Here is a 56,387-nt window from a genome sequence, read left to right as displayed (position 1 = left end):
TCGATGACGCTGCATTGCGTGTCACGGCCGAGGACGTCATCGCACCCGACGACGTTCCGTCCGTTGCGCTTGCCGCCTGCGACGGCTACGCGTTGCGTGCAGCAGATACGGCAACGGCCTCCCGCGCCGAACCCGTCGAGCTCGATTGCGAACTCGGGCTGGCCCCGCTGGCGTCGCGCACGGCCAGCCCGGCCGCCCGTGCGCTCGCCCCACGTCGAGCGGCCAGCATTCCGGCCTACGTCGCCATGCCGGATCACGCCGACACGGTTGCGCCGAAGACGGAGCATCGATGGATCGACGCAAACGCGGGCGCACGCCTGCGGTTCCATGCGCCGCTGGCGGCCGGACAGCACGTGATCGCCGTCGGCAGCGAATTCCGGAAAGGACAGGTGCTGCTCGCGAAAGGGATGCGGATCACGCCCGCCCGGCAGGCGGTGCTGATCGCGGCGGGCGTGCGCGACATTGCCGTCACGAAGCGGCCGCGTATCGGCGTCGTGATCGCCGGCTACGACAGCGTGCCGCCGGGCCACGCGCGCGAGCCCTGGCAGCGATTCGACTCGATCGGGCCGTATCTGCGCGCGGTGCTGCGGCAATGGGGTTACGAGGTGCCGGCCGTCGAGACGCTGCCGTTGCCCTCGTCGATTCCGTGGTCGTCCGAGGCGGAACGCAACGAACGGGAATTCAAGCAACGGCTGGGCGCGCTTTCCGGCCGCTACGACCTGATTGTCGGTGCCGGGTTGCCGGCGGGCGCACCGTTCGAGATTCGCGGCCTGAATGCACAGACGATGTACTCGAACAGTCGCGAGACGATCCGGATCCAGCAGACACCCGGCGAACGGTTCAATGCCGGACGGAGCGACGACCGTTCGCCGCCGACGAAGTGGACCGTGCAATCCACCAGGCCGGACGGCTCCGTCTGCCGAACGGAAGCGTTCGTCAGTTACGACCAGGCCGTGCTGGTCAATCTGCCGGGCCATACGAGCGGCGTCGCCGCGCTGATGCACACGATCGTCCCGCGCGTGCTCGATCTGCTGGAACATGTAGCGGCGCCGGGACCCTGCTGGGCAACCGCGCTGACCGCGCACGACATCGCACCCGATGCCGAACTCAACGGAATGCGATGGGGCAACCTGTCCGCAACCGAACGCGGCGAAGCGCGAGTCCGCCTGCTGCCGTTCCAGGGTGACGGGCCGATTCGCGGTATTGCCGAGGCCGATGGTCTCGTCGCGATCCCGGCGGGCGTCGATGTGCTGCCGGCCGGGACGCCCGTGCTGTTTCTGCGGCTGGATGGCACGGGCACGCGCGCATCGCCCACCGGCGTGACGCCGGACGAAACCGCGAAGGTTGCGGCGCAACCGCTGCAGGCCGCCCCCTCTCCCGATGCACCGGTTGCCCGCACCGCGACGCCGGATGTTCGCGACGCGTGGAAACGCATCGGACACGCGATCGCGGCCCATCCCGCCAGCTTGCCGGGCGGCCTGAACGGGCCGGCCGACGAGCATGCGCTTGCCGAACTGCATGTCGCACTGGGTTCGACGCTGCCCGATGACGTGATCGACAGCCTCCGGCTGCACGACGGGCAAGCCGATCCGGACGCCGTCTTCACCGAAAGCGACGCATTGCTCAGCGCGCAGGAGATCGTCGCGCAATGGTCGATCTGGCAGAAACTCGTATCCGGCGGCGACTTCGACGGCATGACGTCGGAACCCGATGCCGGCATCCGTGACGACTGGTACAACCTCAAGTGGATTCCGTTCACGCACGACGGCAGCGGCAATCATCTCTGCATCGACCTCGATCCCGCGGAAGGCGGCGTGATCGGCCAGGTGATCCGCGTGTGGCATGACGACGAGCTGCGCGAGCGCGTCGCATCGAGTTATGCGGAGTGGCTCGCACGCGTGGCGGCGGAACGCGACAGCCCGGCCGCCGCTTGACCGGCTCGGGCAAACGAGCGGAAGCGCCGACGCGGCATCCGCTTACTTGTCGGCCGCGAACGCACTCGACATCTGCCGCGCGCGCTTCACATCGTCGCCGTGCAGATAAATCGACGTCGTCGAGATCGACGCATGCCGCAGGTTGTCGCGCACCGTCGTCAGCTCCGCGCCGCGCGCAAGCGCGTGCGTCGCATGCGTGTGCCGCATCCAGTGCGGGCTCGCCTGGCGCAGCTTCTGCGCGAGCGCCGGGTTATCGGCCTCGACGGCCTCGGCCGTCTGCGCAAAGAAGCGCTGCATCACCTTCCACAACCGCACGCTCGTGATCGCGGCCGCCTCGTCTTCCGCCAGGCTCGCGATCAGCGGCGTATCGGGCCGCCAGCGCACCGGCGTAACCGGTAGCCTACGCGCGACCAGATAACGGTCGAGCGCCGTGCGCGCGAGCGGCGGCAGCGCGACGCGTGCAGCCTTGCTGCCCTTGCCGATCACTTTCAGCCACGCGTCGCCGTGCGCGTCCGTCTCGATGCCGCCGAGCGTCGCGCCGACCAGCTCGCTCGCGCGCAGCCCGGTCGCATAGCCGAAATCGAGAATGAAGCGCAGCCGTTGTGCGGCAGCCAGCGTCCAGCCCGACTGCGGCGCGCCGTCAGCCGCGCGCTTGCGGAACTCGAGCCCGTCGGCGATCGTGCGGACCAGCAGCCACTCGCCTTCGGTGAACGCATGCGAGGTATCGAGTGCGTTCGCGCCGCGCGTATCGCGCACCTTCACGCCCGCGAACGGATTCGCGAGCAGGTAGCGCTGCTCGATCAGCCAGCGGAACAGCGCGCCGAGCACCGACAGCGTGTACGCCGCCGAGCGCGCGGACAGCGCGCCCGAGAACGGCCGCCAGTCGGGCGCGCCGCGCGGCCGCACGGGCCCGACCCAGCGCTCGTGCGGCGTCGGGCGCCGGATGAACGCGCGATAAGCGACCGCATCCTCGGTCGTCAGCGACGACAGCGCGCGGCCGCGCTCGACGATCGCCCACAGGATCAAGCGCTCGGCCTCCTTGCGATATGCGCGCCGCGTCGCGGCCGATTCGTGCAGCGACAGCCATGCGTGCACGGCCGCGTAGTCGTTGTCCGCGTCGAGCGTGCTGGTCGCGCGCGGCGCGCGGAACGTGCCGGCCGAGCCGTCGACCTCGTGCGGCAGCTTCAGCTGTTCCCACGGCACGATGCTGCCGCGCGGCGTCGCGGCGATCAGCGCGCGCGCCCGTTCGGTCAGGTCCGGATGCGCGGCGAAGAACGCCTCGATGCGCCGTGCGCTGGCCACACCGAGGCCCGCGATCGCACTCCACCACTGGCGCCGGCGCGGAATCCGCACCGTCAGGTCGGCCAGCGTCGCGATGCCATGCGCACGCAGCGCGACGACCGCGCGCGCAGGCAGCCACAGACCGACGTCGTCGCTGATCTGCGGGAATGGCGCACGCGCATGACGCAGCAGGCCGATCGCTTCGGTCGCCGCTTTCGCCTCCCGCACACGCTCACCGTCGGGATGACCGAGCCGCTCCGCGAGATCGGGCCGACCGGCCTGCCGCGCGACGCGCACGAGGCGACGGCGAATCGCGCCGATCACACCGCGCGCCGATCGCCCCTCGCCCAGGCGATCGGGCAGGTAGCGCTCGACGGCCTGACGCACGGTCATGCCCGCATACCACGCGCGCAGCGCGGCCAGTTCGTCGGCGTCGGGAAAGCCTGCGGGCGCAGGCGCGGAATCGGGGGATGGCGGTGAAATGAGGCGCGGTTTCATGGGCGCCAGTTTGACAGAAGCGCGTGCGGCCGGATACGCCGCATGCGACTTCCCGAACGAGATGGGGCACTTGCACGATCTCGGGCTTTGCCGGCATCGCGCAAGCGCATCGATCGAAACCCTTCAGCCCGTGACAGGCGTGCGCCGCACTTCCGACAGATAGATGAGGATCAGCGACACCCACACGATCCCGTACAGGAACATGAAGCAGGTCGTGCGCACGCGCAGAAGGTCGAGCAGCACACCGAACAAGATCGGCAGCAGGAAGCCGCCGAGCCCGCCCGCGAGCCCGACGATGCCCGTCACGACACCCATGTTGTCCGCGAAGTCGTCCGCAACGTACTTGAAGGTCGACGCCATCCCGAGCGCGAACACTGCACCGAGCACGAACGTCAGCGCGACGAAGCCGGCCACCGGCATCGACACGTTCAGCGTCGCGGTGCCGTCGATCGTGTGGATCACGAAGTCGGTCGCCGGATACGACAGCAGGAACAGCGCGATCCACGCGACCCACAGCCCCCACCACGTGACTGCGTGCGCGCCGAAGCGGTCGGACAGCGCACCGCCCAGCGCGCGCAGCACGGAGCCCGGCAACGAGAAGCCGGCCGCGAACGCGGACGCCATCACCAGCGACATCCCGTATTCGCTCTTCAGGTACTGCGGAATCCACAGCGACAGCGCGGTGAAGCCGCCGAACGTGATCGAGTAGTACTGGCAGAGCCGCCATACGCGCGGGTCGCGCAGCACCTTGAACGCATCGAGCATCGATCCGCCGCGCTTGCCCGCGCCCGGATCCGGCGCCGACGCGAACCAGAAGATCAGCGCCGTGACGAGCAGCGCAACCGCATAAATGCGCGGTACGACGCGCCAACCGTACGCGTCGAGCAACAGCGGCGTGACGAACAGGTTGACGGCCGCGCCGACCGTGCCCGCGCCGAACACGCCCATCGCGAGCCCCCGCCGCTGCGGCGGGAAAAAGCGCGCGACATACGGCGTGCCGACCGCGAACGAAGCGCCGACGCAGCCGAGGAACAGCCCGATCAACAGGAACTGCCACAGCTGCGTCGCGTAGCTGACGATATAGACGGGCACCGCGCACACCACGAGCAGCACCGTCATCACGATGCGCCCGCCGAAGCGGTCGGTCCACGTGCCGAGCGGCAGGCGCATCAGCGCACCGGTCAGCACCGGCGTCGACGTGAGCAACCCGAACTCCGTGCTGTTCAGCCCGAGATCGGTGCGCAACTGCACGCCGAGCACGCCGAACATCATCCACACGACGAAACACACCATGAACGCGAGCGTGCTCGCGGCCAGCACCGACCATGCACGCAGCGGAATCGCCGGCAAGCCACCGGCCGGCACCACGTTACCTTGTTGTTGAGTTGCCATACGCCAAACCTCGTTTCATTGGACCAGCGGCCCGTTCGCGCCGTCGAACGCGACGCCTTCGACGCGCGCGCCGCCTGCGAGAATCGCCACGTACTGCCGTATCGCCCGCTCCCGCACCCGTTCCGACAGGTACGCGGCGATCTGCGCGGCGGCTTCGTCGAACGGCACCGCATCGCCCGGCACGCGGCGCTCGATGCGCACGATGTGGAAGCCGAAGCGCGTATTGACGAGTTTCGGCAGCACGCCGAGCCCGTCGGTGTCGAACAGCGCGGCCTCGAACTCCGGCACCGTGTCGCCGCGCAGCAGTTGCCCGAGGCTGCCGCCGACTTCCGCCGACGGGCAGTTCGACGAAGCGCGCGCGACTGCTTCGAACGTATCGGGCGAGGCCACCACATCGGCGAGCGCGGCTTCCGCGCGCTGCCGCAGCGGCGCGAGCGGCACGCGGTCCGTCATCGCGAACAGCACGTGGCTCGCATAGACGATGTCGTTGCGGCGAAAGCGTGCCGGGTGCTGCGTGTAATAGCGTTCGCAGTCCGCGCGACCGGGTTCGGGCAGGTGCGTGAGCTCGCGTTCGAGCAACGCATCAACGGCCGCGTCGTCGAGCGGCGCACCTTCGTCGAGCAGCGCGAGCGATACCGCACGCTGCCTCAGCAGCTCGCGCACCGCCAGCGCGCGCCGTGCCGCGTCGAGCGGATCGGGCGCATCGCCGTGATGCGCGGCCTCGGCTGCAATCGCAGCGTCGTCGATCGCGACGCCGTTGATGCGCAATGCGACCGGCGCATCGGAGAGAACGTCGTTCATGCGGCCTCCTCAGCGCTTGCGCACGAGCTGGTACGGGCGGATCAGGTATGCGACCGACGCGATCCCGCTCCAGATGTGCACCATCCGCGTGAACGGCGACACGAGGAAGATCGTGAAGCCGAGCACGATGTGCAGCCGGTACGTCAGCGGCACGCCGACGAGCAGGCTCGCGATATCCGGCCGGAACGTGACGACGCCCTTCACGTAATCGGTCAGCTGTTCGAACATCACGCCGTCCATATGGCGCGTCGACAACACGACGGTGCCGAGCCCGAGCGCGAGCTGCGCCCACAGCATCAGCACGATCAGGATGTCCGACTTGCGGCTGTTGCGGCGGATGCGCGGATCGCCGAGGCGACGCCAGATCAGGATCGTGAGCCCGATGATCGCCGCGACGCCGGCCGCGCCGCCTGCCACCATCGCGACGAGCTGGTGCCCGGACGCGGACAGGAACGGCGACACGAGCCAGTGCGGCGCGAGAAAGCCGCCGAAGTGGCCGAGCACGACGACCAGCACGCCCCAGTGGAACAGGTTGCTGCCGAGCCGCAGCATGCCGTGGCGCAACAACTGTGACGAATCGCTTTTCCACGTGTACTGCTCGCGGTCGAAGCGGATCAGACTGCCCACCAGCAGCACGGCGAGGCAGATGTACGGGTAGATCCCGAACAGGAACTGATGCAAGTAAGCGTTCATGTCTTTTCCCAGTTGGACCCGCGCTTACGCACCGCGGGCCGGCCGCTTGTCGTGGAATCGCACCGTCTGCTCCGCCGGCGTCGCCGCGCCGACGAAGCGCACGGCCTCGTCCGCATACGACGCGTCGAGCGCACGGTAGTCGTCGGCGCTCGGCCGCTCGGCGGCCACGTCGTCGTCGGCCGCATCCGGCGGGTCGGCCAGCGCGAGGCCGGCCATCGGCAACAGCGCGCCGACGACGAAGCTGTAGTGGCTGCCGCGCTGCGCGAGCTGCCCGGCCAGCGCGCGCAGGATCTCGCCGGTTTCGGCGAGCAGCTTGCGCGCATCGGGCGCCGGCAGACGCGACAGGTATTCGAGGAACACGGGTAGGTAGTCAGGCAGTTCGCCCCGGTTCAGGAACAGGCCGTGCCGCTCGTACATCTGCAGCAGGTCGACCATCGCCTGCCCGCGGTCGCGCGATTCGCCGTGCACGTGCTCGAACAGGTACAGCGACGTCGCGCGGCCACGGTCGAACAGCCCCACGTAGTTCTCCTGCAGCGTCAGCAGGTCGCGCTCGCGCCCATACGCAAAGAACCGGTCGAGGCCGGCGCGCACCGGTTTCGGCATGCGCGTGCGGTCGCGCAGGTGCGCCTCGATCGAGTCGAGCGCGTCGACGAGCGCTTCGTCGGGATAGTCGAGCAGCGCCGCGAGCGCCGCGTAGGTCGGATCGGGTGCGGTGTTCGTCATCGGGAAGCCTCGTGGATCGGAATCGTCTTGCTGCCCTTCTTCGGGCTGAACAGGCTCGCTTCGGAACGGCCGTCCGAGCAGCCGTTGCCGAACGAGAAGCCGCACGACGCGCGCAGGTCGTACGCGTTCTCCGCATACTCGCGGTGCGTGGTCGGGATCACGAAACGATCCTCGTAGTTCGCGATCGCGAGATAGCGGTACATCTCCTCGACCTGCGCGAGCGACAGACCGACCTGGTCGAGCACGCCGCGCGCATCGATGCCGTCCACGTGGCGCGCACGCATGAATGCGCGCATCGCGAGCAGCCGTTCGAGCGCAAGCTTCACGGGCGCCTCGTCGCCCGCCGTCAGCAGGTTCGCGAGGTAGCGCAGCGGAATGCGCAGCGATTCGACGTCCGGCAGGTAGCCGTTCATCCCGAGCGCGCCGCTGTTCGCGGCCGAGTTGATCGGTGAAAGCGGCGGCACATACCACACCATCGGCAGCGTCCGGTACTCGGGATGCAGCGGGAACGCGATCTTCCAGTCGATCGCCATCTTGTAGGTCGGCGAACGCCGTGCGGCGTCGATCCACGCGGCCGGCACGCCGTCGCGCTCGGCCTGCGCAATCACCGCCGGATCGTCCGGATCGAGGAACAGCGACAGCTGCGCTTCGTACAGGTCCTTCTCGTTCTCCGCGCTGGCCGCCTCGCTGATCCGGTCGGCGTCGTACAGCAGCACGCCGAGATAGCGGATGCGGCCCACGCAGGTCTCCGAGCACACGGTCGGTTGGCCGGCCTCGATGCGCGGATAGCAGAAGATGCACTTCTCGGCCTTGCCGCTCTGCCAGTTGTAGTAGATCTTCTTGTACGGGCAGCCCGACACGCACATGCGCCAGCCGCGGCACTTGTCCTGGTCGATCAGCACGATGCCGTCTTCCTCGCGCTTGTAGATCGAGCCGGAGGGGCACGACGCGACGCACGCCGGGTTCAGGCAGTGCTCGCACAGGCGCGGCAGGTACATCATGAAGGTGTTCTCGAACTGCCCGTAGATGTCCTTCTGCACCGCTTCGAAGTTGTAGTCCTTCGCGCGCTTCTCGAACTCGCCGCCGAGGATCTCTTCCCAGTTCGGCCCCCACTCGATCTTCTCGAGCCGCTGGCCGCTGATCACCGAGCGCGGTCGCGCAACCGGCATCGCGCGTGTATTGCCGGCTTCCTGCAGGTGCGCGTAGTCGAACGTGAACGGCTCGTAGTAATCGTCGATCTCGGGCAGGTGCGGGTTCGCGAAGATCTGCGCGAGCAGGCGCCACTTGCTGCCGAGACGCGGCTCGATCTTGCCGTCCGTGCGCCGCTGCCAACCGCCGCGCCAGCGATCCTGGTTCTCCCAGTCCTTCGGATAACCGATGCCCGGTTTCGTCTCGACGTTGTTGAACCACGCGTATTCCATTCCCTCGCGGCTCGTCCACACGTTCTTGCAGGTCACCGAGCAGGTATGGCACCCGATGCACTTGTCGAGGTTCAGCACCATTGCGATCTGTGCGCGTACCTTCATGACGTTTCTCCCGCGCGAACATGTTGAGTGGCGGCTGCGGTCTCTTCGCCGTCGAGCCAGTCGATCTTGTTCATCCTGCGCACGATCAGGAACTCGTCGCGATTCGAGCCGACCGTGCCGTAGTAGTTGAAGCCGTACGCGAGCTGCGCGTAGCCGCCGATCATGTGGGTCGGCTTCAGCGCGATACGCGTGACCGAGTTGTGGATGCCGCCGCGCGTGCCGGTGATCTCGGAGCCCGGCGTGTTCACGATCTTCTCCTGCGCGTGATACATCATCACCATCCCGGACGGGATGCGCTGGCTGACGACGGCCCGCGCGCACAATGCGCCGTTCGAGTTGTAGCACTCGATCCAGTCGTTATCGACTGCGCCGATCGCCTTCGCGTCGTCCTCCGACATCCACACGATCGGGCCGCCGCGCGACAGCGTCAGCATCAGCAGGTTGTCCGTGTACGTGCTGTGGATCCCCCACTTCTGGTGCGGCGTCAGGAAGTTCAGCACGCGCTCGGGGTTTCCGTTCGAGCGCGTGCCGAGCATGTGCGCATAGCTGCCCGTATCGACCGGCGGCTTGTATGCACACAGCGATTCGCCGAACGCGCGCATCCATGCGTGATCCTGGTACAGCTGCTGGCGGCCGGTCATCGTGCGCCACGGCACCAGTTCGTGCACGTTCACGTAGCCGGCGTTGTACGACACGTGCTCGGATTCGATCCCGCTCCAAGTCGGCGACGAGATGATCTTGCGCGGCTGCGCCTGGATGTCGCGGAAGCGGATCTTCTCGTCGGCGCGCGCGGCAGCGAGGTGCGTGTGGTCGATGCCCGTGATGCCGGACAACGCGCGCCACGCCTTCACCGCCACTTCGCCGTTGGTCTCGGGCGCGAGCGCGAGGATCACCTCGGCCGCGTCGAGCGCCGTGTCGATGCGCGGGCGCCCCTGCGCGGCGCCGTCGGCGACCTTGTAGTTCAGCTCGCCGAGCAGCTTCACTTCGTCCTTCGTGTCCCAGCCAATGCCCTTGCCGCCGTTGCCGAGCTTGTCCATCAGCGGCCCGAGCGACGTGAAGCGCGCATAGGTATTCGGATAGTCGCGCTCGACGACGGTCACGGTCGGCATCGTGCGGCCCGGCACCGGCTCGCATTCGCCGCGCTTCCAGTCCTGCACGTCGAACGGCTGTGCGAGTTCGCCCGGCGTATCGTGCGCGATCGGCGCGAGCACGACGTCGCGCTCGACGCCGAGATGCCCGTCGCACAGCTCGGAGAAGCGCTTCGCGATCCCCTTGAAGATCTCCCAGTCGCTTCTCGATTCCCACGCGGGGTCGACCGCTGCCGACAGCGGATGGATGAACGGGTGCATGTCGGACGTGTTCATGTCGTCCTTCTCGTACCACGTCGCGGTCGGCAGCACGACGTCCGAGTACATGCAGGTCGTCGACATCCGGAAATCGAGCGTCACGAGCAGGTCGAGCTTGCCGCGCGGTGCTTTGTCGTGCCAGGTCACTTCCTCGGGACGCGGACCGCCGGTCGCAGCGAGATCCTCGCCCTGCACGCCGTTGGTCGTACCGAGCAGGTGCTTCAGGAAATATTCGTGTCCCTTGCCCGACGAACCGAGCAGGTTCGAGCGCCACACGAACAGGTTGCGCGGGAAGTTGCCGGGCGCGTCGGGATCCTCGCTCGCCATCTTCAGCGTGCCGGCCTTCAGTTGCTGCGCGATGTCGGCGCCAGCGTGCGCGGGATCGGCCAGCGCCGCGCCGACCTTCAACGGATTCGCCGACAGCTGCGGTGCGGACGGCAGCCAGCCCATCCGTTCCGCGCGCACGTTGTAGTCGATCGGCGCGCCATGGAACTTCGACTTGTCCGCGAGCGGCGACAGCAGCGTGGCCGGATCCATCGGGTCGTAGCGCCACTGGTCGGTGTGTGCGTAGAAGAACGACGTCGAATTCATCTGGCGCGGCGGGCGGCTCCAGTCGAGTGCGCCCGACAATACCGTCCAGCCCGTCTGCGGCCGCAGCTTCTCCTGGCCCACGTAGTGCGACCAGCCGCCGCCCGGCTTGCCGACGCAGCCGCACATGATCAGCATGTTCATGATCGCGCGGTACGACATGTCCATGTGGAACCAGTGGTTGATCCCCGCGCCAATGATCACCATCGACTTGCCCTGCGTCTTGTGCGCGTTCTCCGCGAACTGCCGCGCGACCGAGATCACGTCCGCGCGCTTCACGCCGGTGATCGCCTCCTGCCACGCGGGCGTGTACGGCAGGTCGTCGTCGTAGCTCATCGCCACGTCGCGGCCGCCGAGGCCCTGGTCGAGCCCGTAGTTCGCGACGAACAGGTCATAGACGGTCGCGACCAGCATGTCGCCGTTGCGCGTCGCGATGCGCCGCACGCCGATCCGGCGCGACAGCTCGGACGCGTGGCGCGTCGAGTTGAAGTGCGCGTGCGGCTGGTTGCCGAAGTACGGAAACAGCACGTCGACCACGTCGTCGTGCTGCGTCGTGCACGACAGCCGCGGCGACAGCGCCGCCCCCTTCGACGTCTCGCCGCGCAGGTTCCACTTGCCCTTGTCCGCGTCGTTCTGCTGCCCCCAGCGGAAACCGACCGACCCGACCGGCACGACGAACTCGCCGTTCGTGTCGTCGATCATCACGGTCTTCCAGTCCGGGTGCGCGGCTTCGTCGAGTGCATCGTCGAAATCGGACGCGCGCACGAGGCGCTCGGGCACGTAGCCGTCGCCGTGCGGCACGAGGCGCACGAGGCACGGCATGTCGGTGTAGCGCTTGCAGTAGTCGGCGAAGTAGTCGCTCTTCCCCGCCACATGAAATTCCTTGAGGATCACGTGCCCCATCGCGAGCGCGAGCGCCGCGTCGGTGCCCTGCTTCGGGTGCAGCCACAGGTCGCCGAACTTCGCGCCTTCCGAATAATCGGGGAACACCGACACGACCTTGGTGCCGCGATAGCGTGCCTCGACGAGGAAGTGCGCGTCCGGCGTGCGCGTCTGCGGGACATTGGAGCCCCACATCATGATGAAGGTCGAGTTGTACCAGTCGGCCGATTCCGGCACGTCGGTCTGCTCGCCCCAGGTCTGCGGCGACGCGGGCGGCAGGTCGCAATACCAGTCGTAGAAGCTCAGGCACACGCCGCCGATCAGTGACAGGTAGCGCGAACCTGCCGCGTACGACACCATCGACATCGCCGGAATCGGCGAGAAGCCGACCACGCGATCGGGGCCGTGCCGCTCGACCGTGTGCACGTTGGCTGCCGCGACGATCTCGTTGACCTCGTCCCAGCTTGCGCGCACGAAGCCGCCGAGCCCGCGCCGGCTCTGGTACGAACGGCGCGCTTCATCGTCGTCGACGATCGAGCGCCACGCTTCGACGGGGCCGAGCGTACGACGGCGCTCGCGCCACAGCTTCACGAGCGCGCTGCGCACGAGCGGATGCTTGAGGCGGTTCGCGCTGTACAGGTACCACGAGTAGGACGCGCCGCGCGAGCAGCCGCGCGGCTCGTGGTTCGGCATGTCGGGGCGCGTGCGCGGATAGTCGGTCTGCTGGGTTTCCCAGGTGACGATCCCGCCTTTCACATAGACCTTCCACGAACACGAACCCGTGCAGTTCACGCCATGCGTCGAGCGGACGATCTTGTCGTGCTGCCAGCGCATCCGGTAACCGTCTTCCCATTTCCGATCTTCGTCGGTGACGGCGCCGTGTCCGTCGGAGAAGCGTGGCCTCGTGGTGGAGAAATAACGCAATCTGTCCAGGAAATGGCTCATGGGGATCTCGTTTTTCCGGTCTTTTGGCAGACCCTGATTATTTAAGGAGGTGAAATAGCGGATGTAAAGGTCGATCGGACTGCGATCGTTTCGCCCTTTTCACCGTGATCGAATCCATTGTCGGGCCGATCGACATATCATGACTTGATATAAATCACGGAATCGTTCACCCACACGCAACAGCGAAATCAAATGGGGATCGAGCGCACGGCACGGCCTGTTATGCTGCGCACTGCATGTCCGCGTCATCCGTCCGATTCGCCATGCAGCACGTGACGGCGAGCGCAGACCGCATCGAATTGCGCTGGACGAGCCGATGCGCCGCATCGGGAGGTGCAGACCGCCACCCGTCGTTCATCAAAGACCGCGCGTTTTGTTCAGTGCATTCCCGGCTGTCGGTCAATCACGCCTTCAACGACAAGAACCGCCATTTCATGACGCCCCGACTTCTCGCCGCGTTCGTTGCCGCGGCCCTGGGCTGTACCGCCCTGCCTGCCGCCCGCGCACGCACCTATGTCGCGCCGACGGTGTCGTTCGGCAAAGGCGCCTACGTTCACCGGTTCGTGCTGCGCGACCCCGTCACGCACCAGCCGCTGCGGAACGCACGGTACCGGCTGCTTTTGCCCGGACAAGTGATCGCAGGGCTGCCTCCTCGCGAAGCCGGCGGCGACAGCGTCGTATTCGGCACGACCGATGCTGCCGGACGCACCGTGCGGATCCGTCTGTCCTCGCGCCATCCCGACAGTCAATGGGCACTTCAGCCCGTCGTCGGCGAAGGCGACAGCGGCGGGACCTTTCGGGTGATCGACGAAGATACGGGGCAGCCTTACGGCCCTTATCCGTATGTCCTCGACGTGATGGGGGAATACCTGGTCTGCGGGCGCGTCGATGCCAACGGATACACCGTCTTCGCGCAGTCGCACATGGACCGCAAGCTCATGTTGAATCGCACGGTATTACGCGCGCCCGTGGACACCGACTGGTGTGCGGGGCCCGGCACGAACATCGCCAACCGTGCTCGCGATCCGGGCGCCCCCGATCTCTACACGCAGTATCTCGGCAGCCTGGTCGCCGACGGCCGGCACCTCGGCAGGGCACTCCGGCAACGCATCGCGGCCAAGATGGTCGCGCTGGCGATTGCCGAACGGGACGAAGGCCGCATCGACACCGCGCTCGACATAGGCCAATTCTCCGACGATCTGCTGAACGGCGTCGGCTACGACCTTGTCAATGCCGGCCTGAAGATCGATCGTGCATTGGCGATGATCGATGCGCGGCTGGCGAAGTCACCGAACGACGCGTACGCGCTCGACAGCAAGGGCTGGGCGCTGTATCGGCTCGGCCACAGCGACGAAGCGCTGACATGGTTCGACCGCTCGATCGCGATCTTCGCGAAGGACGGCGACACGGACAAGGACGCGCGTGAAGCGCATGCGACCGGGCTGACGCACAAGGGCGAAGTGCTGTGGAAGCAGGGCCGAGAGGATGAAGCGCGTGATGCGTTCGCGCAGGCGCGGAAGATTCAGCCGGAAAACGCGGACCTGGAAGAAACGTTGATGCGGCTGAACGTGGACACACGCCCGGACGGCGCGTCAGCGCCCGGCACGAGCGGCCCGTAATCTCACCGGAAGCGGTGCTCATCAGAACAACGACGTCACTGCTGACAGGGATCGTCGCGGGACAGCATATAGACATGCCCCGACGCGTGTGCCATCGCATGACCGTTGGCGGCAAAGCGCTGCCTGGTGTTCGACATCATCGCAAGGACGACTTGCGACTGATCGATGCCCGGCTTCCCCATCAGCTTTCTGACGCACTCAAGCGTGCGGAATACGCGCGTCAGCCCTTCGATCGCGCCGGCACGCGTGTCGCCGTGCATCATGAAATCGCGCTGGGCAGCCGCGTAACGCCGCATCGCCGCGCGCTGCATCGGGTCCGGGTATTGATCGTCGATGTATTTCCGCACGTCGTCGCGGATGCCATCACCCTGCGAGTCGATTCCGCCGATGGTATCGGTGAAGTCCGTCGAGTGATCGGCATAGCGGTCGGCTGCCGAATGTTGCGCGGGCCTGCCGGAAGCGCTCGCCGCCGACGTACCGGACGCCGCTTGCGAACCGAAGCCGGCCGGCGCCGCCGCGGTGTCGGCCCGAGGCAATACAGGCAGCGCGGCCGCGCCCATGATGACGGCGGCGGCCGCAAGGTCCCTCGTTTTCATTGTTGTCGTGCTCTCGTTGTTGTTGTCGTTCTTCGAGCACTATAGTGCCTGCACGCGTTCCTTCAAGAAGAGAGGCGCCCTCCCGCGTCACTCCTCGCCTTTCGCGCCCGGATTGAGCATCACGACGAAGCCGGCCACGCCGACGATCAACGCGATCGCGCCGCCGCGCAGCGCCATCGTCTCGTCGAACAGCAGCCCCGTCACGACGGCCATCATCCCGGCGAGCGACACGAACACGGCGATCGCCGCGACGACGATGCGGTACTGGCGGCGTATCATCGCGCGCTCGCCGCGTTACGCTGCTGCTGCCGCCGGCTCGTCGGCGTCGTCGCCGCGAATCAGCAGCACCGGGCAGTTCGAGCCGCGCACGAAGCGCTCGGCGACGCTGCCGAGCAGCACGCGCCGGATGCCGCGCCGCCCGTGCGTGCCGACCACCGCGAGATCGATGCCGCGCTCCTTCACGTAACGCTGCAGGCGCTCCGCGATATCCTCGCCGATGCTCTCGGTCTCGACGAGTTCGGCCTCGCCGTTCGCGCCGGCCAGCGCGATGATCTGTTCGGCTTCGCGCAGCACCTTGCGCCCGTCGTCGCGGATTTCCTCGACGAGCGCGTGCGGATCGAAACGGCCCGCGTAAGTGAACAGCACCGACTTGTCGACCACATACACGACGCTGACGTGCGTATCGCCCGCCAGCGCCACCTTCACGGCCTCGGCAAGCGCCTGTTTCGACGAAGCGCTGCCGTCGACGGCCACCATGATCTTTTCGTACATGCGAACCTCGCTGGGGTGAACTGCCGCGCGCGATATCGCGCGCGGCCATGTCACCATCATCGGCCGGCGACGGATTCGGATGTTGACGACCGTCAACCCCGGCCAGAACCGTGCATGTGGCAAAGCGACGCAACGTGAGACTGGTCCATTGCGTTTTCTGCAACGCGGCGAATTGGGCCGGCGACAGGCCCGCCGAGGGGCTTTCGAGCGGCCATCGTGCCGAAGGCGCTATCATCGACTCTGCGACTTTCGTCCGGCCCCTTTTTGCCGGCCCCACTTTCAACTCGCTCAACCGACATGACAACGACTACCGAACGTGTGGACGGCGCCGCCCAGCATCTCGTCGCCGCCCGCCATGCCGGCTCGCCCGGCCCGCTGTTGCCCGATGCGCTGCGCCCCGAGGACGTCGAGACCGCACTTGCGATCCAGCAGCGCGTGGCCGACCTGCTCGGCGAATCCGTCGGCGGATGGAAATGCGCGCTGCCGCCGCCCGACCGCGTGATCCTCGCGCCGATCTTCGCGTCGACAATCCGCGAAGCCGATGCGCCGTACCGCGTCGTCGGCGGGCCGATCGTGCGGATCGAACCGGAAATCGCCTTCGTGCTCGATCGCGACCTGCCCGCGCGCGAGCGGCCGTATGAAGAAAGCGACGTGCGCGCGGCGATCGGCGAAGTGCGCATCGTGCTCGAGATACTCGGCTGCCGCTATGCGGAGCCGGCGCGCGCGTCGAAGTTCGAGCTGCTGGCCGACGGGCAATTCAACCAGGGGCTGTGCGTCGGCCCCGTCGTGCCCGACGGGCTGAACGTGCCGCTCGCGACGCTGGCGCTGTCGTTCGAAGGCGCGCTGAACCGCACGATCGACGGCCGTCATCCGGACGGTGATCCGCTGAAGCCACTCGTGTGGCTCGTCAATTTCCTCGCGGCGCGCGGCGATGCGCTGCGCGCCGGGCAGATCGTGACGACCGGTTCGTACGCGGGCGCGATCGACGTGCCGCTCGGCGATGCGCTGACGGTCCGCTTCGGCGAACTCGGCAGCCTGTCGGTGACGTTGACGGCGTAACGGGTCAGGCGCGTGGCTGCCCGGACACGGCACCGTGCGCCTGCCACCCGCCGTGATAACGTTGCAGATCGTCGCGCGTTCCGGCCCGAATGCCGCGCACGCGAACCGCTTTCATGCCGATACCCGCCATGCCGCTGACACCGCTGCCCGCCCTGCTCGACGAAACCCTGCGCGTCGTCGCTCGCCGCTACCGGCTGCCGCCGCTCGACAGCGCGTCGTCACTGACCGGCGCCACGAATCCGGCCACCGCCCTGGCGATCGTGATCGAGGAAGCGCGGCGGATGCGCACGGACGGCCAGTCGCCCGGCGCGGCATTGCGGCAGCATTTCATCGATGCACTCGCGCAGATGATCCGCGACGCGATGGATCCTCAATCCGGCGATCCGTCCTTTCAGGCATCGGTGCTGCGGCACGATGCACCGAGCGTGCGCGAATATGCGTCGCTGGCCGCACACGCCGAGCAAGACCGGCGCGCGCTGTACTCGGCCGTCAATGCGATCGCGCACCCGGCCAAACTCGAACGCAGCGCGCAGACGTGGCAACGCGACGGGCTCGCGCAACTGCATGCGGCCGCAACCGCCGCGTCGTGGGCCGATCTTCATGCGACGCTGCAGCAACTGCTCGCCCTGCCCGCCATGACGACCGACGCCGCGTTCGAGCAGGACATCGTCAAGCTGAAGGACAGCCCCGCGCTCGAGCGCATGTTGCGCCTCGACGTGCTGGCATCGGACGACGACGTCCGTCGATACCGCGCGCTGTGGATCCGCCAGGGGCCGCTCGAAGGCAGCACGATCGCGGTCGCGCAGGGCGTCGCCTCCCAGCAGCGTGGCGCGGCCGTCGAGGCGCTGGCGGCGCTGGCGCTGGACGCGTTGGCCGTCAGGCTCGATGCGGTGGACGGGCAGCGCACCTACCGGGTGGTCACGTCGATGCGCGTGCCGTCATCGATCCCCGGCCGCCACGACCGCGCAAAAACCGAATGGGACGCGATCCTGCTCGAACGCGCACGAAGCGATGACGCGACGTCCGCATGGAACGTCCGCTTCCTCGTCGAAGCGAAGGCGTCCGCCGATGCCGCGACGACCGATTTGCCGCGGCTGCTGCGCGGCCTGAACCTGCTTGCGCAGGCCGACCCGGACACGGTCTATGCGTTCGAGACGCACCAGGGCACGGTGCGCGTGCATGGCGCATCGCTCCGCGCGCTGACGACCGACGACGCCGCGCTGCCACGTGAAGTGCTCTATTGCTGCGACGCCTCCGCGGACGCGACGCCGCGCCTGCTCGGCGCCGCGAGCCGGATGCAGCTGCTGTCGGCGCAGGCGAGCCTCGAATACGCGAGCGCGCTCGCGCAACAGCAGCCCGATGCCGACCCGGACGGCCTCGGCGTCATCTGGCACGCGCTGCTGACGCTGCCGCAATGGCATGCCGTGCTGCATCAATACCCGTCGTTGCGGCAGGTCCGCGAACTGATGGTCGCGATCGACGACCTGCGTGCCGCGATCGGCGATGCCGATGACGGGGACGTCGCCAGCAGCGTGTGCGCGTGACGGACGAGCGGCACCGGCCGCTCAGTTGGTGAGCACACCGAACGGCAGCGTCCACCCCGCCAGCCGGCCGCCGTCGCCCCACCGCGCGTCGGCCGCATCGAACGGCAGGAAGACCGGCGCGGCCGCGTACTCGAGCGTTTCCTTCGGCGTATGGCCGAATTCCGCCTTGAACAGCCGGTGGAAATACTTCTCGTCGGGGAAGCCGTGCGCCCAGGCAATTTCGGCGATGCGCTGGTGCCGGCGCTGCGGATCGCCGAGCACGTGGTACGCGTGGCGCAGCCGCCGGCGCGTGACCTGCCGCATCACGCCGCCTTCCTCCTTGAACAACTGGTAGAGCCGCGCCCGCGATACGCCGATGTCGCGGCAGATCCGCTCGGGCGTGAGGTCGGGCTCCAGCAGATGCACGTCGATGTAGCGCCGGACCCGGTCGACCAGCGCATGGTCGATCGGGCCGCGTGCGTCGTTCAACGCCTGCGCGGTCGGCGCAACGGCCGCGGCCAGCAGCAGCAGCATCGACTGGACGATGCTCGGCACCTCGTGCGTACGCAGGTTCGGCAGGTTCCGGAACAGCGACAGCATCTGGTCGCCGACCAGGCGGCCCACGCCGCTCGTCAGCGTCTGGCCGTGCGCCTGCGCCGCATGGCTCGGCAACAGATATCTGGGCACGACGAGGCTGATCACGTCGCCGGCGTCGACCCGGCAGTCGTTGATCTGCGCGACGTCGTAGACGAACAGGTCGCCGGCGCGCTTGACCAGCTCGGGGCCACCGGTATGACTCGCGAGCCGCCCGCCGAGCAGCAGCGTGAAGCGGATCGAATCCTGGCCGTCGAGCCGGATCCGCCGCGGCGTCCGGCGGACCGTATAGGTCGGCGCGCGCGAGCGCCATTGCCGGCCCGACAGGATCAGCGGGCCGAGTGCCGCACCGCTCGCCTCCGCGTCGAACGGGCCCAGCCCGCCGTCGTCGTCGAGCCGGTAGTCGCACAGCATGTCCTTGACCCAGACGTGGAACCGGTCCGGCTCGGGATAGTCGATCGTGCGAAACTTGAAAACAGGGACGAATGCCGCTTGATCCATGACAGTTTTTTATCGAACCGGTGGAAAAGGAGGAATCGGTTCGTCGATTATCGGACCAAATTGCGCCGGCGCAAGGCCGACGCGGCATATCGTCCACTCAAGCAGTCGACCGGCGCCCGGTGACGGGCGCCGTCGACACCGCGGCCATCAGCGTTGCGGATGGCATTCCCAGTTGTTGTACGTCGGCCGATCGATCGGCGTGAGCCCCGGAATCATGAACACCGTGCAGCCGAAACGCCGCCCCTTGCCGGTCGTCGCGTCGTAACTCACCTTCTGGCCGCCCAGCCCGTCCTTTTTCCCGTACTGCACGTTGGCGATGCTGATTTCGTCCGACGACGCGAGCCCGAGCGTCTTCGCGGTCGACGTCTGGACGTCGATCATGTTCATCTGCGTCGTGCCGCACGCGGACAGCACGAGGCCGGCGACCGTGATGCCCAGTGCGCTCCTGGCGGTGCTATGCAAGATTCTTTTCATGCTCTCTCCTTCAAATTCCCGATGCGAACCCGTTACGAGCCCGGCGTATAGAAACTGGCCTGCACCTGGCTGCCGATGCTCGGGACATACGACAGCCAGGCGAGCGCCATCGCCCCGGTCGCGTTGACGGCCAGCGCCGGCCACGACGCGCTTTGCGCCGCCACCGTCGACGCGCTCCACGCGCCCTTCCGGTAGCTGGCCGCGATGACGGCCGACGCACCCGGCAAGCCCGTGTCCTGCCATGCGGCCGTCACGTTGCCGGCCGCATCGATCACGAGCGGCGGGTACTGGTTCGCCGCGCCGTTCAGGTGTTCCGTGAGCCGCTGCAGCGGCCCCCAGTTCCCGCTGGCATCGGACACGCTCACCTGCAGGGCCGCGCCGCCCTCCGCCCACATCGCAGCGGCCACGCCGTTGTCGTTGACGGTCAGCATCGGCGTTGCGACGAAACCCGTCGGCTCCACGATCGCCGGCGCAACGGGCTGCGCAGGCTGCCACCCGGTTCCGGACACATAGCGTTGCGACATCGTGGCGGTGTAGATCTTCCCGCCGGTCACGTCGATCTGCCCCCAGAGCAGCGTGATGTTGCCCTTCGCGTCCATGCCGGCCACCGGCGAGATGATCGTCGTGAACAGGCTCGTGTTCGATACGGCCTGATTGACGTTGGTCCAGCCGTTGGTCGCGTCGTACGTGGCCGTCCACAGCGCCGAGTGCGTATGGTTGGTCTGCCGCCACGCGAGCACGGCACGGCCCGACGACAGGACCGAGATCATCGGCCGCACGTTGTCGGTGTCGCCGGTCACCGCGCCCGGCCCGCTCTGCACCGGCATCTGGATCACCGCCGCCGGCGACCACTGTCCGGCCTGCGTGTAGCGCGACCAGGCGATCCGCGTATCGAGCAGGCTGATCGACTGCGTCCACGCGACGAGTGCGTTGCCCTGGTTGTCGATCCCGGCCGAATAGGTCGAACCCGTCACGTCCGGCACCAGTTCGAACGCCGCGCCCCATCCGCCGGCCGGGCTGTACGGGCGCGCCCATAGCGCGTACGTGTTGGGGCCCGGCATCCATTCGGTCCAGAACGCGACGGCCTGCCCGCTCGCGTTGCCGACCAGTTGCGGTGGACTCGAACTCGTGGTGTTCATCGAATGCGAGCCGTCGCCGGTGTCGAGCCGTGTTGCGCTGCCCCAGCCCGATCCCGCGACATAACGCGCGCCCCACATCTCGTTGCCGTTCGCGCCGGCCGGGCCATTGGTCATCCAGGTCGCAAGCGCGTTGCCGCTCGCGTCGATCGTCACGCTGGGATCGCCCTCCGGCCCCTTGCCATCCACCGCGGCAGCCTGCGACCAGCCGGCCTGCGGCTGCGTGGTGCCGCCGCCCGTCGGGCCACCGCTCGAACCGCCGCCGGGCGAGGTCGGCCCGGAAGGCGAGCCGGGATTGTTCGGTGTCGACAGCGACGCGCCGTCGTTCGGCGCGACGTCGTCGCCGCCACATGCAGTCAGCGCGAGCGCGGCTGCCATGACCATCCATGTAATGGGTTTCATCGGAATCCTCTTGTTTTCATTTTCCGGCGCACGCTCATGTTCCGTTTGCCGAAACAACGCATGGCATTTCTCTCGAATTAATAAGCAATGCTATTGATAAGGCATGGAAACCGGCATCCGTTCGCGCCCCCGTCATGATCGACTCCGTCGTGCGGATCGATGCGAACGCCGCTTTCGGCAGGCCGCCCCCGTCGGGCAGCGAGGACGACGACAGGTCGTCTATCGTCGGATGTCCGTCACTGCCGGCTGCATCTTAATTCAGGCAGTCCGGATTCAAGGTGGCGTTGCGTCCACACTGAGTGGACTTCCATTTCGCCCGGCGGCGAGCGACGCCACCGGCCGGCCCGCGCATCCCGGCAACCGTTGCCGCGCGTGCGGTACGATACGCGCCGGGGCGACGCGCCCCGCCTGAGAGACCCGGCCGTCGCGGCCCCCTACCCAGCACAAGAAAAATGCCAAGCAACCCATTGCTGCACCGAAACCTGTTCGCCGCGCTGGCGGCCAGCCTGCTCTGGATGCCGGCCGCCCATGCCAGCGGCGACGACGGCTGCTACGCACCGACCACACTCCGGCAGCCCGGCTACTCGTGCGCCAACCTGCCGATGCTGAGCCCGGCCAACGACACGCGTGTCAACGCGATGCTGCTGATGGCCGACAGTGCCAAGGTTGCGCAGGTGTTTCCGGACCCGAAGGCCATCCCGGCGAAAGACCGGATCAACCAGATCATCGTGCCGTTCCCGATGGATTTCTCCGGCTGGATCGATATCGGCCAGAAGGAGCCCGAGAAGACCAGCGGCGCGGCGGATGCCGATGCATCGTCGAACCGGTACGCCGACGGCGAAGGCAGCATCTGCCGCAGCATGAACGCGGGCGCCGATGCGTTCGACGACGCCCTGACCGGCGCCGGCGCCGGCGGCCTGCCCGCCGACGAAGCCACGCGCCTGCGCGCGGCGCGTACCGACATCGCGCAGAAGACCTGTGCCGCCGGCGGTGCGAGCGCCGCGTGGACCAAGCCGCCGGTCAAGTCGCCGCTCGGCCAGCAGTTCGCCGCGTACCTCGACGGCACGAACGCGTTCTACCGCGCCGACTTCCTCACCGCTACCCAGTCTTTCGCGAAGGCTTCGCACAGCGCGAACCCGTGGCTAAAGGAAACCGGACTCTACATGGCCGGGCGCGCGCAGCTGAACGCCGCGCAGGCCAACGTGTTCGACAACGACAGCCCGACGCCGACGCGCGCGCGCGTGGCGAAGGTGTCGCTCGACGCCGCGAATACGGTGTTTCGCACCTACCTGAAGGTGTATCCGCAAGGGCGCTATGCGGTGTCCGCGACGGGGCTGTTGCGGCGTGTCGCATGGCTCGGCGGCAACGTCACGCAGCAGGCCGACCTTTACGGGCACGCGCTCGCGCGCTGGTCGCCGGCGACGTCGAACGTGCCGCTGATGCAGCTGGCGAACGAACTCGACAGCAAGCTGCTGTTCGGACCGGAATTCGACGCGCGCCAGATCCAGTCGCCGACCGTGCTCGCGACCGTCGACCTGATGCGCATGCGCGTGTCGGACAGCGGCGATTCGAGCAGCAGCAAGCCGATTACGCTGGACGAGCTGCAGGCGCAGAAGCCGCGCTTCGCGAACGCGCCCGTGCTCCACGACTATCTGCTCGCGACCTGGTATGTCCAGGTCGGGCACAAGCCGGATGCCGCGCTCGAACTGCTGCCGCAGACGCCCGCCGCACCGCTCGACTACTTCGGCCTGAGCCAGCAGGCGCTGCGCGCGTTCGCGCTGGAAGACAGCGGCCAGAGCGACAAGGCGCGCCAGCTGTGGCGCGACCTGATCCCGCTCGCGAAATTCCGCTTCCAGCGTGAAGCGCTGGAACTCGCGCTCGCGATCAACCTGGAGCAGGCCGGGCTCGTCAACGACGTATTCGCCGACGATTCGCTCGTGCAGAACGCCGCGATTCGTGCGGTCCTGCTCAGGCGCGCGGCCAATGCGGACCTGCTGCGCGCGCAGGCGCAAAACCAGGCGGCCGGCGGCGCGCTGCGCGACACCGCGCTGTACGCGTTGCTGTACAAGGAACTCACGCGTTCGCACTACGCGGAGTTCATCGCCGATACCGCACTGGTGTCCGGCACGCCGGCCGATCCGCTGAAGCCGTTCATCGCAGCCGGCCCAAAGAAGGACGACGGCTATACCTGCCCGTCCGCGCGCGACATCGCGACGACACTCCAGCAGAATCCCGCCGACGCGAAAGGATTGAACTGTCTCGCCGATTTCGTGCGCCTCAATCCGCTCGTGGCCAACCTCGAAGGCGATTCGGCGCCGTGGGCGCGTTACGTGGCGCCGTCGAGCACCCCACGCACGCCGCCGCCGACCCTCGGCAACGCGCCGTCGCAATTCGCGGGCAAGCCGTACGAACGGATGTCGAGCTACGTGACGGTCATGGCCGACGCGCAGGCGAACCCGAACGACCGCGCCTACGCGTTCTACCGCGCGATCAAGTGCTATGCGCCGGCGGGCAGCAACGAGTGCGGCGGCAAGGAGGTGCCGAAGAACACGCGCAAGCGCTGGTTCGACACGCTGAAGACCGCCTATCCGGGCAGCCCGTGGGCGCAGAAGCTCCGCTATTACTGGTGAGCGCCGCATGAAGCGCATCGCGTGCGTCGCACTGTTGCTGGCCGCACGCGTCGCGCTGGCCGGCACCGTCGATGCCGCCCGGTACGACGCGTTCTGGCTGTGGGCGGGCGTAAAGCCGCAGGCGGTCGTGCGCGGTGCGCACACCGTCTACGTGCTGCAAGGGCAGATCGAGGCGGCGCCGCGCGACGAGATGCAAGTCCGCGTGATCGCGCAGGGCGTCGCGCTGCCGCCGGCGCCCGACGCGCGCGTGTGGCTCGTCTATCGCGCGCATACGCTGCGCTGGACGCCGCGCGTCACGCAGATCATGCTCGCGCAGCTCGAACGCTGGCGCGCATCGGGCCGCACGATCACCGGCATCCAGATCGACTTCGATGCGCGCACGCGCCATCTGCAGGATTACCTCGAATTCCTGCGGACGCTGCGCACGAGCCTGCCCGCCGATTGCCGGCTGAGCATCACGGGGCTGCTCGACTGGAGCAGCCGCATCGATACCGACCAGGTCAACCAGCTCAGGGGCATCGTCGACGAGGTGGTCGTGCAGACCTATCAGGGGCGCCGCACGATTCCCGACTACGCGGCCTACCTGCCGCGCGTCGCGCGGCTGCAACTGCCATTTCGCGTCGGCGTGATCCAGGGCGGCGAGTGGGACGCGCCGCCGTACCTCGCGTCGAATCCGTGGTTCCGCGGCTACGTCGTGTTCCTGCGCAACGGCTAGCGGGTGGAAACGTGCGGACGGCGAGCCGGTACGCGCACGGGCGTCAGTCCGGACGCGGCGAACTCGCGTCGACGTACACCCACGCCGAGACGCCCGATTCGAGCACGACGCGATCGCGGCGATAGGCGGCGACTTCATAGTCGTCCGCGTGCCGCAGTTCCTCGCGCGTGATCGCGAACACGGCGCCGGTCACGCGGTCGCCGGCCCGGCCCGTATAAGCCACCACCGGATGATGGGTCTTCCCGCTCGTCGCGACCACTGCCGGATCTTCGATCTTCAGCATCGTCATCGCGTAGCCGGGCATCGCATCTTCATGACCGTCGAGTTTGCGGCCGAAGGTGGCGAGCTGCACCTGTTCGAGTTGCAGCGTGCCGTAGGAAAAAAGATGCTCGGAGAAAGCCGGATCGGTGCTGGACATGATGAATCTCGATGGAAGAAGTCGGGGCAAACGAAGCGTAACGCAGATCGCCGAGGCACTACGCGGCTCCCGCGATCGTGCGGGCGAGCCCCGCGAGCGCGATCACGAGCAGCGCGAGCGCCGACGCTGCGGTGATCCAACGCTGCTTCCGGTGAATCAGCGGATGGTTGATCGCGGCCATGTAGCCGGTCAGGATCGTGAAATCGACCGCGATCCACAGCGCGGCCAGGATCGCCAGGCTCACGCGCGCGTCCGGCGTAATCGCGACGAATTGCGGAAAGAACGCGACGAAGAACAGCAGGTCCTTCGGATTCGCGATGCCGACGAGAAAGCCGCGCACGACGCCGGGCAAACCGCGCGGTTGTGAAACCGCTTCACCCGCCGCTGCGCCGCCGCTGCCGCGCCTGCGGCCGGCGCGCCATTCGCCGAGCAAGGTGCGGATCGCCAGCACCGCGATGAACACGCAACCGATCACGTGCAGCCCGTCGAGCAGGCGATCGCTGACGAGCACGACGCCGAACACCATCAGCATCGCGCCCGCGATCATCACGAGGCTTGCGGCATTCGCGCCCACCGCGGTCAGCATGCCCTGACGGAAGCCGCGTCGCGCAACGGTGCCCGTCACGAGCATGACGACCGGGCCCGGCGTCGCGATGAGCAGCACGATCGCGGCAAGATAGGCGAACAGCAGCGGGTAATGGAATGGCATGACAAAAAGTTGTGCTATCGATTGATGGACGGGCCGGTCACGGTGGCATCATGGAGGTCCGGCACACCAAATTTCACCGTGTTCTGGAGTATTGCGCGTCCGGGCCACTGCTGAAAAACGGAAAATCCTGCCACATCACATGAGTTTTATTCATATTCGAAACCCATGAAGGCCAAACCGCTCCCGCCCGTCTACGCGCTGCGCGCATTCGAAAGCGCCGCGCGCACCGGCTCGTTTACGCTTGCCGCCGAGGAACTGAGCCTGACGCAAAGCGCGGTCAGCAAGCACGTGAAGACGCTCGAGACCTACTTCGGCCGGAAGCTGTTCGTCCGGCGCGGGCCGAAGATGACCGTGACGGCGGAGGCGCATATCTTCGCGTCGGGCCTGAGGCGGGGCTTCCGGCAAGTCGAGGAAGCGTGCATGCTGTTCCGGACGCAACGCGACGTGCTGCGGCTCAAGGCGCCGTCGACGCTCACGATGCGCTGGCTGCTCGACGCGCTGGCCGCCTTTCGCGCCACGCGGCCGGCCTTCGAAGTGCAGATCGCGAGCGTGTGGATGGATGTCGATACGGTCGATTTCTTCAGCGAATCCTACGATTGCGCGATCCTGCTCGGCACCGGCAGGTTTGGCGAAAGCACGCACTGCGTGAAGTTGTTCGACGAATGGCTGATACCGGTGTGCTCGCGCGCGACCGCAACGGCCGCACGTGCGAACCCGTCCGCGTGCGAGCTGATCCACCCGTCGCCCGACCGGCGCGACTGGCGCCGCTGGCTCAAGGGCAGCGGCCACGATCTGGACGTCGATATCACGCGCGGGCAGGTGTTCGACATGCTCGAACAGGGGATGGCAGCGGCGATCGCCGGCCACGGGATTTCGATCGGCGACCTCGCGCTGTGCGCGAAGGCCATCGACGAGAAGCAACTCGTGCTGCCGTTCAAGACGGCCGTCAGCACCGGCGACGCGTACTACCTCGTCTGGCCGGAAGACTCCGGCAAGGTCGCGCAGGTGCGCGAGCTGCATGCGTTTCTGGCCAGCCGGATGCCGCGCCTGACGCGTCCGGGCGTCCGCTTCAACGGGATGGGCTGAACCATGCGGCAGGCGATCCGATCGCCTGCCGCCCATCACGGCGCAGCCCGCCCAAGCGGGCATGCGCCCGACATCGTTATGCCTGCACGAATGCCAGCAGGTCGGCGTTCAGGACGTCCGCGTTGACCGTCAGCATCCCGTGCGAATAGCCCGGGTAGGTTTTCAGCGTGCCGTTCTTCAGCAGCTTGACCGACTTCAGCGCGGAATCCGCGATCGGCACGATCTGGTCGTCTTCGCCGTGCAGCACGAGCGTCGGGACGGAGATCGACTTCAGGTCGCCGGTCTGGTCGGTTTCCGAGAACGCCTTGATGCCTTCGTAGTGCGCCTTCGCGCTGCCTTCCATGCCCTGGCGCCACCAGTTGCGTATCACGCCCTGATGCACGGTTGCACCTTCCCGGTTGAACCCATAGAACGGGCCGCTCGGCACGTCCAGGAAAAACTGCGCGCGATTGTCGGCGAGCGCTTTCCGGAAGCCGTCGAACACCTCGAGCGGCAGGCCTTCGGGGTTCGATTCGGTTTTCAGCATCAGCGGCGGCACCGCGCTGACCAGCACGGCCTTCGCGACGCGGCCAGCCGGCTCGCCGTGCTTCGCGACATAGCGCGCGACTTCGCCGCCGCCGGTCGAGTGACCGATGTGCACGGCATTGCGCAGGTCGAGCGCTTCGACGACCGCGAATGCGTCCGCGGCGTAATGATCCATGTCGTGGCCGTCCGAGACTTGCGCCGAGCGGCCGTGGCCGCGCCGGTCATGCGCGATCACGCGATAGCCCTTCTGCACGAAGAAGAGCATCTGCGCATCCCAGTCGTCGCCGGACAGCGGCCAGCCATGGTGGAACATGATGGGCTGCGCGTCCTTCGGGCCCCAGTCCTTGTAGAAGATCTCGACGTGATCCTTCGTGGTGACGTATGGCATCGCGATTGACTCCTGTGAGGTGGATGAACGTGGCGCACTGGCCGACGGCCATTATCGGACATTATTGTGAAACCACGATGCCACGACGCGCCGCGATGGCCGATCATCCACCGGCAGGAAATGAACGGCGCCGTTGCGTCGCGCACCGCGCGCGTCAGCCGTCCGTCGAGACCGTCACGGCCTCCCATGCGCGGATTTCGTCGTCCAGCGCCGACAGCTTGTTCCGCACGAGCCGCAGCGCATCGCTGCCGAGCAGCAGATGCGCGGGCGGGTGGTCGGCTGCGATGACGGCGAGCATCGCCCGCGCGGCCTTCGCGGGATCGCCGGGCTGCTTGCCGCTCTTCTCCTCGCGCGCCTGACGGATCGGATCGAAGAGCGCGTCGTAGTCGGCGATCGAGCGCGGCGTGCGCGCCATCGAGCGGCCGGCCCAGTCGGTGCGGAACGATCCCGGCGCCACGGCCGTCACCGCGATGCCGAACGGCTCGAGCTCCTTGCCCAGCGTTTCGGAAATGCCTTCAAGCGCGAATTTGCTGCCGCAGTAGTAAGCGATGCCCGGCATCGTGATGTGGCCGCCCATCGACGTGATGTTCAGGATGCGCCCGCGCCGGCGTTCGCGCATGAACGGCACGACGGCCTTCATCATCGCGACCGCGCCGAACACGTTCACGTCGAATTGCCGGCGCATCTCCGCGAGCGGCGCTTCCTCCATGATCCCTTCGTGCCCGTAGCCCGCGTTGTTCACCAGCACGTCGACGGGCCCGACGTTCGCCTCGATCTCCGCGACGACGCCGTCGATGCGGTCGAAATCGGTCACGTCGAGCACGCGCGCGAATGCCGCCTGCGCGGACAGCGCTTCGAATTCCCGCGCCGCCTGCGCGCCTCGCACCGTACCGACCACCGTGTGACCGGCCGCCAGCGCCTCCTGTGCCAGCGCGCGGCCGAAGCCGCTGCTGACGCCCGTGATGAGCATGATGTTGCCGGATGCCATGTGTGCTTCTCCCGAATGTCGATTGGAGCATGCATACTAGTCTGACGATCGACGTCGATTAAGCCCGATTCCACTGATTTTCTTGCACAAAACTATGAGTGCCGCCCCCACCTCACCTCCAGCGCCATCGCTGCCGCCGCGCGACCGGAAGCGCATGGTGACGCTGCTGCGCACGCTGGCGCCCGACGAGGGCTACAACCTGACGGCACTGCCGAGCGTGCGCATCCTGCGCTCGAACCGCGCGCTGTCGCGCACGCCGGTGCTGTACGATCCCGGCATCGTGATCGTGTGCCAGGGATCCAAGCGCGGCTACTTCGGCGGCGAGCGCTACCTGTACGACGAACACCACTACCTGGCCGTGTCCGTGCCTGTCCCGTTCAGCATGGAGACCGACGCGACGCCCGAGCGTCCGCTGCTCGCGCTGTACCTGCACCTCGATTTCACGCTGGCCGCCGAACTCGCGGCGCAGATCGACCGCGAAGGCAGCGCGGAACCCGTGCAGGCGCCGCGGAGCATGATGTCGACGCCGATGGATCAGACGATGCACGCATCGGTGCTGCGTTTCGTCGAGGCCATGCACCGGCCGCTCGACGCCGCGGTGCTCGGCCCGGCGCTGCTGCGGGAGTTGTATTTCCGCGTGCTCACCGGCGCGCAGGGCAGCGCGATGCGAAGCGCGCTCGCGATGCGCGGGCAGTTCGGCCGGATCGGCCGTTCACTGCGCGTGATCCACGCCGACTACGCACAGCCGCTCGACGTGTCGCAACTGGCCGACGAAGCCGGCATGAGCGTGCCGAGCTTTCACAGTCACTTCAAGGCGATCACGCAGGTATCGCCGATGCAATACCTGAAGTCGACACGGCTGCATCAGGCGCGGCTGTTGATGGTGCGTCAGGACCTGACGGCGGAGGCCGCCGGCTACGCGGTCGGCTATGCGAGCCCGTCGCAGTTCAGCCGGGAATTCAAGCGCCTGTTCGGCCTGACGCCGGCGAAGGAGACGCAGCGCATGCGCGACAGCTTCGCGATTCCGGAAGCATTCGAAGATGCGGTGTTCGTGTCGTCGCATTGACCAGGGCACCTGGAGCGGCCCGAATACGATGCCGTCGCGCATGGCAGGACGATCGACAACGATGCGGATGCCACGGCAAAAGCCTCGTGCAGCGGCACCCGCGAGCCGTTCAATCCCGCCAATCGACACTGCGCGTCGGGACCATGCGCAACCGGATCGCTATCGGAACACGTTGCGCATATCCGCAGCGGCCCACTCGAACAAACGGCGTGCTGCCGGCGTCACGCCACACATATGAATGCAGCCATGCACCATTCCGGGCAGCACACGCAGATTGACCGGCACGCTGGCATGCCGTAACCGCTCTGCGTACGCTTGCGCATCGCCGTGCAACGGATCGAATTCACACGCGAGCAATGTGACGGGCGGCAAGCCCTCGTGCGAGCCTGCGCGCAGCGGCGACACGTACGGCGATCCGCCCTCGGCCGGATCGTTCAGGTACATTGCGTAGCAGTACTGCATGACCTCTTTCGTCAGATAGTAGCCCTGCCCGTAAGTCCGGTAGGACGCCGTGTCCATGGACGCATCGAGCGGCGGGTACAGCAACAGCTGATGCGCAATGGGAGGGCCGCCTTGCTCGCGGGCGACGAGACAGGCCGCCGCCGCGAGGTTGCCCCCTGCGCTGTCGCCGCCGACGGCGATGCGCCCGAGGTCGAGCCCCAGGCTGCCCGCATGTCGAAACACCCAGGCCAGCGCATCGCAGAAGTCCTCCAGCGGCCCCGGGAATTTATGCTCGGGCGCAAGCCGGTAATCGACCGAAAGCACGACACAGTGCGTCGCGCTGGCCAAGGCGCTGCAAGGATTGTCGTAGAGGTCGAGTGTGCCCAGGCACCACCCGCCACCATGCGCATAAACGATGGCCGGCTGAGGTAAACCGCCATCCCCGATGCCGGATGGCCAATAGGCGCGCACGCGTATCTGTTGCCCGTCGCGCGTCGGCACCGAGAAGGTTTCGACGCGGTCGACGGATTCCAATGGTCCGTGCCACGCCCGCAGCGCGCTATCCGTGGCATCGCGCAACTCGGTCAGGGACGAAGCGGGTTCGCCCGAGGCCAGTTGTTCCAGCAATGCCGCAATGTCCGAGTCGACCGGCATATCAGCGGCTCCGTTCCAGGAACGGGAGCAGGTGCCCGATAAAGACCTCGGGTGCCTCCTCCATAATGAAGTGTCCGCAGTCGGGCACGACCGCGCCCTGCAGATCAGTCACGTTGTCTTGCATGGTAACGAGCGGCGCATCGCGGGTGGCATGTTCCGCGCCGATGGCGAGCACCGGCATCGTCAGCTTGCGCTTCGCCCGCGCCTGATTCTGGCGAACCGTCTCCGGTATCGCGCGGTAGTAGGAGAAACCACCACGCAGGCCACCGGGCGATGAATAGGCATCGACGTAGACATCGACGGCCACGCGGTCGCGCCGGAACGACCAGCGATTGAACATGAACTCCAGATAGGCCCGTTCACGCCCCGCAATCAGCGTTTCGGGCAGGTCGACCAGCTGGTTGAACATGAAATGCCACAGGAAGATGTTTTCTTCCGGTGGAACGAAGATCGAAGGCGCGGGCGCCAGCCCGGGGATCACCGCCTCGGTCAATGCCAGCGCCGTCACTGCCTCGGGCCGGTCGCTGGCCAACGCATAGGCCACCCACATCCCGACGTCGTGCCCTGCCACCTGGTAGGTGTCGAAGCCAAGTTCCACCATCACGCGATGCATGATCGCGGCAATGTGCCCCGTGTCGTAACCATCGTGAGGCCGGTCGGAATAGCCGGTCCCCGGCGGGTCGACTGCAATTGCCATGAACCCGCGTTCCTCGAGCGCCCGCATGACGTGGCGCCATGCGTACCAGGTCTGCGGCCAACCGGGAATCAGCAGGACGGGCGCACCCGTGCCCGCGATGACGCAATGTACCCGCTGGCCGTCGATGCGGACATATTGATGAGTAAAGTCGTGGGAGCCGGACGACGGCGACAGAAGTTGAGCGGACATATCGATTTTCCGTAATGAGGTGGGAGCGGCTCACGCCATGCCGAGCATGGTGTGAATTTGCCGTGCATTGACCGCCGCGCCGGCGAAATCGTCGAAGGCGCGCTCCGTCACGCGGATCATGTGGTCGTTGATGAACGCAACGCCTTCGCGTGCGCCGTCCTCCTGATTTTTCAGGCAACACTCCCACTCCAGGACCGCCCAGCCCGCGTAGTCGTACTGCGCGAATTTGGAAAAGATCGACTTGAAGTCGACCTGACCGTCGCCAAGCGAACGGAAACGGCCGGCACGATCGAGCCATGAACTGTAGCCACCGTAGATGCCTTGCCGCCCCGAAGGCCGGAATTCCGCGTCTTTCACATGGAACATGCGGATGTGTTCGCGATAGATGTCGATGTAGGCCAGGTAGTCCAGTTGCTGCATCACGAAATGGCTGGGATCGAACAGGATCTTGCAACGCGCGTGCTGGCCGACCAACGCATGGAAGCGTTCGAACGTGACGCCGTCATGCAGATCTTCGCTGGGGTGGATCTCGTAACAAAGGTTGACGCCGTTGTCATCGCAGACATCGAGAATCGGCCGCCAGCGGCGCGCCAGTTCGTCGAAGGCCGTCTCGATCAGGCCCGCGGGCCGTTGCGGGAACGGAAACAGGTAGGGCCACGCCAACGAGCCCGAGAAGGTGCCCATATCGGTCAGGCCCAGGCGCCGTGAAGCGCGTGCCGCCCACTCGAGTCGATCCAGCGCCCACGCCGTGCGCCTGGCCGGATTGCCACGCAGGGGCTCCGGGACGAAGCTGTCGCACATCGCGTCGTAGGCCGGATGCACGGCAACCAGTTGCCCGAAGATGTGCGTCGTCAACTCGCTGATCTCCAGGCCGTGCTCGGCGAGAGTGCCCCGCACTTCGTCACAGTAATCCTGGCTATGCGCAGCGGTCTCCACATCGAACAGGCGCCGGTCCCAAGCGGGAATCTGCAGCGCCTTGAAACCAAGGCCGGCCGCCCATTGCGCGATGTTCGGCAAGCTGTCGAAGGGCGCGACGTCGGCGGCGAACTGCGCAAGATGGAGGCTCGGCCCTTTGAGGGTACGCATATGCATGTCCTATTGTTTGTCAATCGACAAAGAATAGGACATGGGAATCGCTCGTGTCAACACCGCACGCGATAAAATCAGCGCATCGACGTATTGCAAACGAGAGGGGCAATGGCAGGACGACCGAGGGAATTTGATCGCGACACGGCCTTGAAACAGGCGATGCTCGTGTTTTGGCGGCGCGGCTACGAAGGCACGTCGATGTCCGACCTGGTCGAAGTCATGGGCATCGCATCTGCACGCATCTATGCCGCCTTTGGCAGCAAAGAGGCCCTGTTCCAGGAAGCCGTGATGCTCTACGAGCAAAGCGACGGCAGTTTCGCCGACCACGCCCTCAAGGAAACGAATGTCCGCACGGCGATCGAGACGATGCTGCACGACGCGATCGCCACCTATACGAGGCGCGGCCGCCCCCATGGTTGCATGGTGGTCTCCTCGGCCACGAACTACTCGACCGGCAACGAAGGCGTGATGGCGTGGCTGGCCGAGCATCGGCGAGCCCGAACGCAATCGATCCTCGAGCGCCTGCGAGAAGCGCTGGCCCAGGGCCAGCTCAAGCCCGGCACCGATGTCGACGCACTGGCCGATTTTTATGCCGTGGTGTTGCATGGCATTTCCGTCCAGTCCCGCGACGGCGTCACGAAGGATCGCCTGCTGGCATCCGTCGGACCGGCGATGCTGCCGTTGGATCTGGCGCTGCGCTAGCGAACCGCCGGCATCTGCCGGCGATATTCGACATCGCATCACGCAACGTGCGCTGTTCAAGCACGGCGGAACCGGCTTCATACTGAATCGCCAAAACGGCCGGCAGGAACAACCCGTACCCCACGCCGCAGAGCGCGATGCAACACGGGAAATCGTCGACTATTGGTTGCTCACGCAACAACGTCAACAAACCGATCCCCACGCAGAAGATCAACACCCCGGTGTTCGACAGCGGGGTCGCAATCAAGCGGTTCGACATCCTCCCGGCAAACGGCGCGCACGGTGCGACCGCAATCGGCCATGGCGCAAAGCCCGCGCGTTGACGCCGAATGCCGTGCCCGGCGAAGCGGGTGGAAAGATCACGCGATGGAGACCGTCACCGACGCCGACGCCGACGCCGGCCAGGATCGCGACGGCGGCAAAGTAATGCCGGCGGATCTCGATGCCTTGGTCGCCGAACGTCTCTGCCATCTGCCGGCGCGACCTTTGCGGGCCTGACGCCCGTTACGTGAACTAGTCGAGACGGGTCCGCTCCCCGTGCCCGGCATCGAGCGCCAGACCGGCGAGCGACTTCAGAATGAACGCGGTCACGCCCCAGATGTCCTGCGGCTGGTCCGCCCAGTACCAGCCGCCCACGCGTTCGCCGTCGCTGTACTGACGCGGCAGGTCCGGATTCAGCAGCGCGGAAAACGGAAACTCGAAAATCTCCTCGACTTCGGCCGGCGCGGCCTCCCATGCGGCGGTTTCCGGCACGATGCCGATCACGGGAAAGATCGCGTGATTCCGCTTTCGGGTTTTATGAATCGGCAAGCACCCGACCACGCGGACCGCGCCGGGCGCGAGGCCGATTTCCTCGAACGCCTCGCGCAGCGCCGTCGCGCCGATACCGACATCGCCCTCCGCCGGACGTCCGCCCGGAAAGCTCACCTGCGACGAGTATTCGCTGAGCCCCGACGAACGCTTGGTCAGCAGGATGGTCGGCTCGCGCCGCGTGACGATCGCGACCAGCACGGCGGAGAATTTCCACTGCCCGTCGTTGTCCGCAAGATATTGCTTCGCACTCGGCCAATCCGTTCCGGCCGGAATCCGGAAACCTTCCACGCCGCGCACGATCGCATCCAGGGCGGCTTGCCCGCCGCCGATACTCGACACGCCTCTGTCGGAAACCATGTGTTCCTCCTGCCCGCCTGAATCGGCAAGCGCCGAGCGACGCCGAACCCGGCACGTGTTAACCGGGCGCGGCGTCGCAATCCTGGTCGTAAAACCGGATGCCCCTCATTCGGATGCGCTCGCCGATGGCGCGCACACCCACTCGACTCTCCGCTCCAGCGCAAGAATAGCCGCCATCGTTGCGGAAATCCGCGCGACCGGGCCGAATCGCCGTCGACGAATCAGAGCACCCTGATGATGCATGAAACGCGGATCGAAGGTATGCCGCACCTTCATCGCATCTTGCGGGCACAATGGCATGGTGCATGGCAACGCCATGCATCGATAACGTCGGTGCAAGCAACCGATCAATCCTGCTCCAGAGTCGGGCAATCGCCACCCCCACGCGAGATTCCAATGACGCCGTATGCCTTCCGCCTGCTGAATGTCTTCGCCGAATCGACGTTCGGCGGCAACCCGCTGTGCGTGTTCGAAGACGCGCGCGGCATGGACGACGCGACCATGCAGGCGCTGGCCGTGCAGTTCAATCTGTCGGAAACGACCTTCGTGCTGCCGTCCGAGCATGCGCACGCACGGGTCCGCATCTTCACGCCGGGCTATGAAATGGCCTTTGCTGGCCATCCGACGCTCGGCACCGCGCATGTCGTGCGTGCCCTGCTGAAAACGGGCGACGCGCTGTCGCTCGAATTCAAGGCCGGCGTCGTCAACGTCGACGCGCGTGACGACGTGTGGACGTTCGTCGCGCCGCACGGAGGCGTGCCGAAGACGGCGCCATGCGAATTGTCCGGCGCGCAGACGGCGGCACTGCTGGGGCTCGCCGAGGACGACCTGCTCGCGCCGCCGATCTGGGTCAACACGGGCGCCGATCAGCTGCTGGTCGCGCTCAAGGACCCCGCAGCCGTGCACCGCGCACGGCCCGACGGCGCCCGCCTCGACATCTGGCCGCCCAGCAGCCTCGGCCGCAAGACCGCGTATGTGTTCGCATTCGACGCGGAACGCCCGGGGACGGTGGTGTCCCGTTACTTCTTCGTGAAGCAAGGCGGCGGTGTGTCGGAAGATCCGGGCACCGGGTCGGCCTGTGCGAACCTGGGTGGCTGGCTGCTTGCCGCCGGACGCGATCTGCCTGCCGCGTTTCAGGTCGAGCAAGGCGAAGCCGTCGGGCGGCCTTGCCTGCTGCGGTTGTCGGTCAGCGCCGCTGGCGCGATCAGCGTCGGCGGTCGCGTGGTGGAGCTCGGACGCGGCGTCGTCAACGTGTAAGGACATCCGACTGACATCTCACCGCCCGCTCCCGACCCGGTCACCGGCATGAACGACATCACCCTCGCACTGCGCCCATCCTGCGATGCCTGCTTCGGCACGGCCGCCGTCTGGCCGCTCGTCGAGCGCGCATACGGCGAGCCGCAGCGCTTCTACCACACGCTCTCGCATCTGGTGGAACTGTTCGCGCATCTCGCGCCGTATCGCTCGGACCCGCTGTGGCCGGCAATCGAACTCGCCGTCTGGGCACACGATGTCGTCTACGCAACGACACTTCCAGATTATTCGCATAACGAATCACATAGCGCGACATGGCTCGTGCAGGTCACGAACGAACACTGCGCGGAATCCTGGCGGCATGCGCACGCATTGCACGTGTCCGTCGCACACGATCTCGTGCTCGCCACGAAATCGCACCGGTTGCCCGAAACATTCGCGGTCGATCCGGCGCTGCAGCGCGCCGGACAACGCTTTCTCGATGCCGATCTCGCGATCCTTGCGGCTACGCCCGACCGGCTGCGCGAATACGATCGCGCGATCGCACGCGAATGGGCGCAGGATCCCGATGCGCCGTCGGCCGCCTTCCGCGCCGGCCGCAAGCAGGCGCTCGAACATCTGCGCGGACAGACTCCGCTGTTTCAATCGGCGGAATTTGCGGCGCTCGCTCCGCTCGCGCAACGCAATCTCGACACGCTGATCGACGCATACGCGTAAGCGTCACCGCACCCGTTCGCGCGAACCCCTCCTCGTCGTCGCCGCGCTCGCGGGGCTCGGCTTCCCGCATGTACGGCTTGCCGTGAAAACAGGGACAGCCTCATCGGTCTCAAGCGACATCTGATGAAGCGTCGCGCTGCCCCCCCCATTCCCGGCCGAATTGCCCGCCCGTTCCCTGGCTCCGAAAGTGACCCCACTAACATCACAAGATTGCATTTTCACATTTTATGTTATTTTATTATCACCTGTTGCGGCCGCCGACGACCACGCGCGCGGCCCACCTCATACCAAGGAAGAGACGCAGATGGAGACAATCGCCGTCATCGGCAGCAATATGGTCGACCTCGTGACCTATGTCGCGCGCATGCCCGCCCGGGGCGAAACGCTCGAGGCGCCGAATTTCGAACTCGGCTGCGGCGGCAAGGGCGCGAACCAGGCCGTCGCGGCCGCGCGCCTCGGTGCGCGCGTCGTGATGGTCACGAAGGTCGGCGACGACGTGTTCGCCGACAACACCATCCGCAACTTCGAGCGCGAAGGGATCGACACCACGCACGTGCGCAAGGTCGCCGGCGTGCCGAGCGGCGTCGCGCCGATCTTCGTCGAACCCGATTCGAGCAACAGCATTCTGATCGTCAAGGGCGCGAACCGCCACCTGAAGCCGGCCGACATCGACGCGGCCGCGCCGGCGCTCGCCGAATGCGCACTGATCGTGCTGCAGCTCGAGATCGAACTCGACACCGTCTATCACGCGGTCGAATTCGGCGCGCGGCACGGCATCCCGGTGCTGCTGAACCCCGCGCCCGCGGTGGCCGACCTCGATTTCGAACGGATCCGCTCGGTCGAATTCTTCGTGCCGAACGAAACCGAGCTCGCGATCGTGTCGGGCATGCCGGTCGATTCGCGCGAGAGCGCCACCCGCGCCGCCGAAGCGCTGGTCGCGCGCGGGCTGAAGCACGTGCTCGTCACGCTCGGCAGCAACGGTTCGCTGCTCGTCTCGCGCGACGGCGTGCGGCACGTGCCGGGCGTCCCGGTTGACGCGCGCGACACGACGGGCGCGGGCGACGCCTACATCGGCTGCTTCGCGCGCTGCTACGCCAGGTCGCGCGATGCCGTCGACGCAATGCGCTACGCGTCCGCGTATGCCGCGCACTCCGTCACGGGCCTCGGCACGCAGAAGTCGTACGCCGACGCCGCGACGTTCGAACGCTTCCTCCACGACGCCGGCCTCTGAACGGCGCCTTCATCGACGAGACATTGGGAAGGAGACACCCATGAGCCGAGCCAGGATCGAACACACACCCGACGGCTATTACCTGAACCGCACGCCGCTCTTCGCGTTCACGCTGCTGTGCTGCCTGTTCGCGCTGTGGGGCACCGCCGCGAACCTGAACGACGTGCTGATCGCGCAGTTCAAGAAATCGTTCTTCCTGTCCGATTTCGAATCGGCATTCGTGCAGTCCGCGTTCTATCTCGGCTACTTCTTCCTCGCGATTCCGGCCGCGACCGTCGTGAAGAAGTTCAGCTACAAGACGACGATCCTCGTCGGCCTGCTGCTCTACACGACCGGCTGCCTGCTGTTCTTCCCTGCTGCGTCGATGGCGAAATACGGGATGTTCCTCGTCGCGCTGTTCGTGATCGCCGCGGGCCTGTCGTTCCTCGAAACGGCGTCGAACTCGTACTCGACGCTGATGGGCCCGCGCGACACCAGCACGCGGCGGCTGAACATCTCGCAGACGTTCTATCCGTTCGGCGCAATGGCCGGCGTCTACATGGGCAGCCTCCTGATCTTCAAGGAAGGCGACGCGTCGCATGCGCAGCTCGCGGCGATGTCGGCCGCCGAAGCGCACGTGCACCAGCTCGCGATGATCCAGGCCACGCTCGAGCCGTACAAATGGCTGATCGTCGTGCTGGTCGCCGTGTTCATCGTGTTCGCGCTCACGCCCTACCCGGCCTGCAAGGGCAACGGGCCCGGCGCGGTCACGCACCGGATCGACGCGCGCGGCACGCTTGCGCGCCTGTTCGGCAACCGGCGCTTCGTCGCGGGCGTGGTCGCGCAATTCCTGTATGTCGGCGCGCAGGTCGGCGTGTGGAGCTTCACGATCCGGCTCGCGATGCAGATCGGCGGCCTCACCGAGCGCGGTGCGTCGCACTACCTGCTCGCGACGTTCTTCGCGTTCTTCGTCGGCAAGCTGGTCGCGACGCTCGTCATGAAGCGCGTCGGCCCGGCCAAGGTGCTGATCGTCTACGGCATCCTGTGCATCGCGCTGCTCGCGTACACGATCAGCGTGCACAACATCACGGCCGTTTATGCGGCCGTGGGCGTGAGCGTGTTCCTCGGCCCGTGCTGGCCGACGATCTACGGCCTGACGATCGACGGTCTCGGCAAGGACACCGAATACGGCGGCTCGATCCTCGTGATGAGCATCGTCGGCGGCGCGGTCGTGCCGCTGATCCAGGGGCTGATCTCCGACCACACCGGCGGCAACATGCAGCTCGCGTTCGTCGTGCCGCTCGCGTGCTTCGTCGTGATCGTCTACTACGGCTTCTACTGCCTGCGCCACCTGCCGGCCGCAACGCCCGACGCAGCCGCCGACGGCCGCGCGCCGGCGCGCTACGCCGCGTCGCGCAACACGTCCGGAGCGTGAGCATGCGAGGCGAGATCGAACTGCGGCGCGACGACTTCCGCGAAACCCCGCGCACGCTGTACCGCACCGACGGCCTCACCGTCACCGCGTTCGCGTATCCGTCCGGCGTCGAGGCGCTGAAGCTCGAAAACCGCCGCGGCCATCTCGTCGTGCTGCCGTATCTCGGCCAGATGATCTGGGCCGCCGAATTCGACGGCCACGACCTGACGATGAAGCACATGTTCCGGCAGCCGAAGCGCGCGGCGTCGATCATCGACACCTACGGCTGCTTCATGTTCCACAGCGGGCTGCTGCGCAACGGCTGCCCGGGGCCGGACGACACGCATGCGCTGCATGGCGAAATGCCGTGCGCACCGATGGACCGTGCGAGCCTCGTCGTCGGCACGGATGCGCGCGGCGCAATCGTCGAAGTGACCGGCGAATATGAGTACGTGCAGGGCTTCGGCAGCCACTATGTCGCGCGCCCGTCGGTGCGGCTCGCCGAACACGACGCGCAGATGACGATCGCGATGGACGTGACGAATCTCGGCGGCACGCCGATGGACCTGATGTACATGGCCCACCTGAACTACGCGTACGTGCCGGGCGGCCGCTTCGTGCAATCGCTGTCGCGCGGCGGGTTGCGGCTGCGCGACAGCGTGCCCGCGCACGTCAAGCCGACCGCCGCGTGGCGTGACTACACGGCCACGCTCGCACGCGAGCCGGAACGGCTCACGACGCTCGATACGCCTGCGCTGTACGACCCCGAGATCGTGTTCTTCATGAACGGCGTGGAAACCGACGCCGACGGCGTCGCGCATTTCCGGCTCGCGCATCCGGACGGCGGCGCCTTCCACACCGCCTACCGCCCCGGGCAATTCCCGCATGCGACGCGCTGGATCCTGCACAACGCGGACCAGCAGGTCGCCGCGTTCGCGCTGCCGTCGACCTGCGAGCCGGAGGGATATGAAGCCGAACGCCGCAAGGGCCATGTCGCGACGCTCGCACCGGGCGCGACGCGACGCTTCGACGTGCTCACCGGCTACCTGAGCGCAGCGGAAGCACGCGATGCTTGATGCGATGCAAAGCGCGAAGGCCGCTCGCGCGGCGTCAGGTCACGAGCGCGATCCCGTGTTCGCGAATCGCCGTTTCGTAGCGGCGGCTCAGTTGCCCGTCGGAGATCACGTAGTTGAAATCGGTCAGTTCGGCGAAATAGGCCGCGCGCACTTCGTCGAACTTCGTGTGGTCGACGAGCAGAAAGCGGTTCTGCGCGCGCGCCATCACCTTCTTCTTCGCGTCGACTTCGTGGAAATTGAAGCACGTGACGCCGCAGCGATCGCTGACGCCAGCTGCCGAGATGAATGCCTTCGACACGCGCACCGAATCGAGGATGCCCGTTTCGGCGACCGATTCGAACACCATGTTCTGGCGGTGATACGCACCGCCGCACAGGATCACGTTGCAATGCGGCTTCTGCTGCAGCTTCGCGAACACGTTCAGCGAGTTGCAGACCGCCGTGAACTCGAGGTCGTCCGGGATGAAATCGACGATGAACGGCGTGGTCGAGCCGCAGTCGACGAAGATCGTGTCGCCGGTCGTCACGAACTGCGCGGCCAGCTTGCCGATGCGGCGCTTCTCCTCGGTCTGCCGGTTGTTCTCCGCGCTGATCAGGTATTCGCCGATGTCGCTGCGCTGCGCGGCGAAATGGCGCGTCACATAGCCGCCGATCAGGCTGAGGCCGTGCGGATTGTCCGCGAGATCGCGGCGGATCGTCATCTCGGACACGCCGAACAGCTCGGCCACTTCCTTCAGATGAATCGCGTTCTGCCCTTGCAGCACGTTCATCAATGTCTTGATCCGTTCGCCCTTCTTCGTTTCCATGCCAGTATCCTGCGTACCCGTCACATCCGTCGCGTGTCGTGCCGGGCGCACAGGCCCGGCCGGAATGTCGTATTTGTAACAAACCGATGTGAAAACATCAACTTTCCGTGTGCCCTTCCGGCACACGAACCGTGGAGTCCTGACACATGCCGCTTTCCAACGCCCAACTCGCCCAAACCATCGATCACACGCTGCTCGCGCCCGACGCGAGCGACGCGCAGATCCGCGAACTCTGCCGCCAGGCGGCCGAGCATCGCTTTTACTCGGTCTGCGTGAATTCGGCGAACGTGCCGCTCGCCGCACGCGAGCTGGCCGATACCGGCGTGCTCGTCTGCGCCGTGGTGGGTTTTCCGCTCGGCGCGGGGCTGTCGGCCGCGAAGGCATTTGAAGCCACCGCCGCGATCGCGGCGGGCGCCGGCGAAATCGACATGGTGATCAACCTCGGCGCGCTGAAGAGCGGCCGCGCCGACGACGTGAAGGCCGACATCGAAGCCGTGCACCGCGCATGCGGTGCGGTGCCGCTCAAGGTGATCCTCGAAACGGGGCTGCTGACCGACGACGAGAAGGTGCGCGTGTGCGAGATGTGCCGCGATCTCGGCGTCGCGTTCGTGAAGACGTCGACCGGGTTCGGTCACGGCGGCGCGACGCTCGCGGATGTCGCGCTGATGCGCCGCACGGTCGGCCCGGTGCTCGGTGTGAAGGCATCGGGCGGCGTGCGCGACCGCGCGGCCGCGCTCGCGATGATCGAGGCCGGCGCGACGCGGCTCGGCACGAGCTCGGGAGTCGCGATCGTCACCGACCAGGGCGGCAGCGAGTCGGGGTACTGAACCGGCGCCGGCGTCAGCGGGTGAAGACGTTCAACCCGCCGTCGCTGAACAGTTCGGCCGTCACGCGCGTTGGCGGTGTGCCGGCGAACGTGAGCGCATATTTCGAACCGGGCGGCGCCATTTCACCCGACGGGCTGATCGCGAACGTATCGCCGTCCCAGTGCGTGCACGCGAACGACACGTTGCCGGCACCGATCGTCAGCACCAGCGCGTTGTTGACGACGCTCACCGTCATCGGCCCGTAGTAGTCGTTGCCGTAGGTGCCGGCATAGGCGGTCAGCGCTTGCGGCGGCGCAGGCGACATGGGAGCGGCGACACCGGCCAGCGACCCGGCCGGCGCGGTCAGCGGGGCCGTCTGTTCCTTCGCGAAGGCAGCCCAGTCCCGTTGCTGCGCACCGTACTGGACCAGGTCGAGGAAGGCGAAACCGATCGCCTCCGCCACGCCGACCGGCCAGGTGTTGGTCAGCACCGCAATGCCGATGTCGAGCGACGGCACGAGCACGAAGAAGGTTCCGGCGCCCAGCAGGAAGCCGCCGGAGTGGCTGACCATCGGCCGCCCGCCGTCAGCGGTCGTGCCGACGTTGAAGCCGTAGCCGTAGTACGCGGCGGCGCCGTCCGCGCTCGCCGGGTGGATCAGGATCTGCGCCGACAGTGCGGGCGACAGCGCGGCGGCGGGGATCAGTTGCGTCGCGCCGGCGCGGCCGTTGGCCAGCACCATCGTCATCCATCGTGCGAGATCGTTGACCGACGAGCTCACGCCGCCTGCCGGCGATTGCAGGTCGGCATCGCGCGGCGCCGTGACCGGCACGAACACGCCATTGACGGGCACGTGCCCGACCGCATGGTTCGCGCTCGCCTGGTAGTCCGCGTATCGCGAGCTCGTGCGCGTCATCCCGAGTGGCGCATAAACGGCCTGCTCCGACAGCGTCGCCCAGTCGATGCCGGCCGCATTCGCGACGCCGATCGCCGCGGCTGTCAGGCCAATGTTCGTATACGCGTAATGGCTTCGGTAGCCGACGAGCGGGATCTCGCGCAACCGGTTGAACACGGTTGCCCGGTCGAACCCGAGTTCCTCGAGCTGATCGCCGACATGCTCCGGCAGGCCCGAACGGTGCGCATACAGGTCGGCGACCGTCAGCGACTGTGTGACCGACGGGTCGGACAGCGCGAACGACGGCATCAGCTGCTGCATCCGCGTGTCCCAGCTCACGACACCTTTGCCGACCTGCGACGCAACGACCGTCGCGCCGATCGACTTCGAGACCGAGGCAAGCTGAAAGATCGTATCGGCGTCGACAGGCTGGCCGGTGGCAGTGCTGCACACGCCGTAACCCTTCGCGAACAGCGTCTTCCCGCCGTGCGCGACAGCTACCGCGATGCCAGGCACGCCCGAGCTGCCGAGCAACGCGCTCACGAGCGGATCGAGCTGTACGACGGCCGCCGCGATCCGTGCGTCGGACACCGGCGCGAGCGGATCAGCCGACACCGAATCGCCACCGCATGCCTGCAGCATGCCGAAGCCGCCGAGGCCCAGTGCCGAGCCGAATACCGTCTTGAGGAAGCGCCTGCGATCGAGAGAGTCGGTCATGATGCAAACCCCGTGGATTGGTGCGTGCGTGTTCTGTTTTTTTGATCTCCGACGCGATCCGGCACGGCCCGGCCCCGATCGCCCGGACAATATGCCTGCACCGCACGAATCCCACAATACCCGGGCGTGGCGCCGATCGTCGTCGCACACCATCTTCATTCCATGCCGTAACCCCGGCACAATGCCGCTCATGCGCTACGACAACACCTTCGTTTACCCGTCCGCCGGCATCGCCGGCCGGCTCGCCAACCGGATCGTCGCGAGTGGCCCGCTGCTGCGCGCACGCCGCGCGCTGCTGTCGCGACTGCCGTTCCTGCAGCTCGCGAGCGACGTCGAGCACGTCGTGTATTGCACATGGGTCGTCGATGTCGACGCCGTTGCGCATCTCGTGCCGCGCGGCGTCACGCTCGCGAGCCGCGACGGCCGCACGCTGTTCACGACGCTTACCTATGCGCACCGGCACTTCGGCCCGCGTCTCGCCGGCCCGCTGCGGCGCGTGTTTCCGTCGCCGCTGCAGAGCAACTGGCGGCTCTACGTCGACGCGCTGCCGGACGGCAAGCCAGCCGATCGCACCGTGCTGTTCGTGAAGAACGTGTTCGACCACCCGCTCTATGCGCTCGGCAGCCGGCTCTTCAGCGACGCGCTGCCGTCGCATCTGGCGCGGCGCTTCACGCATGGGGTGCGAGACGGCCGCTACGACACGCTGCTGGCCAGCGGCGGCGGCAGCGCGCCGGACTTCCGCTGCACGGCCGAAGCGTCGGACGACCGAACGCTGCCCGCCGCATTCGCGCCGTTCTTCAGCGACTGGCGCGCGGCCATCGCGTCCCTGTCGCTTCAGCACGCGGCCATCGCGCATGTCGAGGACTGCGACCGTCTTGCCTATGCATCGATCGACCTGCCGATCGACATCGATGCGGTCCGGCCGCTGAAGACGGTCGGCCCCACCGGCGGCGGCGATTTCCTCGCACGCATCGGCGCCACCGGCGAACCGATGTGCTTCGTCGTCCCAGACGTCGCATTCCGCGTACTGTCCGAGCGCTTGCTGTAGCGCGACATTCAGCCGGGCCGGTGCCCGGGTGAATCTTCGTCCGCGAGCCGCCCCGCGTAATCGCGCGCGAACTGCACGGCGATCCGGCCCGAGCGCGCGCCGCGTTCCAACGCCCACTGCAGTGCGGGCTCGCGCGCGGCGCGGATCTGCTCGCCATCGAAGCCGGCCGCGCCGAGACGGCTCTCGACCACGGCCAGGTACTCGTCCTGCGTGAAGCCGTAAAACGTGACCCAGATCCCGAAACGCTCCGACAGCGAAATCCGTTCCTCGACCGCGTCGCCCGGATGCAGCTCGCCGTTCTCCGCACGCGTCACGTTCGCGTTGTCGCTCGCCTGCTCGGGCATCAGGTGGCGGCGATTGGAGGTCGCGTACACCAGCACGTTCGACAGGTCGCTCGCGACCGAACCGTCGAGCACCGTCTTCAGCCCCTTGTAGCCGGTCTCGCCGGCCTCGAACGACAGGTCGTCGCAGAACACGATGTAGCGCTCGGGCCGCGCGCGCACCAGCTCGACGATCGCCGGCAGGTCGTTCAACCCTTCCTTGCTGACCTCGATCAGCCGCAACCCGTGCGCGGCGAACGCGTGCAGGCATGCCTTCACGATCGACGACTTGCCGGTGCCGCGCGCGCCGGTCAGCAGCACGTGATTGGCCGCGAACCCGCGCACGAACTGCCGCGTGTTCCGTTCGACGATCGCCGCCTGCCGGCCGACGTTGCGCAGCGCGTCGAACCCGGCGAGCGCGGGCGTGGCGATCGGTTCGAGCGGCGCCGTTCGAGGGCCGCCGCCGAAGCCGCGCCAGCGAAACGCGACGGCCGCATCGAAATCGACGGCCACCGGCTGCCCGGTGTGCGCCATCGCTTCGAGCGCGGTCGCGATCCGTTCGAGCTGGCGGGACAGCGACGGGTCGGCAACGGGCACACGCGCATCCGGCCGCGCGGCAATCAGGTCCGGCATGTCGAAATCGGCGCTCATTGACGGACACCTTGCGACGCACTTGCCTGGAACGGGAACCGCTGCGCGATCGCCACGCCGACGAGCGCGACACCGCCGCCGATCAGGTGATACAGCCGCAGCGATTCGCCGAGCAACACGATCGCGCCGCCGGCCGTCATCAGCGGCAGCAGGTTCATGAACATCGCGCAGCGGCTCGGGCCGAGCAGCCGCACGCCCTGCATCCACAGATACGGCAGCACCACCGACGCCAGCACGCCGGCGTACAGGATCAGCGGCACGCTCGCGCGCGTCGGCCATGCGGCCTGCGCGGGCAACCGCAGCAGCATCGGCAGCATGAACACGAGCGCGGCCAGCGCCTGCACGTAGGTCGACTGCCATGCCGGCAGCGCGCCGATGCGCCAGCGCTTGAGCAGCACGCCGTACAGCGCATACGCGGCCGACGCGGCCAGCATCAGCAGGTCGCCCACGTGCACGCCTCGCGCGGCGATCGCCGTCGGGTGCCCTTCGGCGATCAGGTAGACGACACCCGCGAGCGACAGCACCCCGCCGCCGATCATGCCCGCGCCCGGCGGGTCGCCGAGCAGCAGCGAACTGAGCACCATCGTCATCAGCGGCACGAGCGCGGTGATGATCGCCATGTTGGTCGCGCTGGTCGTCCTCGCGGCCTCGTAGGACAGGCTCTGGAACAGCGCCATCGCGAGAAAGCCCAGCACCGCGAGCTTCGGCAGGTGCGCGACGAGCACCGCGCGATTGCGCCACGCGGGAGCCAGCGTGAAGACGCTCATCAGCGCGACCGCCAGCAGCAGCCGGTAGAACGTAATGGCCGACGGGTCGATCGTCGACGCAGACAGCTTCGACACCACGACGTTGCCGGCCCACAGCGCGATCGCGCAGAAGGGAAACAGAAAAGGAGACTTGTTCATCGCGTTTGACGGATTAATATCCTGACAGGGAATCTGGCGTGAATCGGAACGCCATCGTGCCCGCCCGCCCACTGCCTGTCTCACGCCAAAATGTCAGGACTTATCGCCAATCGGACATTCGAGTCCACCCAGCCGCTTGCGCACCTGCGCTACGAATCGACGCCGATGCCCGTGTCGGCCATGGCGGCGGCGTACGCGCACGGCACGTCGATCCCGACGCACCACCACCGCCGCGCGCAGCTTCTCTATGCGATCGAGGGCGTGATGCACGTGCAGTCGGAAGGCGCGTCGTGGGTCGTGCCGCCGACGCGCGGCGTATGGCTCGAAGCCGGCCTCGACCATACGGTGCAGATGAGCGGCGACGTGCAGATGCGCACGGTGTTCGTCGAACCGGGCGCGGTCGAGCACCTGCCCGCGCGCAGTTGCGTCGTGGAAGTGCATCCGCTGTTGCGCGAGCTGATCCTCGCCGCGGTCGACGTGCCGCTCGACTACGCGCCGGGCTCGCGCCACGATCACCTGATGCACCTGCTGCTCGCCGAGGTGACGGTCGCGCCGCTGCTGCCACTGTACCTGCCATGGCCGCACGATGCACGCCTGCGGACGATCTGCGACACGCTCGTCGCCGCGCCCGACGACCTGCGCACGATCGCCGAATGGGCCAACCTGCTCGGCCTGTCGGTCCGCACGCTGCATCGCGCGTTCCGGCGCGAGACGGGGCTCAGCTTCCGCCGCTGGCGCGAGCAGGCGCGGCTGCTGCTCGCGCTCAAGCGGCTTGCGCACGGCGAGAAGGTAGTGACCGTCGCGATGGATCACGGCTACAGCAGCCAGAGCGCGTTCTCCGCGATGTTCAAGCGGCACTTCGGCGTGTCGCCGTCGGCGTTTTATGCGTAGCGCGGGTCACCCCGGCCCGGCTCACTCGCCGCCGTCGAGATTCACGACTTCAACCCGCCGGTTCACGGCCGCGCGCGGATGCGCCGGGTCTTTCGGCCGTGCACTGCCCACGCCCTCGACCGCGAGCCGCGTGCCGTCGATCCCGAAGCTCGACACGAGGTAGTCCGCAACGGCCTGCGCGCGCCGCCTCGACAGCGCGAGATTCGCGCTCGCGTTGCCCGACGCGTCGGTGTGCCCGACGATCCGGAACCGGGCGTGCGCGAGCGCGTCGTCGCTCAGCGCATGACCGAGGTTGTCGAGCAGCACCCGGCTGCCCGGCGTGAAGCGGGCCGACGAGAACTCGAACTGGATCGCGAGGTTCACGGACGGCCCCGGCATGTCATCCTGAGTGCGCACCGGTGCCCGTTCGACGACGATGCCGCGCAAGCTGCGGCTCGCGCCATGCGGCGCAAGCTGCTGCACGATGTCGGCGGCAGACGGGCGCATGTCGGCGGCATCGCCGGCATGCGCCGGCAATGCGGCGAACCCGCCGGTGCACCACAGGCAGGCCGCGACACGCGCGGCAAGCATCGTCTTCATGCGTTCACTCCTTCGCCACCGTCTTCAGCGGCAACACGGCAACCGCCACCGCGTCGCGCGCGGAGGCCGAATCGGGGTCGAGCAGCGGCATCCGGAATTTCGTCAGGAATTCGCGATCGACCTCCCTGTCGGGCAGCGCGCCCGCGACGAGCCGCCGCCGCGACGCGATCACGACGACGATCTCGTCGCCAAAGGGTTTCGCGACGCGATACACGGGCTGACCGTTTCTGCCGCCGCCGAACACGAGCCGGCTGCGCGGCGGCACGGGGCGCGGCGATGCGCCTTCCGGCCAGCTCAGATAGACGACTTCGCCGCTCGCCTGCAGGTACGCAACATACAGGTAGCTCGGATAACCGGGGCTCGTCACCTGCAGCGCGAGCGAATCGCCTTCCCGATAGTGCTCGGCCGGATGCCCGACCGCCTTCACGTCGAGCCCACCCGCATGGCGCAGCCCCTGATCGAAACTCAGGTAGACCTCGCACTGCGGCCACGGATGCACGGTCACGCGATTGTCGACGTGCCCTGCGTCCGGCATCGCGGCGACAGCCTTCAGCAACGCATCGAGATCGCCCTGCGAGCCGACGAAGCCCGTGAGCGCCACGCTTCGGTCGGCCGCCACACCGGCATCGACGTGCGCGCACTGCAGTTTGTCCACGCGGCGCCGGATCGCATCGCGCAGCACATCGGGCGACGCGTTCTGCCGAATCACCGGCGGCGCGGGAGGCGGCACCGGCGGCTCGGGTTCGACATGCGCGGCAGCCAGCAACCGCCGAATCCCGTCCGGATCGATTTCGTCGATGACGAACGGGCCGTTCGACAAGTTCGCGAGCAGCGTCTGGTAGTCGATGCGCAACAGCCCCTGTTCGCCCCAGCGCTCGCCCCACGAGTTGACGACGGTGAATGTCTGGCTCGCGTCGTCATAGCCGGCGATGACCATCGCGTGCGCATTCTCCTTCGGCAGCACGTCGCGGAAGACCCCGCCGCGATACCGCTGCAGCGCGCTCGTGATATCGCCCGAGTAGATCCCGATCACGACCGGCTTGCGTGCGAATACCGCGCCGCGGATCTTCTCGAGGACGTCCCGATCGTCCTTGTCGATCAGGCTGTAGGTGAGCAGTCGGTTGCTGCGCGCATCGCGCATGCGCAGGTCGTCGGGCAGCGCGGAACACGCCTTCGGATCGTACGGCAAGCCGTCGAACGTGACGAGTCCGTTGTCGTGAATCGCATCGAGCGCGGCCGTGACCGACGTGCCGCCCTCGCAGCGGCCGCGATGCAGCAGGTTGAACAGGTAGGCCGGGCTGAAGGCCACGCGACGCCGCTCGCCGGCCGCCGCGCCCTGCCGTTCGAGTTGCAGGTTGAAGGCCGCGCTGAGCGCGTTGTAGCCGGTCGCCCAGGCCGTGCACGAACCCTGCTCGCCCTGCGAGCGCACGAGCGGGAAATAGCGGGTGAAATCCGAGCGCGGTGGCAGGTATGCGCGATAAGCGGGCTGGCGCGGCACGGCCGCGAGCACGGCGGGCGGATCGTCGACAAGCCCCGTCGCATGACTGGTCTGCGCGGACACCGGCCGCACCGCGGCCGCAAGCAGTATGCACGCGATGGTGAAACGGAGGCGATGGCACATGATCAGAGTCCTCGACAACCGGATGCCGTGCGCGCGTTCACGGTGCGCGGCCGGATGCGTGTGTCACGTTTTCGTGAACGACATCAGTTCGCGACGCTCGCTTTCGGACATGATGCCGTGCCGGTCGTAGTTCACCGTATCGATCGCGATGAAGCGCGGCACCTTGCCAGGCGCGACCCAGTACGTGCGTGTGCGTCGCGACGGTGCGTAGAGCCGCCAGCCGTTCGCCTCGACCCGAAACGTGTCGAACCGGCCGGCCGGCACGTCGATCGTCTCGCGCGCGACCACCCTGCATGTCAGTTCGACGACGTCCACCTTGCCGTTCGGAAACGTGTAGTCGAAACGCGTGATCCATTCCTTGCCGATCGAGTACTCGCTCGCGAACAGCTGGTTGTCGCCGAGCAGGCCGCCGTCGGCCTCGCGGCGCGGATTGCCGAGCAGGTCGGTCACGAACTTGCCGCCGTTGAATTCGATCCGGTCGCCGGCGATACGCGTCACGCGATGCACGAACACCCGCTCGCCCTGATGAAGACGATCGATGAACCGGTAAACGTAACGGTCGCCGAGCGCGATCCTGCCGGCTTCCGCGCTGCCCTGGCTGTATGGATTCGCGGACGAAGTCTGAACCCGGATCCGTTGCTCGCCGCTCTCGGCCAGCAGACGATCCAGCTCGGCCTGGGCAATTTCACTGAAATGTCCGTTCGGATGCGCCTTCAGGTACGCGAAGATCGCCTGCGCGGTGCCGAGCTGCTGCGCCGCCTGCCAGTCGTCGCGGTCCCGTCCGAATGCCGCATCGCGCTCCGCCTGCGTCGGCACATGCACGTCAGGCGGCGGCACGAAGAAGAAATCGTCTTCGAGCGACGTGCTCTCCCACGGAATCTGCCGCCCTTGCGAGCGCTGCCGCACCGACAGCCGCACACGCTTGAACACGTCCTCGATCTGCACGCCCGTGCGCACGATCTCCTTCAACAGGTTCTCCGTGTAGAGGCCGTTTCGGCCATCGCCGTCCGACGCGACGTTGCCGGGCGCGGTCGCATATGCAAGCAACGTGCGGGACGGCGCGTCCATCTGGCTCAGTCCCGCGCCCGTCTTGCCCGCCCCGCCGAACGGGTTGTCGCGGCATGCGTCGAGAATCACGACGCTCATCGGATTGTTCGCCTTGCCGAGGCCGCCGAGCAGCGTCGCGACGTCGACGGACTGTCGCACCACGTCGTCCGCACGCGCAAGCTTGACGTCGACGGGCAGCAGGTAGTTGCGCCAGTCGATCTGCATCCCGTGCCCGGCGAAATAGAAAAGTGCGACGGATTGCGTGCGTTCGACCTTCGCGCAGAATTCGCCGATCGCATCGACCATCGGCTGGCGGCCCGCGTCGAGCCGGCGGTCGACCGAAAAGCCGAGTCCGCCCAGCGCATCCGCGATGGCGGTGGCATCGTTGACGGGATTATCGAGCGCGGCGCGCGGATACGCGGCATTGCCGATCACGAGCGCGGCGCGCGGCGCATCGCGAAGCGCCGCATGCGCGACCGGACCATCGAGCCACGGGAGCGCCGCAAGCGCCGACAAGCGGCCGAGCATCACACGACGCCGCGGATCGAATCGGGATCGCAAACACGGTCGCATGCCGTTCCCCTTCGCCTAGCGCGCGGCCGGGGCCGGCGCCGGCGCCGGCGCCGCGATTCGCGCGAATGGTCTGACGATTCCGTTCACGGCACCTCCCCGGGGCGTCCCCGTCACGCGATCGTTCGCGTGCCTGATGGTTGTCCGCTTATCATCCGGGGAAATCCCGCCCCGTTCAAATCGGGTGTTTCGCCAATGTGGCGGGATTGCGATGCCTCAATATCCTGACGATTGAGGGTGATACGGTCCCTATTGAGCCGACCTTGGCGCGCCTCGCGCGCCTTGCCGCTACCGCGCCGCAATCCCCGCGACGAAGCACACGCACGCAGCCGCCGACGCAACCGTGCGCACGTGATTCCACATCGTCCAGTCGTGCACGTAGCGCGTCCACTGCGCCACGCCTTGCGCGGTCGCCGGATCGGCCGCGGCAAGCGCGTCGTTGAGCGGCACGTTGACGGCCATCGTCACCGCGAACATGCCGAACACATAGAGCACGCCACCCGCGGCGGCGGCCATCGCGCCCGGCCGGTCGCGATCGAACAGCGCGATCACGACGAGCGCGAGCGCCATCAGCGTCGTGCCAAGAAACAGCGGCATGAACGGCGACCGCACGATGTCGACATTGATCGCCTTCATCGCGGCCGCGCCGGCCTGCGGCGCGATCCGTCCGAGCGACGTCATCACGAACGTCGAGAACGCGAAGTACACGCCGGCCATCAACCCGCAGCCGACGGCCGAACCCCACAGCAGCGCGGAAGTCACGAACGCGATCATGGTCATGCGCTCCACACGCCGGTTGCGGCTGTCGCACGCGCATAGTCGGCGAAATCGCGCGCCGGCCGCCCGAGCGTCTCTTCGATGCCGTGCGCCACCGCGCTGTTGCGCCCGTCGAGCACCACGCGGAACAGATCGTCGAGCAGTTCGACGACCGGCTGCGGTACGCCGACCTCACGCAGCCCCGCGACGAACGCATCGGGCGGAATCTCGCGATAGGCGATCGGCCGCCCGGCGGCACGCGCGATTTCGCCGACGGCTTCGGCAAACGTCAGCGCGCGCGGGCCCGTGACTTCGATCACGCGATCCGCGCACCGCGCATCGGTAAGCGCCGCCACGGCCACATCGGCGATGTCGTCCGCATCGACGAACGGCTCGCGCACGGCGCCCGCCGGCAGCGCGACTTCACCGGCCAGCACGCCGTCGATCAGGTAGCCCTCCGAGAAGTTCTGGTTGAACCAGCTTGCGCGCACGACACCCCAGCCGATGCCCGACGCCTGCAGCGCCGCCTCGGCCGCCTGCGCACCGGGCTCGCCGCGCCCGGACAACAGCACGACGCGCTCGACGCCGCTTTCCCGCGCGAGCCGCGCAAACGCGGCGATCGTTTCCACCGCGCCTGCAACGGACAAATCGGGCTGGTACGTCACATACGCCGCCGACACGCCATCGAGCGCGGCCGGCCAGGTCGAGGGCGCCGTCCAGTCGAAGCGGATGGCCGACGTGCGCGACACGGGCCGCGTCGCGAAGCCGCGCGCGCGCAGCCGTGCATCGACGCGGGCGCCCGTCTTGCCCGAACCGCCGACGATGAGGATGGGAAGTGCCGACATGTGCGTCTCCTTTGACAAAAATACGAGAATGTCTCGTGTTTCAAAAACACGATAGACTCTCGCATTAGCAAGGTCAAGTTTTTCCGGAGGCGGCATGGGCCGACAAAAATCGGGGCAGAACAGCGAGCCCGCAGCGGCGGGAGCGGACGCGCCGGCGCGCGCGCGGCTCGTCCCGACGCAGCAGCGCAGCCGCGAGCGGTTCGAGCGCATCCTCGCGTGCGCGTCGGAGGTGATGATCGAGAAAGGCTGCGATGCGTTCCGGATGAGCGACATCGTCGAGCGCACGGGCATCTCGTTCGGTTCGCTGTATCAGTACTTTCCGGACAAGGCGGCCGTGATCGGCACGCTTGCGGAGCGCTACAACGAGGCCGGGCACGAATGCGTACGGCGCGACCTCGCGACGATGAAGACGCTCGACGACCTGCACGGCACGCTCGCCCGCATCACGGACAGCTACTACCGGATGTTCGTCGACGAGCCGCTGATGCGCGACATCTGGCGTGCGACGCAAGCCGACCGCGCGCTGCAGGCACTCGACCAGGCAGACGGCGAGTTCCTGGCCGGCCTGTTCGCGGATGCGTTGGGGGAAGTGGCGCCCGACACGACCCGCGCGCAACGGAGCGCGTTCGCCGAGCTGATGATGATCCAGATCGCGGCGGCCGTGCGTCACGCCATCATGCTGCCGCCGAAGGCTGCGCGGCAGATCCTCGCGATGTTCAAGCACACGCTGCCGCGGGATCTGGCGGTGCTCGACGCGTAACCGCGCCGCTCAATGCACGCGGCCGCCCGAAGGCGGCCGCGCGAAGTGGCATGATTCGCCGCTTACTTGCCGTAGTCGTACACCCCGCGCCCGGTCTTGCGCCCGAGCCGCCCGGCCGTCACCATCTCGCGCAGCAGCGGGCAGGCACGATATTTAGGATCGCCGAAGTCCTTCAGGAACACGTCCATCACCGCGAGACACACGTCGAGGCCCACGAGGTCGGCCAGCGCGAGCGGCCCGATCGGGTGATTCGCACCGAGCTTCATCCCCGCGTCGATCTCCTCGGCCGACGCAATGCCTTCAGCCAGCACGAAGAACGCTTCGTTGATCATCGGCACGAGGATCCGGTTCACGACGAAGCCCGGCGAATTGCGCACGCCGATCGGCGACTTGTCGAAACGCTCGGTCAGCGCGCGCACGGCCGACGCGGTCGCATCGCTCGTCTGCAGCCCGCGGATGATCTCGACGAGCGGCATCAGCGGCACCGGGTTGAAGAAGTGCATGCCGAGGAAACGCGACGGATCGGCAAGGAGTGCCGCGAGCGCGGTGATCGAGATCGACGACGTGTTGGTCGCGATGATCGCGTCCGGACGCGCGACGGCCTCGATCTGCTTCAGGATGCGGCCCTTCAGCTCGACGTTCTCGGTCGCGGCCTCGATCACGATGTCGACCGATGCGAGCTTCGCGTAGTCGGTCGACGTCGTAATGCGCGCCAGCGCCGCATCGCGTGCGGCCGCGTCGAGCTTGTCCTTCGACACGAGCCGCTCGAGGCTGCCCTTCAGCGTCGCGACGCCTTTCTCGAGCGCGGCGTCGCTGACGTCGATCATCACGACGTTGAGTCCGGCAACGGCCGCGGTTTGCGCGATGCCGTTACCCATGGTTCCGGCGCCCACGACGCCGACGATTTCGATGGACATGAAAGTTCCTGTGTGTTCGGGTGCTGAGCAGTCGATTATCAGATGTTCTCGAAGATCGCTGCAATGCCCTGGCCGCCGCCGATACACATCGTCACGAGCGCGTAACGCCCGCCGATGCGCTTCAACTCATACAGCGCCTTCACCGTGATCAGCGCGCCGGTCGCACCGATCGGATGACCGAGCGAGATGCCCGAGCCGTTCGGGTTGACCTTCGCGGGATCGAGGCCGAGCTCCTGCGTAACGGCGCACGCCTGCGCGGCGAACGCCTCGTTCGCCTCGATCACGTCGAGATCGCCGATCTTCAGGCCCGCGCGTTCGAGCGCCTTCTGCGTGGCCGGCACCGGGCCGATGCCCATGTATGCCGGGTCGACACCGGCGTGCGCATACGCGACGAGGCGCGCGAGCGGCTTCACGCCCTGTGCGCGCGCAGCGTCCGCGCTCATCATCAGCACGGCTGCCGCCGCATCGTTGATGCCCGATGCATTGCCGGCCGTCACGGTGCCGTTTTCCTTCGCGAACACCGGCTTCAGCTTCGAGAAATCGTCGACGCTCGCATCGTGACGCACGTGCTCGTCGGTGTCGAACGCAACCTCGCCCTTCTTCGTGCGGATCGCGATCGGCAGGATCTGATCCTTGAAGCGCCCTTCCGCGATCGCGCGCGCCGCGCGACGATGCGATTCGAGCGCCAGCGCATCCTGCGCGTCACGCGAGATGTCGTACTTGCGTGCGACGTTCTCGGCCGTCACGCCCATATGGATCGTCTGGAACGGGTCGTGCAGCGCGCCGAGCATCATGTCGACGAGCTTGCCGTCCCCCATGCGCTGGCCGAAGCGCGCGGCCGGCACGGTGTACGGTGCGCGGCTCATGCTCTCCGAGCCGCCGCCGATCGCGACGTCGGCATCGCCGAGCATGATCGTCTGTGCGGCCGACACGATCGCCTGCAGGCCCGAGCCGCACAGGCGGTTCACGGTCAGCGCCGGCGCATGCTGCGCGACACCGCCGTTGATCGCCGCGACGCGCGCGAGATACATGTCCTTCGGCTCGGTGTTCACGACGTGGCCGAACACGACGTGGCCGACCGCATCGCCCGACACGTTCGCGCGCGACAGCACTTCGGCGACCACCTTCGCGCCGAGATCGGTCGGCGAGAAATCCTTCAGGCTGCCGCCGAAATCACCGATCGCGGTACGGACACCGCTCACCACCACGACTTCTTTCGCTGCATTGCTCATCGTCTCACTCCGGTTCGTTCGCGCCCGCAGGCGCGGGGATGCGTTGCGTTACATGTTCGGGTAATTCGGCCCGCCGCCGCCTTCCGGCGTGACCCACACGATGTTCTGCGTCGGGTCCTTGATGTCGCAGGTCTTGCAGTGCACGCAGTTCTGCGCGTTGATCACCAGCCGGTCGCTGCCGTCGTCGTTCTTCACGAACTCGTACACCGCCGCCGGGCAGAAGCGCCCCTCCGGCCCCGCATACGTGCGCAGGTTCACGTTCACCGGCACGTTCGCATCCTTCAGCGTCAGGTGCGCCGGCTGGTTCTCTTCGTGATTCGTGTTCGAGATGAACACCGACGACAGCCGGTCGAACGTCAGCTTGCCGTCCGGCTTCGGGTATTCGATCGGCTCGCATTGCGACGCCGGCTTCAGCATCTCGTGGTCCGCATGCTTGTGGTGCAGCGTCCACGGCACGTTGCCGCCCATCACCTTCTGCTCGAGCCCGACCATCAGCGTGCCCAGGTACAGGCCCTTCGCCATCCACTGCTTGAAGTTGCGCGCGCGGTACAGCTCCGTGTACAGCCACGACTGCTTGAAGGCATCCGGGTACGCGTTGAGCTC

53 protein-coding genes (1 of these 53 running past the window's edge) are annotated in these 56,387 nt (G+C 67.1%); 20 read left to right on the top strand and 33 right to left on the bottom strand.

Features of this window, described 5'->3' with window-relative positions; all coding sequences use genetic code 11:
* On the top strand, positions 1 to 1,934 hold the 3' portion of the coding sequence (locus tag HWX87_RS32275) for an SMI1/KNR4 family protein (protein ID WP_176050999.1). The gene continues 97 nt to the left of window position 1, outside the view; the window shows 1,934 of its 2,031 coding nt (coding positions 98-2,031); the start codon falls outside the window, past its left edge; its stop codon occupies positions 1,932 to 1,934.
* Positions 1,935 to 1,976: 42 nt separating this feature from the next.
* Here HWX87_RS32275 and HWX87_RS32270 read toward each other — a convergent pair whose 3' ends face one another.
* The 7 genes from HWX87_RS32270 to HWX87_RS32240 all read right to left on the bottom strand — a co-directional run bounded on the left by HWX87_RS32270 (position 1,977) and on the right by HWX87_RS32240 (position 12,609).
* Positions 1,977 to 3,713: a site-specific integrase gene (locus HWX87_RS32270; RefSeq protein ID WP_176050998.1), complete on the bottom strand. Its 1,737-nt coding sequence runs from the start codon at positions 3,711 to 3,713 to the stop codon at positions 1,977 to 1,979.
* A 123-nt stretch (positions 3,714 to 3,836) separates the two neighbouring features.
* Positions 3,837 to 5,105, bottom strand: coding sequence for a nitrate/nitrite transporter (locus tag HWX87_RS32265; RefSeq protein WP_176050997.1), 1,269 nt, complete (start codon positions 5,103 to 5,105; stop codon positions 3,837 to 3,839).
* A 15-nt stretch (positions 5,106 to 5,120) separates the two neighbouring features.
* Positions 5,121 to 5,906: a peptidylprolyl isomerase gene (locus tag HWX87_RS32260; protein WP_176050996.1), complete on the bottom strand. Its 786-nt coding sequence runs from the start codon at positions 5,904 to 5,906 to the stop codon at positions 5,121 to 5,123.
* A gap of 9 nt (positions 5,907 to 5,915) precedes the next feature.
* Entirely contained in the window at positions 5,916 to 6,599 is a 684-nt protein-coding gene (gene narI / locus HWX87_RS32255) for a respiratory nitrate reductase subunit gamma (RefSeq protein WP_176050995.1), read from the bottom strand.
* 24 nt (positions 6,600 to 6,623) lie between these two features.
* Positions 6,624 to 7,322: a nitrate reductase molybdenum cofactor assembly chaperone gene (gene narJ / locus HWX87_RS32250; RefSeq protein WP_176050994.1), complete on the bottom strand. Its 699-nt coding sequence runs from the start codon at positions 7,320 to 7,322 to the stop codon at positions 6,624 to 6,626.
* Positions 7,319 to 8,848 (bottom strand): nitrate reductase subunit beta, encoded by a 1,530-nt coding sequence (gene narH, locus HWX87_RS32245; protein ID WP_119338701.1) that lies wholly within the window; start codon positions 8,846 to 8,848, stop codon positions 7,319 to 7,321. The genes narJ and narH overlap by 4 nt, the downstream gene beginning before the upstream one ends.
* A complete protein-coding gene (locus HWX87_RS32240) occupies positions 8,845 to 12,609 on the bottom strand; it encodes a nitrate reductase subunit alpha (protein ID WP_176050993.1) in 3,765 nt (1,254 codons plus the stop codon). The genes narH and HWX87_RS32240 overlap by 4 nt, the downstream gene beginning before the upstream one ends.
* Positions 12,610 to 12,872: 263 nt before the next feature.
* Between HWX87_RS32240 and HWX87_RS32235 the strand changes: the two genes are divergently transcribed.
* Positions 12,873 to 14,228, top strand: a complete 1,356-nt coding sequence (locus tag HWX87_RS32235) for a hypothetical protein (RefSeq protein ID WP_244137799.1) — start codon at positions 12,873 to 12,875, stop codon at positions 14,226 to 14,228.
* A gap of 35 nt (positions 14,229 to 14,263) precedes the next feature.
* Here the strand turns inward: HWX87_RS32235 and HWX87_RS32230 are convergent, their stop codons facing one another.
* From HWX87_RS32230 to HWX87_RS32220, 3 genes are all read right to left on the bottom strand, one after another.
* Positions 14,264 to 14,788 (bottom strand): hypothetical protein, encoded by a 525-nt coding sequence (locus HWX87_RS32230; protein WP_176050992.1) that lies wholly within the window; start codon positions 14,786 to 14,788, stop codon positions 14,264 to 14,266.
* Between the two features lie 123 nt (positions 14,789 to 14,911).
* Entirely contained in the window at positions 14,912 to 15,103 is a 192-nt protein-coding gene (locus tag HWX87_RS32225) for a DUF2964 family protein (RefSeq protein ID WP_176050991.1), read from the bottom strand.
* 15 nt (positions 15,104 to 15,118) lie between these two features.
* Positions 15,119 to 15,595 (bottom strand): universal stress protein, encoded by a 477-nt coding sequence (locus HWX87_RS32220; protein WP_176050990.1) that lies wholly within the window; start codon positions 15,593 to 15,595, stop codon positions 15,119 to 15,121.
* Between the two features lie 297 nt (positions 15,596 to 15,892).
* On the opposite strand from HWX87_RS32220, the gene HWX87_RS32215 reads away from it, so the two are divergent.
* Both HWX87_RS32215 and HWX87_RS32210 read left to right on the top strand, forming a co-directional pair.
* The gene (locus HWX87_RS32215) at positions 15,893 to 16,654 is read left to right on the top strand and encodes a fumarylacetoacetate hydrolase family protein (RefSeq protein ID WP_176050989.1); all 762 of its coding nucleotides are present in this window, start codon (positions 15,893 to 15,895) and stop codon (positions 16,652 to 16,654) included.
* Positions 16,655 to 16,782: 128 nt separating this feature from the next.
* Entirely contained in the window at positions 16,783 to 18,198 is a 1,416-nt protein-coding gene (locus tag HWX87_RS32210) for a 3-deoxy-D-arabino-heptulosonate 7-phosphate synthase (protein WP_176050988.1), read from the top strand.
* 21 nt (positions 18,199 to 18,219) lie between these two features.
* Here the strand turns inward: HWX87_RS32210 and HWX87_RS32205 are convergent, their stop codons facing one another.
* The 3 genes from HWX87_RS32205 to HWX87_RS32195 all read right to left on the bottom strand — a co-directional run bounded on the left by HWX87_RS32205 (position 18,220) and on the right by HWX87_RS32195 (position 21,284).
* A complete protein-coding gene (locus tag HWX87_RS32205; protein WP_176050987.1) occupies positions 18,220 to 19,272 on the bottom strand; it encodes an AraC family transcriptional regulator in 1,053 nt (350 codons plus the stop codon).
* A gap of 147 nt (positions 19,273 to 19,419) precedes the next feature.
* The gene (locus tag HWX87_RS32200) at positions 19,420 to 19,746 is read right to left on the bottom strand and encodes a hypothetical protein (protein WP_176050986.1); all 327 of its coding nucleotides are present in this window, start codon (positions 19,744 to 19,746) and stop codon (positions 19,420 to 19,422) included.
* A 32-nt stretch (positions 19,747 to 19,778) separates the two neighbouring features.
* On the bottom strand, positions 19,779 to 21,284 hold the full coding sequence (locus HWX87_RS32195; protein ID WP_176050985.1) for a hypothetical protein: 1,506 nt from the start codon (positions 21,282 to 21,284) through the stop codon (positions 19,779 to 19,781).
* Between the two features lie 452 nt (positions 21,285 to 21,736).
* Between HWX87_RS32195 and HWX87_RS32190 the strand changes: the two genes are divergently transcribed.
* On the top strand, positions 21,737 to 23,914 hold the full coding sequence (locus HWX87_RS32190) for a hypothetical protein (RefSeq protein WP_176050984.1): 2,178 nt from the start codon (positions 21,737 to 21,739) through the stop codon (positions 23,912 to 23,914).
* Positions 23,915 to 23,921: 7 nt separating this feature from the next.
* Complete coding sequence (locus HWX87_RS32185) at positions 23,922 to 24,629, top strand: DUF3142 domain-containing protein (RefSeq protein WP_176050983.1); 708 nt, start codon at positions 23,922 to 23,924, stop codon at positions 24,627 to 24,629.
* A gap of 43 nt (positions 24,630 to 24,672) precedes the next feature.
* Here HWX87_RS32185 and HWX87_RS32180 read toward each other — a convergent pair whose 3' ends face one another.
* Both HWX87_RS32180 and HWX87_RS32175 read right to left on the bottom strand, forming a co-directional pair.
* Entirely contained in the window at positions 24,673 to 25,047 is a 375-nt protein-coding gene (locus HWX87_RS32180; RefSeq protein ID WP_176050982.1) for a gamma-glutamylcyclotransferase family protein, read from the bottom strand.
* A gap of 58 nt (positions 25,048 to 25,105) precedes the next feature.
* The gene (locus tag HWX87_RS32175) at positions 25,106 to 25,756 is read right to left on the bottom strand and encodes a LysE family translocator (RefSeq protein ID WP_176050981.1); all 651 of its coding nucleotides are present in this window, start codon (positions 25,754 to 25,756) and stop codon (positions 25,106 to 25,108) included.
* A gap of 165 nt (positions 25,757 to 25,921) precedes the next feature.
* Between HWX87_RS32175 and HWX87_RS32170 the strand changes: the two genes are divergently transcribed.
* Positions 25,922 to 26,842: a LysR substrate-binding domain-containing protein gene (locus HWX87_RS32170; protein ID WP_176050980.1), complete on the top strand. Its 921-nt coding sequence runs from the start codon at positions 25,922 to 25,924 to the stop codon at positions 26,840 to 26,842.
* A 76-nt stretch (positions 26,843 to 26,918) separates the two neighbouring features.
* Here the strand turns inward: HWX87_RS32170 and HWX87_RS32165 are convergent, their stop codons facing one another.
* Positions 26,919 to 27,755 carry an alpha/beta hydrolase gene (locus HWX87_RS32165; protein WP_176050979.1) on the bottom strand — a complete coding sequence of 279 codons (837 nt, stop codon included), beginning with the start codon at positions 27,753 to 27,755 and terminating at the stop codon, positions 26,919 to 26,921.
* A gap of 154 nt (positions 27,756 to 27,909) precedes the next feature.
* Complete coding sequence (locus tag HWX87_RS32160; RefSeq protein WP_176050978.1) at positions 27,910 to 28,743, bottom strand: oxidoreductase; 834 nt, start codon at positions 28,741 to 28,743, stop codon at positions 27,910 to 27,912.
* Between the two features lie 94 nt (positions 28,744 to 28,837).
* Between HWX87_RS32160 and HWX87_RS32155 the strand changes: the two genes are divergently transcribed.
* Positions 28,838 to 29,809, top strand: a complete 972-nt coding sequence (locus HWX87_RS32155) for an AraC family transcriptional regulator (RefSeq protein ID WP_176050977.1) — start codon at positions 28,838 to 28,840, stop codon at positions 29,807 to 29,809.
* Between the two features lie 159 nt (positions 29,810 to 29,968).
* Here HWX87_RS32155 and HWX87_RS32150 read toward each other — a convergent pair whose 3' ends face one another.
* From HWX87_RS32150 to HWX87_RS32140, 3 genes are read right to left on the bottom strand one after another with little or no spacing between them, the layout of a single operon-like run.
* Positions 29,969 to 30,904 (bottom strand): alpha/beta hydrolase, encoded by a 936-nt coding sequence (locus HWX87_RS32150; protein ID WP_176050976.1) that lies wholly within the window; start codon positions 30,902 to 30,904, stop codon positions 29,969 to 29,971.
* 1 nt (position 30,905) lies between these two features.
* Positions 30,906 to 31,790 (bottom strand): alpha/beta hydrolase, encoded by an 885-nt coding sequence (locus HWX87_RS32145; RefSeq protein ID WP_176050975.1) that lies wholly within the window; start codon positions 31,788 to 31,790, stop codon positions 30,906 to 30,908.
* A gap of 30 nt (positions 31,791 to 31,820) precedes the next feature.
* Positions 31,821 to 32,876, bottom strand: a complete 1,056-nt coding sequence (locus tag HWX87_RS32140) for a sugar phosphate isomerase/epimerase family protein (RefSeq protein WP_176050974.1) — start codon at positions 32,874 to 32,876, stop codon at positions 31,821 to 31,823.
* 111 nt (positions 32,877 to 32,987) lie between these two features.
* On the opposite strand from HWX87_RS32140, the gene HWX87_RS32135 reads away from it, so the two are divergent.
* From HWX87_RS32135 to HWX87_RS38265, 3 genes are all read left to right on the top strand, one after another.
* The gene (locus HWX87_RS32135) at positions 32,988 to 33,581 is read left to right on the top strand and encodes a TetR/AcrR family transcriptional regulator (RefSeq protein ID WP_176050973.1); all 594 of its coding nucleotides are present in this window, start codon (positions 32,988 to 32,990) and stop codon (positions 33,579 to 33,581) included.
* Positions 33,582 to 33,718: 137 nt separating this feature from the next.
* Positions 33,719 to 33,904, top strand: a complete 186-nt coding sequence (locus tag HWX87_RS32130) for a hypothetical protein (protein ID WP_176050972.1) — start codon at positions 33,719 to 33,721, stop codon at positions 33,902 to 33,904.
* Positions 33,905 to 33,947: 43 nt separating this feature from the next.
* Entirely contained in the window at positions 33,948 to 34,079 is a 132-nt protein-coding gene (locus tag HWX87_RS38265) for a hypothetical protein (protein WP_279612987.1), read from the top strand.
* A gap of 15 nt (positions 34,080 to 34,094) precedes the next feature.
* On the opposite strand, the gene HWX87_RS32125 is transcribed toward HWX87_RS38265, so the two are convergent.
* On the bottom strand, positions 34,095 to 34,751 hold the full coding sequence (locus HWX87_RS32125; protein WP_176050971.1) for an NUDIX domain-containing protein: 657 nt from the start codon (positions 34,749 to 34,751) through the stop codon (positions 34,095 to 34,097).
* A gap of 396 nt (positions 34,752 to 35,147) precedes the next feature.
* On the opposite strand from HWX87_RS32125, the gene HWX87_RS32120 reads away from it, so the two are divergent.
* The 5 genes from HWX87_RS32120 to HWX87_RS32100 all read left to right on the top strand — a co-directional run bounded on the left by HWX87_RS32120 (position 35,148) and on the right by HWX87_RS32100 (position 40,422).
* Positions 35,148 to 36,008, top strand: a complete 861-nt coding sequence (locus tag HWX87_RS32120; protein WP_176050970.1) for a PhzF family phenazine biosynthesis protein — start codon at positions 35,148 to 35,150, stop codon at positions 36,006 to 36,008.
* A 48-nt stretch (positions 36,009 to 36,056) separates the two neighbouring features.
* Positions 36,057 to 36,722, top strand: coding sequence for a hypothetical protein (locus tag HWX87_RS32115; protein WP_176050969.1), 666 nt, complete (start codon positions 36,057 to 36,059; stop codon positions 36,720 to 36,722).
* 304 nt (positions 36,723 to 37,026) lie between these two features.
* Positions 37,027 to 37,953, top strand: a complete 927-nt coding sequence (gene rbsK / locus HWX87_RS32110; protein ID WP_176050968.1) for a ribokinase — start codon at positions 37,027 to 37,029, stop codon at positions 37,951 to 37,953.
* A 40-nt stretch (positions 37,954 to 37,993) separates the two neighbouring features.
* Positions 37,994 to 39,367, top strand: a complete 1,374-nt coding sequence (fucP, locus tag HWX87_RS32105; protein ID WP_176050967.1) for an L-fucose:H+ symporter permease — start codon at positions 37,994 to 37,996, stop codon at positions 39,365 to 39,367.
* Between the two features lie 2 nt (positions 39,368 to 39,369).
* Positions 39,370 to 40,422, top strand: a complete 1,053-nt coding sequence (locus HWX87_RS32100) for an aldose 1-epimerase family protein (protein WP_176050966.1) — start codon at positions 39,370 to 39,372, stop codon at positions 40,420 to 40,422.
* Between the two features lie 34 nt (positions 40,423 to 40,456).
* Here HWX87_RS32100 and deoR read toward each other — a convergent pair whose 3' ends face one another.
* Positions 40,457 to 41,227, bottom strand: coding sequence for a DNA-binding transcriptional repressor DeoR (gene deoR, locus HWX87_RS32095; protein ID WP_059242175.1), 771 nt, complete (start codon positions 41,225 to 41,227; stop codon positions 40,457 to 40,459).
* Between the two features lie 146 nt (positions 41,228 to 41,373).
* Between deoR and deoC the strand changes: the two genes are divergently transcribed.
* Positions 41,374 to 42,054 carry a deoxyribose-phosphate aldolase gene (deoC, locus tag HWX87_RS32090; RefSeq protein WP_176050965.1) on the top strand — a complete coding sequence of 227 codons (681 nt, stop codon included), beginning with the start codon at positions 41,374 to 41,376 and terminating at the stop codon, positions 42,052 to 42,054.
* Positions 42,055 to 42,067: 13 nt separating this feature from the next.
* On the opposite strand, the gene HWX87_RS32085 is transcribed toward deoC, so the two are convergent.
* Entirely contained in the window at positions 42,068 to 43,642 is a 1,575-nt protein-coding gene (locus HWX87_RS32085; protein WP_176050964.1) for a serine hydrolase, read from the bottom strand.
* 181 nt (positions 43,643 to 43,823) lie between these two features.
* On the opposite strand from HWX87_RS32085, the gene HWX87_RS32080 reads away from it, so the two are divergent.
* Positions 43,824 to 44,690 carry a DUF2071 domain-containing protein gene (locus tag HWX87_RS32080; RefSeq protein WP_176050963.1) on the top strand — a complete coding sequence of 289 codons (867 nt, stop codon included), beginning with the start codon at positions 43,824 to 43,826 and terminating at the stop codon, positions 44,688 to 44,690.
* 8 nt (positions 44,691 to 44,698) lie between these two features.
* Here the strand turns inward: HWX87_RS32080 and HWX87_RS32075 are convergent, their stop codons facing one another.
* Both HWX87_RS32075 and HWX87_RS32070 read right to left on the bottom strand, forming a co-directional pair.
* On the bottom strand, positions 44,699 to 45,661 hold the full coding sequence (locus HWX87_RS32075; protein ID WP_176050962.1) for an ATP-binding protein: 963 nt from the start codon (positions 45,659 to 45,661) through the stop codon (positions 44,699 to 44,701).
* On the bottom strand, positions 45,658 to 46,566 hold the full coding sequence (locus tag HWX87_RS32070) for a DMT family transporter (RefSeq protein WP_176050961.1): 909 nt from the start codon (positions 46,564 to 46,566) through the stop codon (positions 45,658 to 45,660). Before HWX87_RS32070 ends, HWX87_RS32075 begins: the two co-directional genes overlap by 4 nt.
* A gap of 90 nt (positions 46,567 to 46,656) precedes the next feature.
* Here HWX87_RS32070 and HWX87_RS32065 point away from each other — a divergent pair, with 90 nt between their 5' ends.
* Complete coding sequence (locus HWX87_RS32065) at positions 46,657 to 47,457, top strand: helix-turn-helix transcriptional regulator (RefSeq protein WP_176050960.1); 801 nt, start codon at positions 46,657 to 46,659, stop codon at positions 47,455 to 47,457.
* 21 nt (positions 47,458 to 47,478) lie between these two features.
* Here HWX87_RS32065 and HWX87_RS32060 read toward each other — a convergent pair whose 3' ends face one another.
* From HWX87_RS32060 to HWX87_RS32040, 5 genes are all read right to left on the bottom strand, one after another.
* Entirely contained in the window at positions 47,479 to 48,036 is a 558-nt protein-coding gene (locus tag HWX87_RS32060) for an OmpA family protein (protein ID WP_176050959.1), read from the bottom strand.
* A 4-nt stretch (positions 48,037 to 48,040) separates the two neighbouring features.
* Complete coding sequence (locus tag HWX87_RS32055) at positions 48,041 to 49,657, bottom strand: C1 family peptidase (protein WP_176050958.1); 1,617 nt, start codon at positions 49,655 to 49,657, stop codon at positions 48,041 to 48,043.
* Between the two features lie 63 nt (positions 49,658 to 49,720).
* Positions 49,721 to 51,232 carry a caspase family protein gene (locus tag HWX87_RS32050; protein WP_176050957.1) on the bottom strand — a complete coding sequence of 504 codons (1,512 nt, stop codon included), beginning with the start codon at positions 51,230 to 51,232 and terminating at the stop codon, positions 49,721 to 49,723.
* 330 nt (positions 51,233 to 51,562) lie between these two features.
* Positions 51,563 to 52,048: an anthrone oxygenase family protein gene (locus HWX87_RS32045; RefSeq protein ID WP_176051060.1), complete on the bottom strand. Its 486-nt coding sequence runs from the start codon at positions 52,046 to 52,048 to the stop codon at positions 51,563 to 51,565.
* Between the two features lie 2 nt (positions 52,049 to 52,050).
* On the bottom strand, positions 52,051 to 52,875 hold the full coding sequence (locus tag HWX87_RS32040; protein WP_176050956.1) for an NmrA family transcriptional regulator: 825 nt from the start codon (positions 52,873 to 52,875) through the stop codon (positions 52,051 to 52,053).
* 94 nt (positions 52,876 to 52,969) lie between these two features.
* On the opposite strand from HWX87_RS32040, the gene HWX87_RS32035 reads away from it, so the two are divergent.
* The gene (locus HWX87_RS32035) at positions 52,970 to 53,635 is read left to right on the top strand and encodes a TetR/AcrR family transcriptional regulator (protein WP_176050955.1); all 666 of its coding nucleotides are present in this window, start codon (positions 52,970 to 52,972) and stop codon (positions 53,633 to 53,635) included.
* Positions 53,636 to 53,697: 62 nt separating this feature from the next.
* Here the strand turns inward: HWX87_RS32035 and HWX87_RS32030 are convergent, their stop codons facing one another.
* The 3 genes from HWX87_RS32030 to HWX87_RS32020 form a co-directional block, all read right to left on the bottom strand.
* A complete protein-coding gene (locus HWX87_RS32030; RefSeq protein ID WP_176050954.1) occupies positions 53,698 to 54,552 on the bottom strand; it encodes a 3-hydroxybutyryl-CoA dehydrogenase in 855 nt (284 codons plus the stop codon).
* A 38-nt stretch (positions 54,553 to 54,590) separates the two neighbouring features.
* The gene (bktB, locus tag HWX87_RS32025) at positions 54,591 to 55,784 is read right to left on the bottom strand and encodes a beta-ketothiolase BktB (RefSeq protein WP_176050953.1); all 1,194 of its coding nucleotides are present in this window, start codon (positions 55,782 to 55,784) and stop codon (positions 54,591 to 54,593) included.
* Positions 55,785 to 55,832: 48 nt separating this feature from the next.
* A partial coding sequence (locus HWX87_RS32020) for a 4Fe-4S dicluster domain-containing protein (RefSeq protein WP_176050952.1) occupies positions 55,833 to 56,387 on the bottom strand: 555 nt, incomplete at its 5' end.

Source organism: Burkholderia sp. BCC1644, from assembly GCF_902833225.1.
GTDB lineage: Bacteria > Pseudomonadota > Gammaproteobacteria > Burkholderiales > Burkholderiaceae > Burkholderia.
Note: the sequence above shows the minus strand (reverse complement) of the source record. Positions and strands in the feature narration are given on the sequence as shown.

Coding starts and splice junctions, on each gene's coding strand:
- HWX87_RS32270 (WP_176050998.1), bottom strand. CDS start 3,713: ATGAAACCGCGCCTCATTTCACCGCCATCCCCCGATTCCGCGCCTGCG.
- HWX87_RS32265 (WP_176050997.1), bottom strand. CDS start 5,105: ATGGCAACTCAACAACAAGGTAACGTGGTGCCGGCCGGTGGCTTGCCG.
- HWX87_RS32260 (WP_176050996.1), bottom strand. CDS start 5,906: ATGAACGACGTTCTCTCCGATGCGCCGGTCGCATTGCGCATCAACGGC.
- narI (WP_176050995.1), bottom strand. CDS start 6,599: ATGAACGCTTACTTGCATCAGTTCCTGTTCGGGATCTACCCGTACATC.
- narJ (WP_176050994.1), bottom strand. CDS start 7,322: ATGACGAACACCGCACCCGATCCGACCTACGCGGCGCTCGCGGCGCTG.
- narH (WP_119338701.1), bottom strand. CDS start 8,848: ATGAAGGTACGCGCACAGATCGCAATGGTGCTGAACCTCGACAAGTGC.
- HWX87_RS32240 (WP_176050993.1), bottom strand. CDS start 12,609: ATGAGCCATTTCCTGGACAGATTGCGTTATTTCTCCACCACGAGGCCA.
- HWX87_RS32235 (WP_244137799.1), top strand. CDS start 12,873: ATGCAGCACGTGACGGCGAGCGCAGACCGCATCGAATTGCGCTGGACG.
- HWX87_RS32230 (WP_176050992.1), bottom strand. CDS start 14,788: ATGGGCGCGGCCGCGCTGCCTGTATTGCCTCGGGCCGACACCGCGGCG.
- HWX87_RS32225 (WP_176050991.1), bottom strand. CDS start 15,103: ATGATACGCCGCCAGTACCGCATCGTCGTCGCGGCGATCGCCGTGTTC.
- HWX87_RS32220 (WP_176050990.1), bottom strand. CDS start 15,595: ATGTACGAAAAGATCATGGTGGCCGTCGACGGCAGCGCTTCGTCGAAA.
- HWX87_RS32215 (WP_176050989.1), top strand. CDS start 15,893: ATGACAACGACTACCGAACGTGTGGACGGCGCCGCCCAGCATCTCGTC.
- HWX87_RS32210 (WP_176050988.1), top strand. CDS start 16,783: ATGCCGCTGACACCGCTGCCCGCCCTGCTCGACGAAACCCTGCGCGTC.
- HWX87_RS32205 (WP_176050987.1), bottom strand. CDS start 19,272: ATGGATCAAGCGGCATTCGTCCCTGTTTTCAAGTTTCGCACGATCGAC.
- HWX87_RS32200 (WP_176050986.1), bottom strand. CDS start 19,746: ATGAAAAGAATCTTGCATAGCACCGCCAGGAGCGCACTGGGCATCACG.
- HWX87_RS32195 (WP_176050985.1), bottom strand. CDS start 21,284: ATGAAACCCATTACATGGATGGTCATGGCAGCCGCGCTCGCGCTGACT.
- HWX87_RS32190 (WP_176050984.1), top strand. CDS start 21,737: ATGCCAAGCAACCCATTGCTGCACCGAAACCTGTTCGCCGCGCTGGCG.
- HWX87_RS32185 (WP_176050983.1), top strand. CDS start 23,922: ATGAAGCGCATCGCGTGCGTCGCACTGTTGCTGGCCGCACGCGTCGCG.
- HWX87_RS32180 (WP_176050982.1), bottom strand. CDS start 25,047: ATGTCCAGCACCGATCCGGCTTTCTCCGAGCATCTTTTTTCCTACGGC.
- HWX87_RS32175 (WP_176050981.1), bottom strand. CDS start 25,756: ATGCCATTCCATTACCCGCTGCTGTTCGCCTATCTTGCCGCGATCGTG.
- HWX87_RS32170 (WP_176050980.1), top strand. CDS start 25,922: ATGAAGGCCAAACCGCTCCCGCCCGTCTACGCGCTGCGCGCATTCGAA.
- HWX87_RS32165 (WP_176050979.1), bottom strand. CDS start 27,755: ATGCCATACGTCACCACGAAGGATCACGTCGAGATCTTCTACAAGGAC.
- HWX87_RS32160 (WP_176050978.1), bottom strand. CDS start 28,743: ATGGCATCCGGCAACATCATGCTCATCACGGGCGTCAGCAGCGGCTTC.
- HWX87_RS32155 (WP_176050977.1), top strand. CDS start 28,838: ATGAGTGCCGCCCCCACCTCACCTCCAGCGCCATCGCTGCCGCCGCGC.
- HWX87_RS32150 (WP_176050976.1), bottom strand. CDS start 30,904: ATGCCGGTCGACTCGGACATTGCGGCATTGCTGGAACAACTGGCCTCG.
- HWX87_RS32145 (WP_176050975.1), bottom strand. CDS start 31,790: ATGTCCGCTCAACTTCTGTCGCCGTCGTCCGGCTCCCACGACTTTACT.
- HWX87_RS32140 (WP_176050974.1), bottom strand. CDS start 32,876: ATGCGTACCCTCAAAGGGCCGAGCCTCCATCTTGCGCAGTTCGCCGCC.
- HWX87_RS32135 (WP_176050973.1), top strand. CDS start 32,988: ATGGCAGGACGACCGAGGGAATTTGATCGCGACACGGCCTTGAAACAG.
- HWX87_RS32130 (WP_176050972.1), top strand. CDS start 33,719: ATGCAACACGGGAAATCGTCGACTATTGGTTGCTCACGCAACAACGTC.
- HWX87_RS38265 (WP_279612987.1), top strand. CDS start 33,948: ATGGAGACCGTCACCGACGCCGACGCCGACGCCGGCCAGGATCGCGAC.
- HWX87_RS32125 (WP_176050971.1), bottom strand. CDS start 34,751: ATGGTTTCCGACAGAGGCGTGTCGAGTATCGGCGGCGGGCAAGCCGCC.
- HWX87_RS32120 (WP_176050970.1), top strand. CDS start 35,148: ATGACGCCGTATGCCTTCCGCCTGCTGAATGTCTTCGCCGAATCGACG.
- HWX87_RS32115 (WP_176050969.1), top strand. CDS start 36,057: ATGAACGACATCACCCTCGCACTGCGCCCATCCTGCGATGCCTGCTTC.
- rbsK (WP_176050968.1), top strand. CDS start 37,027: ATGGAGACAATCGCCGTCATCGGCAGCAATATGGTCGACCTCGTGACC.
- fucP (WP_176050967.1), top strand. CDS start 37,994: ATGAGCCGAGCCAGGATCGAACACACACCCGACGGCTATTACCTGAAC.
- HWX87_RS32100 (WP_176050966.1), top strand. CDS start 39,370: ATGCGAGGCGAGATCGAACTGCGGCGCGACGACTTCCGCGAAACCCCG.
- deoR (WP_059242175.1), bottom strand. CDS start 41,227: ATGGAAACGAAGAAGGGCGAACGGATCAAGACATTGATGAACGTGCTG.
- deoC (WP_176050965.1), top strand. CDS start 41,374: ATGCCGCTTTCCAACGCCCAACTCGCCCAAACCATCGATCACACGCTG.
- HWX87_RS32085 (WP_176050964.1), bottom strand. CDS start 43,642: ATGACCGACTCTCTCGATCGCAGGCGCTTCCTCAAGACGGTATTCGGC.
- HWX87_RS32080 (WP_176050963.1), top strand. CDS start 43,824: ATGCCGCTCATGCGCTACGACAACACCTTCGTTTACCCGTCCGCCGGC.
- HWX87_RS32075 (WP_176050962.1), bottom strand. CDS start 45,661: ATGAGCGCCGATTTCGACATGCCGGACCTGATTGCCGCGCGGCCGGAT.
- HWX87_RS32070 (WP_176050961.1), bottom strand. CDS start 46,566: ATGAACAAGTCTCCTTTTCTGTTTCCCTTCTGCGCGATCGCGCTGTGG.
- HWX87_RS32065 (WP_176050960.1), top strand. CDS start 46,657: ATGTCAGGACTTATCGCCAATCGGACATTCGAGTCCACCCAGCCGCTT.
- HWX87_RS32060 (WP_176050959.1), bottom strand. CDS start 48,036: ATGAAGACGATGCTTGCCGCGCGTGTCGCGGCCTGCCTGTGGTGCACC.
- HWX87_RS32055 (WP_176050958.1), bottom strand. CDS start 49,657: ATGTGCCATCGCCTCCGTTTCACCATCGCGTGCATACTGCTTGCGGCC.
- HWX87_RS32050 (WP_176050957.1), bottom strand. CDS start 51,232: ATGCTCGGCCGCTTGTCGGCGCTTGCGGCGCTCCCGTGGCTCGATGGT.
- HWX87_RS32045 (WP_176051060.1), bottom strand. CDS start 52,048: ATGATCGCGTTCGTGACTTCCGCGCTGCTGTGGGGTTCGGCCGTCGGC.
- HWX87_RS32040 (WP_176050956.1), bottom strand. CDS start 52,875: ATGTCGGCACTTCCCATCCTCATCGTCGGCGGTTCGGGCAAGACGGGC.
- HWX87_RS32035 (WP_176050955.1), top strand. CDS start 52,970: ATGGGCCGACAAAAATCGGGGCAGAACAGCGAGCCCGCAGCGGCGGGA.
- HWX87_RS32030 (WP_176050954.1), bottom strand. CDS start 54,552: ATGTCCATCGAAATCGTCGGCGTCGTGGGCGCCGGAACCATGGGTAAC.
- bktB (WP_176050953.1), bottom strand. CDS start 55,784: ATGAGCAATGCAGCGAAAGAAGTCGTGGTGGTGAGCGGTGTCCGTACC.